Source organism: Marinifilum sp. N1E240 (genome assembly GCF_009295825.1).
Taxonomy (GTDB): Bacteria; Bacteroidota; Bacteroidia; order Bacteroidales; family Marinifilaceae; genus Marinifilum_A; species Marinifilum_A sediminis.
In genome coordinates this window covers 1-43,529 of record NZ_WHKF01000017.1, presented here as the reverse complement: position 1 = coordinate 43,529, position 43,529 = coordinate 1, and the positions used below count along the sequence as shown (strand labels likewise).

General features: G+C 34.0%; 38 protein-coding genes. 9 read left to right on the top strand and 29 right to left on the bottom strand.

Annotated elements, in window-relative coordinates; translation table 11 throughout:
* Nucleotides 1–280: 280 nt before the first annotated feature.
* The 3 genes from GCQ56_RS19775 to GCQ56_RS19765 all read right to left on the bottom strand — a co-directional run bounded on the left by GCQ56_RS19775 (nucleotide 281) and on the right by GCQ56_RS19765 (nucleotide 1,978).
* Nucleotides 281–691 carry a hypothetical protein gene (locus GCQ56_RS19775; RefSeq protein WP_152736272.1) on the bottom strand — a complete coding sequence of 137 codons (411 nt, stop codon included), beginning with the start codon at nucleotides 689–691 and terminating at the stop codon, nucleotides 281–283.
* Nucleotides 692–865: 174 nt separating this feature from the next.
* Entirely contained in the window at nucleotides 866–1,363 is a 498-nt protein-coding gene (locus GCQ56_RS19770) for an SMI1/KNR4 family protein (RefSeq protein WP_152736271.1), read from the bottom strand.
* 270 nt (nucleotides 1,364–1,633) lie between these two features.
* Entirely contained in the window at nucleotides 1,634–1,978 is a 345-nt protein-coding gene (locus GCQ56_RS19765) for a hypothetical protein (RefSeq protein ID WP_152736270.1), read from the bottom strand.
* An 822-nt stretch (nucleotides 1,979–2,800) separates the two neighbouring features.
* On the opposite strand from GCQ56_RS19765, the gene GCQ56_RS19760 reads away from it, so the two are divergent.
* Together GCQ56_RS19760 and GCQ56_RS19755 are read left to right on the top strand one after the other, a co-directional pair.
* Nucleotides 2,801–3,721 carry a beta-sandwich domain-containing protein gene (locus GCQ56_RS19760; protein ID WP_152736269.1) on the top strand — a complete coding sequence of 307 codons (921 nt, stop codon included), beginning with the start codon at nucleotides 2,801–2,803 and terminating at the stop codon, nucleotides 3,719–3,721.
* Between the two features lie 199 nt (nucleotides 3,722–3,920).
* Nucleotides 3,921–4,577, top strand: a complete 657-nt coding sequence (locus GCQ56_RS19755; protein ID WP_152736268.1) for a hypothetical protein — start codon at nucleotides 3,921–3,923, stop codon at nucleotides 4,575–4,577.
* A gap of 100 nt (nucleotides 4,578–4,677) precedes the next feature.
* Here GCQ56_RS19755 and GCQ56_RS19750 read toward each other — a convergent pair whose 3' ends face one another.
* From GCQ56_RS19750 to GCQ56_RS19740, 3 genes are read right to left on the bottom strand one after another with little or no spacing between them, the layout of a single operon-like run.
* Nucleotides 4,678–5,688: a tRNA-dihydrouridine synthase gene (locus GCQ56_RS19750; protein WP_152736267.1), complete on the bottom strand. Its 1,011-nt coding sequence runs from the start codon at nucleotides 5,686–5,688 to the stop codon at nucleotides 4,678–4,680.
* A 16-nt stretch (nucleotides 5,689–5,704) separates the two neighbouring features.
* Nucleotides 5,705–6,235, bottom strand: coding sequence for a GNAT family N-acetyltransferase (locus GCQ56_RS19745; RefSeq protein ID WP_152736266.1), 531 nt, complete (start codon nucleotides 6,233–6,235; stop codon nucleotides 5,705–5,707).
* 37 nt (nucleotides 6,236–6,272) lie between these two features.
* Entirely contained in the window at nucleotides 6,273–7,319 is a 1,047-nt protein-coding gene (locus GCQ56_RS19740; RefSeq protein WP_152736265.1) for a rhodanese-related sulfurtransferase, read from the bottom strand.
* Between the two features lie 137 nt (nucleotides 7,320–7,456).
* Between GCQ56_RS19740 and GCQ56_RS19735 the strand changes: the two genes are divergently transcribed.
* From GCQ56_RS19735 to GCQ56_RS19720, 4 genes are all read left to right on the top strand, one after another.
* The gene (locus GCQ56_RS19735) at nucleotides 7,457–8,500 is read left to right on the top strand and encodes an FAD-binding oxidoreductase (RefSeq protein ID WP_152736264.1); all 1,044 of its coding nucleotides are present in this window, start codon (nucleotides 7,457–7,459) and stop codon (nucleotides 8,498–8,500) included.
* Nucleotides 8,501–8,790: 290 nt separating this feature from the next.
* Entirely contained in the window at nucleotides 8,791–9,954 is a 1,164-nt protein-coding gene (locus tag GCQ56_RS19730) for a hypothetical protein (protein WP_227006126.1), read from the top strand.
* Nucleotides 9,955–9,974: 20 nt separating this feature from the next.
* Nucleotides 9,975–11,513, top strand: a complete 1,539-nt coding sequence (locus GCQ56_RS19725) for a BCCT family transporter (RefSeq protein ID WP_152736263.1) — start codon at nucleotides 9,975–9,977, stop codon at nucleotides 11,511–11,513.
* 219 nt (nucleotides 11,514–11,732) lie between these two features.
* Nucleotides 11,733–12,779: an FAD-binding oxidoreductase gene (locus GCQ56_RS19720; RefSeq protein ID WP_152736262.1), complete on the top strand. Its 1,047-nt coding sequence runs from the start codon at nucleotides 11,733–11,735 to the stop codon at nucleotides 12,777–12,779.
* 28 nt (nucleotides 12,780–12,807) lie between these two features.
* Here GCQ56_RS19720 and GCQ56_RS19715 read toward each other — a convergent pair whose 3' ends face one another.
* From GCQ56_RS19715 to GCQ56_RS19690, 6 genes are all read right to left on the bottom strand, one after another.
* Nucleotides 12,808–13,299, bottom strand: coding sequence for a hypothetical protein (locus GCQ56_RS19715; protein ID WP_152736261.1), 492 nt, complete (start codon nucleotides 13,297–13,299; stop codon nucleotides 12,808–12,810).
* Nucleotides 13,300–13,375: 76 nt separating this feature from the next.
* Nucleotides 13,376–13,585 (bottom strand): hypothetical protein, encoded by a 210-nt coding sequence (locus GCQ56_RS19710; RefSeq protein ID WP_152736260.1) that lies wholly within the window; start codon nucleotides 13,583–13,585, stop codon nucleotides 13,376–13,378.
* Between the two features lie 111 nt (nucleotides 13,586–13,696).
* On the bottom strand, nucleotides 13,697–14,752 hold the full coding sequence (gene rsgA / locus GCQ56_RS19705) for a ribosome small subunit-dependent GTPase A (RefSeq protein WP_152736259.1): 1,056 nt from the start codon (nucleotides 14,750–14,752) through the stop codon (nucleotides 13,697–13,699).
* A gap of 279 nt (nucleotides 14,753–15,031) precedes the next feature.
* Nucleotides 15,032–15,874, bottom strand: coding sequence for a DUF4249 domain-containing protein (locus GCQ56_RS19700; protein WP_152736258.1), 843 nt, complete (start codon nucleotides 15,872–15,874; stop codon nucleotides 15,032–15,034).
* Nucleotides 15,875–15,878: 4 nt separating this feature from the next.
* A complete protein-coding gene (locus GCQ56_RS19695; protein ID WP_152736257.1) occupies nucleotides 15,879–18,257 on the bottom strand; it encodes a TonB-dependent receptor in 2,379 nt (792 codons plus the stop codon).
* A gap of 233 nt (nucleotides 18,258–18,490) precedes the next feature.
* A complete protein-coding gene (locus GCQ56_RS19690; protein WP_152736256.1) occupies nucleotides 18,491–19,609 on the bottom strand; it encodes an AraC family transcriptional regulator in 1,119 nt (372 codons plus the stop codon).
* Between the two features lie 260 nt (nucleotides 19,610–19,869).
* Here GCQ56_RS19690 and GCQ56_RS19685 point away from each other — a divergent pair, with 260 nt between their 5' ends.
* Nucleotides 19,870–20,919: a 3-deoxy-7-phosphoheptulonate synthase gene (locus GCQ56_RS19685; protein WP_152736255.1), complete on the top strand. Its 1,050-nt coding sequence runs from the start codon at nucleotides 19,870–19,872 to the stop codon at nucleotides 20,917–20,919.
* 306 nt (nucleotides 20,920–21,225) lie between these two features.
* Nucleotides 21,226–22,305 carry a zinc metalloprotease gene (locus GCQ56_RS19680; protein ID WP_152736254.1) on the top strand — a complete coding sequence of 360 codons (1,080 nt, stop codon included), beginning with the start codon at nucleotides 21,226–21,228 and terminating at the stop codon, nucleotides 22,303–22,305.
* A 47-nt stretch (nucleotides 22,306–22,352) separates the two neighbouring features.
* Here GCQ56_RS19680 and GCQ56_RS19675 read toward each other — a convergent pair whose 3' ends face one another.
* From GCQ56_RS19675 to GCQ56_RS19635, 9 genes are all read right to left on the bottom strand, one after another.
* On the bottom strand, nucleotides 22,353–23,096 hold the full coding sequence (locus GCQ56_RS19675; RefSeq protein ID WP_152736253.1) for a murein L,D-transpeptidase family protein: 744 nt from the start codon (nucleotides 23,094–23,096) through the stop codon (nucleotides 22,353–22,355).
* 42 nt (nucleotides 23,097–23,138) lie between these two features.
* Entirely contained in the window at nucleotides 23,139–23,633 is a 495-nt protein-coding gene (locus GCQ56_RS19670; RefSeq protein ID WP_152736252.1) for a hypothetical protein, read from the bottom strand.
* A gap of 116 nt (nucleotides 23,634–23,749) precedes the next feature.
* On the bottom strand, nucleotides 23,750–26,257 hold the full coding sequence (locus GCQ56_RS19665; RefSeq protein ID WP_152736251.1) for a DPP IV N-terminal domain-containing protein: 2,508 nt from the start codon (nucleotides 26,255–26,257) through the stop codon (nucleotides 23,750–23,752).
* Between the two features lie 141 nt (nucleotides 26,258–26,398).
* A complete protein-coding gene (locus tag GCQ56_RS19660; protein ID WP_152736250.1) occupies nucleotides 26,399–28,645 on the bottom strand; it encodes a peptidase U32 family protein in 2,247 nt (748 codons plus the stop codon).
* A gap of 123 nt (nucleotides 28,646–28,768) precedes the next feature.
* Complete coding sequence (locus GCQ56_RS19655) at nucleotides 28,769–29,884, bottom strand: TlpA disulfide reductase family protein (protein ID WP_152736249.1); 1,116 nt, start codon at nucleotides 29,882–29,884, stop codon at nucleotides 28,769–28,771.
* 37 nt (nucleotides 29,885–29,921) lie between these two features.
* Complete coding sequence (locus GCQ56_RS19650; protein ID WP_152736248.1) at nucleotides 29,922–30,713, bottom strand: bifunctional 2-polyprenyl-6-hydroxyphenol methylase/3-demethylubiquinol 3-O-methyltransferase UbiG; 792 nt, start codon at nucleotides 30,711–30,713, stop codon at nucleotides 29,922–29,924.
* A gap of 9 nt (nucleotides 30,714–30,722) precedes the next feature.
* Nucleotides 30,723–31,631 (bottom strand): prolipoprotein diacylglyceryl transferase, encoded by a 909-nt coding sequence (gene lgt / locus GCQ56_RS19645; RefSeq protein WP_227006125.1) that lies wholly within the window; start codon nucleotides 31,629–31,631, stop codon nucleotides 30,723–30,725.
* A 1,035-nt stretch (nucleotides 31,632–32,666) separates the two neighbouring features.
* The gene (locus GCQ56_RS19640) at nucleotides 32,667–33,659 is read right to left on the bottom strand and encodes a fibrobacter succinogenes major paralogous domain-containing protein (RefSeq protein ID WP_152736247.1); all 993 of its coding nucleotides are present in this window, start codon (nucleotides 33,657–33,659) and stop codon (nucleotides 32,667–32,669) included.
* Nucleotides 33,660–33,747: 88 nt separating this feature from the next.
* Nucleotides 33,748–34,344, bottom strand: a complete 597-nt coding sequence (locus tag GCQ56_RS19635) for a M23 family metallopeptidase (RefSeq protein ID WP_152736246.1) — start codon at nucleotides 34,342–34,344, stop codon at nucleotides 33,748–33,750.
* A gap of 283 nt (nucleotides 34,345–34,627) precedes the next feature.
* On the opposite strand from GCQ56_RS19635, the gene GCQ56_RS19630 reads away from it, so the two are divergent.
* Nucleotides 34,628–34,915 carry a hypothetical protein gene (locus GCQ56_RS19630; protein ID WP_152736245.1) on the top strand — a complete coding sequence of 96 codons (288 nt, stop codon included), beginning with the start codon at nucleotides 34,628–34,630 and terminating at the stop codon, nucleotides 34,913–34,915.
* A 61-nt stretch (nucleotides 34,916–34,976) separates the two neighbouring features.
* Here GCQ56_RS19630 and katG read toward each other — a convergent pair whose 3' ends face one another.
* The 8 genes from katG to GCQ56_RS19590 form a co-directional block, all read right to left on the bottom strand.
* Nucleotides 34,977–37,199, bottom strand: coding sequence for a catalase/peroxidase HPI (gene katG / locus GCQ56_RS19625; RefSeq protein WP_152736244.1), 2,223 nt, complete (start codon nucleotides 37,197–37,199; stop codon nucleotides 34,977–34,979).
* Nucleotides 37,200–37,679: 480 nt separating this feature from the next.
* Complete coding sequence (locus tag GCQ56_RS19620) at nucleotides 37,680–38,789, bottom strand: SH3 domain-containing protein (RefSeq protein ID WP_152736243.1); 1,110 nt, start codon at nucleotides 38,787–38,789, stop codon at nucleotides 37,680–37,682.
* 80 nt (nucleotides 38,790–38,869) lie between these two features.
* On the bottom strand, nucleotides 38,870–40,132 hold the full coding sequence (locus GCQ56_RS19615; RefSeq protein WP_152736242.1) for a site-2 protease family protein: 1,263 nt from the start codon (nucleotides 40,130–40,132) through the stop codon (nucleotides 38,870–38,872).
* 159 nt (nucleotides 40,133–40,291) lie between these two features.
* A complete protein-coding gene (locus GCQ56_RS19610) occupies nucleotides 40,292–40,885 on the bottom strand; it encodes a hypothetical protein (RefSeq protein WP_152736241.1) in 594 nt (197 codons plus the stop codon).
* Between the two features lie 206 nt (nucleotides 40,886–41,091).
* Nucleotides 41,092–41,757, bottom strand: coding sequence for a DUF3667 domain-containing protein (locus tag GCQ56_RS19605; RefSeq protein WP_152736240.1), 666 nt, complete (start codon nucleotides 41,755–41,757; stop codon nucleotides 41,092–41,094).
* Nucleotides 41,758–42,004: 247 nt separating this feature from the next.
* Nucleotides 42,005–42,493, bottom strand: coding sequence for a hypothetical protein (locus GCQ56_RS19600; RefSeq protein ID WP_152736239.1), 489 nt, complete (start codon nucleotides 42,491–42,493; stop codon nucleotides 42,005–42,007).
* A gap of 219 nt (nucleotides 42,494–42,712) precedes the next feature.
* Nucleotides 42,713–43,063, bottom strand: coding sequence for a hypothetical protein (locus GCQ56_RS19595; protein ID WP_152736238.1), 351 nt, complete (start codon nucleotides 43,061–43,063; stop codon nucleotides 42,713–42,715).
* Nucleotides 43,064–43,093: 30 nt separating this feature from the next.
* Nucleotides 43,094–43,366: a hypothetical protein gene (locus tag GCQ56_RS19590; protein WP_152736237.1), complete on the bottom strand. Its 273-nt coding sequence runs from the start codon at nucleotides 43,364–43,366 to the stop codon at nucleotides 43,094–43,096.
* Nucleotides 43,367–43,529: the final 163 nt, after the last annotated feature.

The window sequence follows — 43,529 nt, the reverse complement described above, 5'->3', positions numbered from 1 at the left end:
ATGCAAAATCTTTTAGATCTGGTTCATCTGAAATGATAAATCTTGGCACAATTAAGACCATGCCAATAATGATTAGCAAATGTGTTAGTGATAAATATATTGCGCGTCTATTCATTTTTACTCGTATTACCTACAACGGTCTTGCTAAGTTTTCGTGGGCGATTTACAACCGCCGCCTAATCAAAACCGCTTACGTTTATTGTTTTTGTTACATTATCAAGTTGAGCGTCATCGCTCTTTAATTTTAACTTTTGTTGTAAAGCGTTTTCTTTTTTTTCATTTAATTGTTGACTTTGCAAACTGCAAAAGTTTTTCTGTCCGACATAAGATAGAGATAATAAGTTTTGTCAAATTGGTTCTCAGTTATTAATGATTTGGTCATATTCAGAATGTCGAGGTCATTATTATAAATGTAGTCGTTCAGTTCAATATTTAAGTAAAAGCTTCCTTCTTTAAACTTATCACTTGTCAGAATAGAAGTTTCTAAGTTTTGAAAATCCAAGGAGTCGATTCTGAAAAGGCTATATTCCATCATAGGTTCAAGAAACCCGCTTTCGTTTCCTGATTGAATTAAAGTTGGCTTGTAAACTCTATCAAATACAGCCATTTCACTAACATCATCAAACAGTTTTGTGTCTGTTTGACAACTGACAAATAAAAACGTGATTACTATTAAGGGAAGTCGGTTCATTTTTAATTCTTTACAATAGTCTTGCTAAAATTTTGTGTGCGATTTACAATAGCCGCCTTATCAAAGCCGCTACCGTTTATTTTTTTTGTTATATTATCAAGTTGAGTGTCACCGCCCTTTAATTTTAACTTTTGTTGGCGGTATACCTTGATTATTAAATCACAATATATCCGATTATACCAAAAGATTTAGATGTTCATTATTCTTTGGATTAGTAAACAGGTTTAATAACTGTTTAAAACTCGAACAAACCCTTTCTGATTCTTCAAATTCAGGCTCTGTACCATAAACAATCATTCCGTAATTTTCTTCATTCAAGCATATAGCGAGATATTGATACTCACCTTTTACTGATAAAGCTATAATCAGATGTTTGTCCCAGAAATTTCTTATCCTTTTTTGCTCTTCTATATCACCTTCAAAAGCATCTAAACTCTGGATTTCAAAATCATTCCATTTAAATGCGATGTCAGATTCATAATTAAAGTCTCCGATGGAGTTAAACCAAAATGTTTCGTCCTTAATAGCTAAAAAGTCAAATTGATTCAGAAAATTTAGATAAGACTTTGGAATATTAATATACCGTTGAGTTATTTCATCAGATAGTTCCTTAACTATATTTCGTTGTTTGACAATAAAGCCTTGTTTTTTAAAAATTTCCATCTTATTCATTCCAATTATCTATATTTTCACTTCTCCTCACTTTATTCTGGTTACCGCTAACGGCAGTCTGTCTAATAACTATTTTAAAGTCCTTGAGAATCGATTATTTCATAATTTCAAAAACTATTGTTCAGATACCTTAAGCTATCATTCTACTTTTTAGACAGTCTGACAGTCTTGCTAAAATTTGAGGGCGATTTAAAACCGCCGCCTTATCAGAGCCGCTACCGTTCATTGTTTTTGTTACATTATCTAGTTGAGCGTCACCGCCCATTAATTTTAACTTTTGTTGTGTGGCGTTTTTCTCTTTATTTCAATTATAGTCAAGGCAATAATTATCAAAATCATAAACATTACAACTGCTTGAGCTTTTGATGCTCGAATTGCTCTTTTGCTTTTATTAAACTTATTATTGTCAATCCCTTCTATAATTTGAATTGCCTGTATTTTAACAGAGTCAATGTCATTAGATTCCTTAATTCCCTGAATTATTCTATTATAGTAATGTTGGTTCTTAGTTATGAATAAGTCTATTTGATATGAATTTTGAATCCAAGAATACATTACTAATCCAATCGAACACAAACAAAGAACTAATAAAATTTTTAATCGAAGGTTTTTCATTTTTATCTAATTAATTCCAATCTCTTCTAAAATGCCACACAACGTATATATAAAGCGCAATGCACTTTATCGTACTTATGGGATGTGTCTCTTAAGCTCTTCTTATCTAGTTTGTTATCCTTTTCAATTGAATGGATGGGTTCTTTTGTTTTTGCAAGGAAATTTTTACTCATCCACATCTAAATTTCAGATTCCTTACGCTTTATATCTATGCAAAGTTCAAATTTCCTGATGAAGATAATTAAATGAGGATAATTAAACAAAGCATTTAATAAGTAGAAATAGAACAGGATGCTTTATGTAATCAATATAAATAACATTCTTTCCGCATTAGTATCTGATAAGTCATTGCGAATTATTTTGTATTGTTAAAACTTAAAATGTAAGTTTACATGTATTTAAAGACTTTATAGCATATTTATTTGTAATGAATAATTAATATGAAATGATAGGTTTTAATAGATAACAATAAATGTATTTGTGTCTATTTGTTGAGAGAAGTAATTTAAACATAAACAGTAATACAATAATAGAGTAAATGAATTCTTAGTGAAACTCTACAATAAGATTTACCAGCTGTAGTAAAAAGAGGAATCCTTTTAGAGATGGTGGTAATACTTGTAGCACAGTAAGAATTGCCTGTAGCAGAAAAGGTAATGATCGTAGTAAAGCAGGGAATGCTTGCAGTAAGAGTGGTAAAGCGTGTAGTAAATATGGTAATACAAGTAGTAAAAGACCTAATGCTTGTGGCGGAGCCGATATTATCATTTTATAGACATTGACAGCTCAATTATACAAATCATTACATTTAATACTAGTAAGATGAAACAAAGGGAAGCCATTAAACTGCAATCTTATCAACGAACCATTCTTATTCTTCTAGAAAATGAGTCTTTGTTCGATTCGGATGAAGCAGGCAAATCGCAAATTAAATTGTTTATAGCCTACAACAACTCACTTCAGGAATTGGTAAATAAGCTCAACAAGTCTTGCAAGTGGCTCACAAAAGAGAAAAATGAGTTGGTCATTCAGCTAACACAAAGTTCTGATAAGTTAATGGTGGCTTGTATTCGGTTGGCAAATTATACTGGTAATTCTTTACTTTTAAATCAGATCGGGAACTTAAAACAAGAACTTCGCAAAAATTCTAATGTTTCACTTTTATCAGTATCCGAACAATTATACAATTTAGCGCTAAGCCATAAGGATGAGCTTGTTGCCTATTCTATATCACCAGACTTGATTAAGGAACACAGGCAGCTTCTTGATGGTATTCAGGATAAACTGGCAAAAAGAAGTCAAATTCTTGATCAAAACAAGCAGAACAAACTTGAGTTTGAAGAGGCATTAAGAAGTATCGACAAATTGTTGAAAGATCAATTAGACTGGACTCTTAAAGGCTATATAGAAAAGTATCCGGAACTCGTATCGGAATACTTTGCAACACGCAGATTAACTAAAATTATCAAGCAACACATCAATCTTCGTGGATTCATTTACGATAAGGAAACAGGAGAGAGGATATCCTACGGAACAGTAAGCATTCTTGAGACTGATATGAAAACAAAAATTACAGAGAAAGGTAATTTTGTCTTCAAAAATTTACCTCAGGGCGAATATACACTAAGAGTAGAGAATCTTAATTACGAAACGCTTTTGCTAACTGTACGTCGATACAGCAATGAAAATATCAAGCTTAGTATAGAAATGCAAAGCAAAGCTGTAATACACCCAGCAAAATGAACCAGTTAACTTATGGATGTTCTATTCTAATTTATTCTTTAAAAATAGATTGCTGTTCTGTTTCGCATTATAAATTATTATTCCGATAGGTGCAATCTAAGTTGAAACAATGTGTTCCTCTTCTATGTCCGAAATTATTCTGAATAGTAGAAAGGAAACAATAGAAATTGAATTACTCTAATTAAAATAGACGACAAATATGAAATGTTTTAAACTCTTAATTGGCTTGCTATTCCTTTTACAATTTGGAAGCAGTCATGCGCAAACTGAAAAAAAAATTCAATTGAATTATCAGATTTTAGATACTGTAAAAGTAGATGGTTCAAGAGATTGGTACAAGGTGGTTTGGCTAAAAGATACTTTCGAATTAGGTGTTCAGGCAAGAGAGGACAAATTGTTCGATAAGATGATTACCGATCCAAAAGAGGAATTGTCAGCCGAAAAAATTGCCAAAATAAGAAAACTGGAAAGCCAATTGAATTTTGCCCAAAACTGTTATTCTTATGCCATGGAATCCTATTTTAAACAGGATAAAAAATACGCTCAAAATACTTTCACTCAAAAATCCACCATTAATGGTCCTGGGATAGAGCTTTTATTAAACAATTCATTCGAAGAGATTAGAGAGTTTCCATGCAAGCCTCGAAGAAATTTAAAGCAAGAGCTTCAGGATCATATTTTGTTGGCTTTTATTGATAAATCGAACAATGTATCACATTTGGTTTATCACAACAAAGGGGTTTTCTATTCGAAAAATGGCGGATGGAAAGAGAGTCAGGAGTTTACATTGAAAGAATTGGTAGTTGATAATTATTGGGATACCCAAAAAATTCGTTTGTATCGTTTTAAAGAGTAGGCTTATTCTCAGTTCAATACTGATGATTTAATAACATTCAATTATGATACGTATCGATTAAGTGGTGTTAAATATGCTTGTGTCGTTTTTAGGAAACTATTTATACAATCTTATTCTGTTTCCTCTGATGGATAAAATCATCAACTGCATGATAAACGTCATCAGCATTTGCTGTGGTCATCAAATCATTTCTAAGTGTTGAAGCTTCGCGGAATCCATGGGTATAGATCTTGAAAAATCGACGTAATATGGCAAAGTTCTTAGAGCGTCCCCAGGTAGCCTCAAATAACCTGGTGTGTTCTTTTAGTAAATTCAGTTTATCATCTACAGAAACATCTTTCATTCCTGGATGGAAGAACCAGGGATTTTTGAAAATCCCGCGTCCTATCATTACACCATCAACTCCATATGTTTCGCATTTGTCCAATCCTTCCTGGTACGATTCAACATCTCCGTTCCCAATGATTTTGATCTGTGGTGCCAACTCATCTCTTAGTTTTACGGCTTTGGCTATTTCGTTCCAATCAGCAACTCCTTCCGACATTTGTTTCTGAATGCGTCCGTGAATGGTTAATGCATCAATAGGCAATTGTAACAAATGTGAGATCCACGATTCGGTAACGATTTGTTTGAATCCGATTCTTGTTTTTACACTTAGCGGTAGATTTGTAGCTTCTTTCGTTGCTAAAATGATCTCTTTTGCCAACTCAGGTTGTGTAATTAGGGCAGAACAACAACCATTTTTCACCACATTTTTAACCGGACAACCCATATTGATATCGATGCCATCAAAATCGGTTTCATTGGCAATAAACTGAGCAGCTTTGTAATATTTTTCCGGATCTTTACCCCAGATTTGCGCGATCAGTTTTACATTCTTCTCTTTCAAGAGTCCTTTTTCCGATTCGTTAATATGCAATCGGTGCTTTACTTTGTCGTGTCCTATCTCATGACACAACCCTTCAACTGATGTAAACTCGGAAAATAAAAGATGCAATTTGCCTGTCTCTGCAGTTTGCAGAATAACTTCACGAAAAGCCGTATCAGTAACGTCTTCCATGGGAGCAAGAGAGAAATTTGGTGTTTGTATGTGATGCCAGAAATTGGTCATTGTGTTCTAGTTTGTTTTATTTAAAGAGGCGCTCATAAAATAATACCTTATTGGTGGTCTTATTTTCTTTTGAGATTGAAAAGCCTGTTTTTTCCATAATTTTAATTGAGCCGATGTTATCGTGTTCCACTCCTCCTGAAAGAGAATGAATGTTACTTTTTTTGCACCATTCCACCAATCCATTGATTAATTCACTTCCAAGCCCTTTGCCCCAAAACGATTGTCCTATCAAGTATCCAAATCGAAGATCAGTAATGAGATCATCATTTTCGGATTCGTAAAGAAAAATGAAACCGATAAGTTCATTGTTCGAACGCATATTAACAGTTAAAAATATGCTTTCATTAACTCTATCAAATATCCATTTATTTGCCTGATCCAAAGTGTTAATGTGTTGCCATCCTTTTGGTAGCGATTTTGTTACTTCTGGAGTTAGTATTCTATTAATTTTCTTGGCAAATTTTAGCTTAGCCGCTACATCTTCATTTTGATGAAGCCAATCCTCTACAATAAGTCTTTCCGTTTTAAATTCGCAATCTTGCTTCATCTTTTTAGTTTAGTTATTATTTGGTATTTGAGGCTTCTTATGAACCTCTAGTTATGTCTTTTAATTTTGGTCTTATGCGTTGTCGGTATATCTGACTCTTGCTGTATTTATCATGAAATTTCGATCGTAACTGTACGCGTTCTTCCAATGGCAATGTAATTATTTCTGTACACTCTTCGGTACAACAGCCCTGATAATGATCGCTACATTCATCACATTGTATAAACAGCAGATGACAATCATCGTTGGCACAATTGGTATGCGTATCGCAGGCTTTACCACATTGGTGACATTTTGCAATTACTTCGTTGTTGATACTTTCTCCCAATCGTTCGTCGAAAACAAAGTTTTTACCACGAAATTTAGGTTCTATTCCTAATTGTTTAATTTCCTGTGCGTAGGCAATAATTCCACCATGCAACTGATTCACATCCTCAAATCCATGATGTTTTAAATAGGCACTGGCTTTCTCGCAACGAACACCACCTGTGCAATACAATAGGAATTTTTTATCCTTATCTTGATTGAAATCATTTACCACCATTTCTATTTCTTCACGAAAAGTATCAACATCAGGACATATAGCAGTTTCAAAATGCCCTACTTCGCTCTCGTAATGATTCCTCATATCGATCACAATGGTGTTTTCTTGTCCTATTTGATTGTGAAATTCAATCGGGCTTAAATGATTTCCAACATTGGTCACATCAAAAGTCTGATCATTTAATCCATCAGCAACAATCTTAGGGCGAACTTTTATTATCAACTTATAAAAGGATTTGCCATCATCCTCAACAGCCCATTTAATAGGCATATCAGCCAACTCTTTTGTATTATTTAAATACGTAAAAAAATCATCTAAATTGTGTTCTGGTATGCTCATTTGTGCATTAATTCCTTCTTTGGCAATATATATACGACCCTTGCAATCCAATGAGAACCACTTCTCGAACAGCTGATCTCTGTACTCTTGTGGATTTTGAATATTCACATATCTGTAAAAGGATATGGTTTTACGTCGAAAGTTCTCTTCTTCTAATTGTTTTTGAAGTTCTTCTTTGCTAAGTTTATTATAAAGTTGCATTTCTTTAATCTTATTTGGAATAAATAAACATTGCAAAAGTAATGCATTCCAATAAATCACAAAGCTTGTTGGAATAAAAAAGGATAAATTTGTCTTTAAATAGTACTTTTACCATACAATCACACACTAAGAACCGAATGGAACAACAATTTTTAATCGTAGGACAGGGGATAGCAGGTTCGCTACTTGCTTATAATATGCACAAAGCTGGAATGAATTTCAAAATCATTTCTAGTTTGGATTTGCGCAAGGCTTCCGATGTAGCAGCTGGTTTGTTTAATCCTTTGGTTTTTAAAAGACTGACTAAGAGTTGGATGGTGGACGAGTGTTTGCCTGTGATGTTTGATACATATCGAGAATTGGAACAGGTATTAGGACACTCTTTTCTCCATGATATGGATATTATTAAGCCATTGGCAGAAAATGAGATTGACATGTGGAAGGAGAGAAAGCAGCAGGAGGATTTTTCGAATTACATTTCAGATGTAGGAATCAATAACTATGGTAAAGGAATAAATGATTTTCACTCTTATGGTCGCGTTACCAATTCAGGATATCTTCATTTGTCTAAAATGTTGAAGAAAATGAGAAAATTCTTCAAGCAGGAGGGCGTGTTAATTGACTCCTATTTTGATTATAAAGATTTGGGTTTTATTGATAATCAGATTACCTGGCATGGAGTTCAAGCCAAAACCATTGTGTTTTGCGAAGGTTATCGAGCCACTGATAATCCATATTTTACTAAGGTGAAGTTTAGTCCTACAAAAGGAGAATTGATTGAAATTGAATGTGAGGGTTTGCAGGAAGAATTTATCCTGAATAAAAACCTGTTTGTAATGCCGGTTGGAAAGCAAAGATTTAAAGTTGGTGCTACGTACGATTGGAAAAATATTGATGAAGATACTACTGAAGAGGCGAAACAAGATCTTCTTTCTCGTTTGGATAAAATGATTAGCTTGCCATATAAAGTAATAAATCATTGGGCAGGCGTTCGTCCCACAGTTAGTGATCGTCGCCCAATATTAGGAGTTCATCCTTTGCACGAACACATTGCTATCTTTAATGGATTAGGAACAAAAGGTGTTATGTTGGCACCTTATTTTGCTCGTGAAATGGTGCGTTTTCTTTCCGTAAATGATTATCCCATAATGCCAGAGGTTGATATCAAAAGGTTTTTATAAATCTATAACAGAATTTATTCCAAATTTAAAAATATTTATAAATCAGCCATTTATAGTATTATTGACTATTTAATGACTACCTTTGCGCGCTATGGGATTAAAACCAAGCAAACTTCACAATAAACGAAATACCAGAATCTATAGCTTTCAGTTTCTTATTTTCAGAATACTGTCCGATAAATTTCTTCCACCATCCTATAATTAACTTACCTAATATAATCTGTTTTATTACGGATATCTAATTGCATGCAACCACTATTCTGCATGTTATATTCATTTAAATTACATTTATGTTTTATTTAAAAACGATGCTGGGAATTTGTTTCCTTGCGTCAACTTTTTGCGTACATGCACAGGAAAAGCCTGTTGTTGATTTTGGAGGTGCATTACGTTTCAATTACAATTATTCAAGCTGGAAAGACGCACAAAAAAAGCGTGGTGGCGATTTAGGTTTCGATGTATTTCGATTAAATGCCAAAGCAAAATACAAAGGCTTAAAGTTAAATGCTGAATATCGATTCTACTCTGATGATTTTGGTGGAGCGATGTTAAAACAAGGTTGGATTGCTTACGATTTTAACAAGAATGATGAATTACAATTTGGTCTAACTCAAGTTCCCTTTGGTATCACACAATACAACTCAAACTCGTGGTTTTTCAGTTTGAATTATTATGTTGGTCTTGAAGATGATCATGATATGGGACTTAAATTTACTCATATCGGTGAAAATTGGGATTACAACATTGCTTTCTTTAAGAATGCAGAAGAACTTCGTTTCGGCAGTAATTCGGATGTTTCCAATAGTCGTTATTCTTATGATGTTGGTTCGATTGATCTGAATGGAGATGGAAATCTGAATATCAGAAATAAAGAAGTTAATCAATTGAATGGGAACCTAACCTATAAGATCGATAATGAAAATACAAAGCATCGTATTGGTGTTTCTGCACAATATGGTGGTCTATTCAATTTAGATACCGAAGAAACAGGCAATCGATATGCTCTTGCAGCATATTATGAATTAAAAGCTGGTAAGTTCGGTGTAAAAGCACAGTTTTCCAATTACAAATACAATCCTGAAAATTTGGAAGGTGAGCGAGATGATGTGATAGCAATGACAGCCTATGGAGCTCCATATTTAGTTGCTTCCGAAGCTAGTATTTATACGCTTGGATTAAGCTATTCTATTCCTTTGAAATGGGGACCAGTATCGAGTGTAGTTATTTACAACGATTTTGGATATATGGATAAAGCAGAAAGCAATTTCGAAGATTCTATGATGAACGTTACCGGAGCTATGTTTACGGCAGGTAATATTTACACCTATTTCGATTTCGCAGCAGGTAAAAACCAATCATGGTTAGGACCTGAATGGACCAATGCTTTGGCAGAAGGTACTCCTGATGCGGATTGGGAAATGCGTTTCAATATTAATGTTGGTTACTACTTTTAAATCTAAAGAAATTAGTTAGTATGAGTGAAATAATAAGAAGTGACAAAAAAACATTTTTAGGAATAAAGGCTAACGGACCGGTTTTTATTACCTCCTTGTTGGTAATTGTAATTTTGGTAAGTACAACTTTAATAGTTGGAAAGCCTATGGAACAATGGTTTGCTGATACTCAGAATTTTGTAGCCAATAAAATTGGATGGTTCTTCATTCTTTTGGTAAATGGCTTACTAATTTTTGCACTATACCTTGGTTTTGGTAAATATGCTAAAATCAGAATAGGTGGTAAAGATACCAAACCAGAATTTTCCAGAACGGGTTGGTTTGCAATGCTATTTAGTGCTGGTATGGGGATTGGACTTTTGTTTTGGAGTGTAGCAGAGCCTATCTTTCATTTTAATAGTAATCCATTCTTAGGAGCTAGCGAAGATGGTGTATTGGCCGCCAAAACATCAATGGGTATTACCTTTTTACACTGGGGAGTTCATGCCTGGGCATTGTATGCTATTGTTGGTGCTGCTTTGGCTTTCTTTACTTTTAATAAGAAATTACCTTTAACCATACGTTCAATTTTTCATCCTTTATTAGGAGATAAAATATATGGTCCTATTGGTGATATAATTGATATCATTTCGGTTATAGCAACTATATTTGGTTTGGCTACCTCTTTAGGTTTGGGTGCTCAACAAATAAATGCTGGTTTGGATTATCTTTTTCATGTAGATAATAGTAATTCAGTACAGATTATAATAATTGTGGTTATTACAGTTTTAGCAACCTTATCGTTACTATTAGGATTGGACAAAGGAATACGAAAATTAAGTGAATGGAACATGAGATTGGCGATTTCCTTATTGATTTTTGTTCTTGTTGTTGGTCCAACCTTGTTTATATTTAAATCATTTATTCAAAACATAGGTTATTATATAGGTAATTTCTTTGAGTTGAGTTATTGGACAAATTCTTATAATGGAGTAGGAGAAGCTAAAAACTGGCAAAGCTCATGGACAGTATTTTACTGGGCATGGTGGATTTCATGGTCTCCATTTGTTGGTATTTTTATTGCCCGAATTTCTAAGGGAAGAACGATAAGAGAATTTATTTTTGGTGTTCTTTTGGTTCCAACTTTGCTAACTATGCTTTGGATGAGTGTATTTGGGGGGTCGGCAATCTATCAGGAGTTGATTGGAAATAATGCGATTACTGAGGCTGTTAATGGTAATGTAGCAACTGCTATCTACCATCTTTTAGAACAGTATCCACTTACCACATTTTCGTCTATTTTAACCGTGATATTGGTAGCTAGCTTTTTTGTTACCTCTTCCGATTCAGGATCTTTTGTTGTCGATACATTGACTTCAGGTGGAAGACACGATGCACCAAAAGGTCAGAAGATTTTCTGGGCTTCAATGGAAGGATTACTTGCTGCAGTATTGTTAGTTGGTGGTGGATTAACCGCCTTGCAAACGGCATCAATATTAACCGCAATTCCTTTTGCGATTATTTTGATTATCATGTGTTATAGTTTTTATAAATCTCTATCAGAATATAGAGAGGATTAAAAACTCATCATTATAGTATGATCTGGAACGAGACGTTGTTGTGTGCAGCGTCTCGTTTTGCATTATTATAGTTTCAAATTATTTTTCATATCAAATTTGAAATGAATTCAATGTATTCATAAGATTTATATTAAAACAAGTAACATCTTTTACCATACAGCGTAAATATTTACTATTCTGCTAGAATCAATTGCAGTAATAGTAATTCAATCACGTTTTATGGAAAACCATTTTCTAATTATTGGTCAAGGTTTAGCCGGTTCTCTACTAGCTTATGATATGTATAAGGCTGGACTTCAATTTACTATTGTTTCGGATACGGAAAATAGGAAAGAATCTGATATTATTACCAGAATGTACAATACGGAAGTGTTTGAACGACTAGCGAAAACCTGGCTGGTTGATGAGGTATTGCAAGTAATGACCAATTTGTATAAAAATATTGAGAAGGATTTAGGGCAACAATTTCTTTATCCAATGGATATTGTGAATGTACAGAATGAAAATGAAATCAATGTTTGGGATGAGCGTATTTTCGATGGAGATTTCTCCAATTTTATTGATACTACAAATAAAAATTGGGTGAAACGGGGAATCGATAATCTGAGTTTGTTCGATCGAACGGAAAAATCTGGTTACGTGAATTTATCCAAGCTTTTAAAAGGCTTAAAGAATTTTTTTAAAGCAAATGGCAATTTGGTTGAAGCTAACTTTAACTATAAGGATATTGGATTTATAAATGGGGACATTACATGGAGAGGTATAAGATCGAAAACAATAATTTTTTGCGAAGGACATTATGCTACCAGAAATCCATATTTTAAAAATGTTCCTTTTACTCCTACCAAAGGTGAGCTGATAGAGATTGAATGTAAAGAGCTTTCAGAGGATTACATTATTGATAAGGATATATTTGTGATGCCGATTGAAAAACATCGGTTTAAAGTTGGAACCACTCAACGTTTTACCCAACCAGGAGAAGAATATGCAAAAGACAATTTAGATCAAATTCTTTCCCGATTAGATGAGTTGATTTCATTGCCATATACGGTACTTAACCATTGGTCAGGTATTCGTTCAGCCATTAGCGATGATCGACCAGTACTTGGCGTACATCCACACAATCAGAATATTGCCATTTTTAACGGCTTAGGCTCAAAAGGGGTGATGCTGGCTCCTTACTTTGCTCGCGAAATGGTTTATTCTCTGGTAAATAAGAATTACATATTATCAAAAGATGTTGATATTAGGAGATTTTTAGATTGAAAAAGGTGCAAATATTTGCACCTTGTAGTTAATTTTCCAATTCTTCTTGAGTCATTTTTTTTGCTTTACTAATTTTTTCTTCCAAGGTTTTTAAGCTTTTTTCCGCCTTTTCAATTTTAGCTTTCTTTTCTTTATATTCATCTTCAGAAATATCGCCCTTCTCTTTTGATATTTTTAGCTTCTTTTTTGATTTCTTAATTTTTTCTTTTGCCTCTTTTATTTTCTCATCTTTCGTTTTAATTGTTGCTTTAAGCTCATTGGCTCTTTCTTCTCGAAGTAATTTTGCCTGTTTTGCTCTATCCTGTCCAAATTTTTTACCTTTTAATTCACCCTTCTCTTTGCCATAGGCATGACCCTTTTTCTCCATTTCTTTATTTAAAGAGTCTTTTTTCTTTAATGTATTCTTTTTGTGAATGTTATGTTTTTCTTTGGCATCTTTAACTAAGCTGTCTCTTTTGGTTTTATGAACTTTTTCTACTTTATTTTTTCCTTTTTTTTTGTTTTTTTCTTTTTGAGCCATAAGCTCATTGTTTGCAGTAAGTATAAAACAGAAGGAAAGTAGAATTACAATGTATTTTTTCATGGTAGTTTTATTTTTAAATTTCTTCTAATAATTTGTCAACTTCTTTTGATGCCTTTTCAATATCTTCTTTTGTGTTTTCAAGTTGAATGGCAACAGAATCGACTACTTCCATTTTTTCTTGCTTAGGAGGAGGTGGTGGTGTTTGTTTTTCTTTTGGTTTTGAATCGCCACATGATTGTAGAATGAAAAATGCGAAACCTAGTAGCAGAATGATTTTCTTCATAATTGTTCTGTTTTGAATTAGTATTAAGATTCTTTAAAATAAGAATTATTTATGAATAATGCACTGATAAAGAGGTTTTAAAAAAGAGGTGCGATTTGCACCTCTTAATAATTATCGGTTTTTATAACCCGATTTTTTCATGTTCTTAATGATTTTGGAAAGATCTTTCCCTTTTTGTTTTCGATCTTTCGTACTACTTTCATAATGTTCCATTTCCCTGTTTAGTTTCATGAAATTCTCATACTCTTCTTCAGATAGCTTGCCTTTTTTTACTGCTTTCAAAACCTGGCATCCTTTTTCGTTAGTATGAGTACAATTGTGGAATTTACATTCTTTAGCGTAATCATCAATACCATGAAAACCAGATGAGGTATCATCAGAAATTCCCTTGGTTAAGCCAAATTCTCGAGTTCCTGGGGTATCAATCATTATTCCTCCACTATCAAGAAAATACAAGTCGCGGGTAGTAGTAGTATGTGATCCTTTTTTTACAGATTCACTAATTGCCTCTGTTTTAAGTTCTTCGTTACCATTTAAAGCATTAATAATTGATGATTTTCCAACACCTGACGCCCCAATAAAGACGTAAGATCTCCCAGTTTTGATTTTCTTCTGCAATAGATTGATGTTTTTTCCATCCTTTGCACTTATAGTGATTGCGTCATAAGTTTTAATCATAAAATCAAAAACTTCCTGTTGTGTTTCATCAATACTCAAATCTGTTTTATTGATGATTACAATGGGTGTAATACCACAATTGTGCAGTTGTACAATGGTTCGTTCCAACCTTCTTAAATTCAAGCCAATTTCCAGGCATTGAACAACTATTGCAGAATCAACATTACTTACGATGATCTGTTCTGCGATTTCCTTACCTGCCTTTTTTCTTGACAGATAGTTTTTACGTGCGAGTACTCTTGAAATAATACCTTGATCGCCATAGTCTATAAACAGAACCCAATCGCCTGTTTTAGGTCGCTCGTTTTCTTCCAACCCATAGATTAAATTCCCCGCCAATTCGCAGGTTTTCACACCATTTTCATGGATTACAATGAAGTTGGATTTGTTTACAGTAGAAACACGACCAATAATCATGTTCTCTTTTTCATTCTCAGTAAGTGATGAGTCAAAAAAATCTGACCATCCTAATTTATTTAAAATATTCATCTTATTCGGTTTATCTTCCAATTAAGCAATCAAAATTGCAAACAGGTTGAAATTATTCTTCTAAAATTTACGGTATAAAAGATTAGGCATCAAGAAAAACTGATGCTAAAAGTGAAGTGTCGGCAAGTTGAATTATAGCAAATAAGATAACTTGCCTATAGTGCGGACTCCGAATAATATGTAGAAATAAATGTTTTACTCATGAATTGCAATGATAAGAAAAAATCCTGATTTGAATAGAATCAGGATTAAATAAATTAGGGTAAATATTCTATAATTTTATTGAACTGTGTAGCTCATTTCATCATACTGCGTCAACCTAAAGTATCCATAAGGATATTTGTCGGAATTAGTCGTGTTGATACAATTTCCTTTTAAAGCCACTGGTGTAGTGCTAAACGGATCACCCGATTGGGTTTGCTCAACCAAAATGCGAATGTAATTGTAAAATGCCTCTGATATTCCGTATAGTTGAATGTCAACTACGTCTCCCGATTCAAATTCTTCCTGATTGGTATCATCGTCATCTAGTTTTTCCCAAAACAACTTTATTTCATTTCCATCTATAAACTCATCTTTTAAATCAAATATTTCAGGTAGTAAATCTCCACGCTCGTAGGTTTTAATCATATAAAAGTTAATCTCATCAGCTGGATCTTGAATGTACAGATTCAATTCAATGGCTTCATCATCGAATCCTCCTTCAACCGATTGATCGATCTTAGAAATTCCACTTACTGATTTAAAAGTTTCCTCGGCTGTGTAATTTTCTCCTTCGGAACTGATGTTTAAAGTATATTTTCGTTCAATTACAGGTATAAAATTTTCGCAGAGGTAATCACCGTTATTTTGATCTGTAAAAGTAAAAATCTGATTAGTAGTATTATCGGTAATGCTAACAGTGGCACCTGTAACTTCAATATTCTGGTTATCTGAAAAATAAGGCGTTGACTTGCTAAGTTTAATCGTTTGTGTTTCACCTGTAGTTCCTTTTTTCCAATTAATAGATGCTTCAATAACTAATCTTGGTTCAGCTTCAGGAACATCAACATCAATTACTTTTGTACATGAAGTTGATAGTAGCAGTCCGAAAGATAAAATGTAGAATATATATTTAAACATGATCTTAAAATTTAAAGTTGTAAGTTACTGATGGAACAATTCCGAAAATGGCAGTTCTGGTTGCTTCATTAATACCTGTATCGATATTTTGACCAAATGATATTGAAGCCGCGTTGTGTCGATTGTAGAGATTGTAAATTCCAAATACCCATTCACCTTTCCATCTATTGTTAGGTTTTCGATTTGGCTTATAGCTTAAAGCAACATCTAATCGATGATAAGCTGGTAAACGATTGGCATTTCTTGCAGCATAATTGGCTATGGAAAGTTCCTCATATTGATACTGTCCGTTTGGATAGGTTACAGGTCTTCCTGTTTGGAAAATCAGATTGGTACTAAAAGTTAGCTTGTCATTCAATTTGTATGTTCCTGTTATCGAAATATCATGGGTTCTATCATGAGAAGATTTATACCATTTTCCATCGTTGATTCCAAGTCCGCCCGATTTTCCACCAGGTGTTTTTTGTTCAGCTTTGGACCAAGTGTAGGCTAACCATCCAGTAAATCGACCTTCATTTTTCCTCAGTAAAAATTCCAGACCATATGATCTCAGTTCTCCATTTAATATTTCTGTTTCAATATGATCATTCCCAATCAGATCTGATCCATCAATATAATCGATTCTATTATCTACCGTTTTGTAATATGCTTCTACTTCAAGCGAGAAAATATTGTCTTTGAAATTTTTGAAATAGCCAATTGAATATTGATCGGACAGTTGCGGTTTTATGTATTTTCCACTTGGAGTCCAAACATCTAAAGGCGTTGCTGATGTAGTGTTTGATAACAAATGAATGTATTGTGTCGTTCGTGAGTATGCAGATTTTAGTGAAGAAAATTCATCTAATTTATATAAAAGAGCTACCCTAGGTTCCCAGTTATTAAAATCAGCAATTTTATCGGAATTGTTATAATAAGTTTTATCAGTTTCTCTACCTCTTTCATAAATGCCTAAGGTTTCATCATAAACTACTGGAAGATCATTTTCGTAATTTCCTAAAAACTGTCCCCCCATGCGTACAAAGTAAGAATATCGCAATCCGTATTGAAATGTCAAGCTTGGTGAAAGTTTATGCTCAGCATTTACATATATAGCACTTTCTAATGCTTTTTTCTGTTCAAGAATATCGTAATTAATTGCAGATGTTTCCGATGTTGGTTTAATCTCACCCGGATTAAAGTCGTACGCAATTGCACTTGCTCCAAAATCCAGTTTAAATTTGTCATTTGCGTAGTATTTGAAATCATACTTTAAATTGTAATTTTTGATATCCGAGAACCAATCAAATTCCATAAAGTTTAAAGAAAGTTCATAATCGTATTTGCTGTATATCACTGATAAATTGGAAAATAAACGATCATTAAAAATATGATTCCACCTAAGATTTCCAGATAGGTTACCGTAACTGTATTTAAAAGCATCTGATATATTAAACTTATCACGTCCGAAGTATCCGGATAAATAGAGTTTATTTTTCTTATTTATTTCGTAATGAGTTTTTAGGTTTAAGTCGTAGAAAGATGCACTGTTGTCATTGTCGGTTAGTTTAAGAAATAGGTGAGCATATGAACCACGACCTGCAATTAGAAACGAACCTTTGTTTTTAAATGTAGGACCTTCCATTGCCAATCGGCTTGAGATGGCTCCAATTCCTCCTGTTAAACCGAACTTTTTGCTGTTTCCATCCTTTTGACGGATATCTAGAACAGACGAAACTCTGCCTCCAAATCGGGCAGGAATACCACCTTTATACAACTTAACATCTTTAATTGCATCGGCATTAAACACAGAAAAAAAACCAAGTAGATGAGAGGTGTTGTAAATAATCGCTTCATCAAGCATTACAAGATTCTGATCCACAGCACCACCACGTACATTAAATCCGCTTGATGCCTCACCATTATTAGTTACTCCTGGCAAGGTTTGTAAGGATTTAAGAACATCAGTTTCACCCAACACTACAGGCATTTGCTTTATGGTAGCTGAATTTAATTTTGCTACGCTCATTTGTGGAATACTAATATTAGCTCTTTCGCTTTCTTCTCCTTTAACTATTACTTCATTTAAGGAGGTTGAACTTTCATTGATCTCAAAATCTATTTTTTGATTTTTATCAAGTTGGATCTCTTTTTGTGAATTAGCATAGCCTAGAAATGATACCATAAGTGTATAAGTTCCTTTTGGCATGGTTAAGGAATAAAATCCATACTCATTGCTCATTACGCCAATGTTTGTGTCTTTGAAATAGACTGATGCACCTAGTAAAGTTTCTCCATTTTTCACATCTTTAATAGTGCCACTAACTGTGTAGGTTTCTTGTGCAATTATCGAAGACAAGCCTACTGCCAGGATTAAAATTAATGTTAAAATAAATTGTTTCATTTTCTAAAATTCAATTGCCATTTTGGTTAATTGTGATGCAGTCAATTTGATTGCATTTTAGTTTATGATATGACTTGGTACCTATTTTTTAAAAGCGCTGTTTCTCTTCAATTGTTACTATTTCAACCATAAACTTCGACAAAACTGAATATTTGACAAGCGCAAAACGACTGTGCTTATAGGTAAGTACTATAATATTAGGTGTGACCTTATAGGCTCATATGTGTATATTGCTAGTTTACTGATCTTTTGTCTTTAAAAAAATCAGATGGAGTTTTGTGCGTATATAATTTGAAATGTTTGTTAAATGTCGATTTTGAATTAAAACCACAATCATATGCAAGAGACATTAGTGTGAATTTTTTGTTTTCTGGTTGTGATGCTAGCCTAATAAATTCTTTAATACGTAACGAGTTAATATAATTGTAAAAGTTCTTATTTTCTTTTTCGTTGATTACTTGGGAAAGATGGTTTGGATGGACATTTAGGCATTTAGCAAGTTCGCTTAAAGTCAAATTATCCTGTTTGTATAATTCTTCTTTTGGCATAATATTTTTCAGATGAGCATAGATTTGTTCCGCCATTTCTTCACTCAATCCAGATTTTGCATATCTTTTTTTCTCTTGGGCGATGGAATTTTGATCTGAAGTAATATTACCTTTTTTGTCTTCTGGATCAATAATTTGAACTGTTGAAAAAATATTCATTTGATTGATTCCGAATATTCCTATAAATAGAACAAATACTACAATACCAGAAAAAATAACCATTTCATCAAAAAATATAGCCAATAACCAAATTATACCCAATCCTACAGAAAGATATCTCAGCCATTGTAATTCTTTTTTGTCTGTATTTGAGAAGGTAGTTTGAATGTTTTTTTGATGCTTCTTAATTAAGTATAATGTCCATAAGGAGTAGCCAATACCACAAATTAACATTACCGTTTGATGCATTATCATATACCATTCGAAACCAATTCCATCATTCTGAAAAATATAGATTTTTTGATCTGGCGATAGGATTAAAAATGGAATAAGGAATAAGCAGAGAAGAGTAAAAGGAATGAAATGAAGCAATCGGGTTCCGACTTTTATTCTTCCTTTTCCTGTAGCTTCAATAACGTAAAAATAGAGTAGCATGCCATGTAGAACTGGTAATGGCATTAATACTCCTAAAAGCTGTGGGATTTCAAAAGTAAGATCTGTAATTTGATGATAAAATAGAGCTTGATGTATTGCCATTAGGCACAACCAAATAACCAAAACCTTATCGGCACGAGATTTATTTCTTTTTAGGAGTAAAAGAAGTACTAGAAAAATTGCAATACAAATGCCTAGAATGAAAAACATAAAATAGTGGGTTTACAATCAATTTTAATTAAGATCGAATTTAAGCTTTTCTAAGCTTAATATTTCCTTATGAAATCTTTTTTTAAGGAAATATTATTGGGGTCGAAAAATAGAATTGCTTCTTAATGATTTTTATTTGCTTTACGCGAGTAAAGTGAAATACTGGAATCATCAGTTGAAAATTCGATATCTATAAAAATATAAAGTAAATTCGAGACCATTATTCCCCATGGGGTTTGTAAACAAATTTTTTATACAATATGGTTGATCAAAGAATAGAAAACATTAATGTTAGTGCAGAGCAAGCTATAATTACTCCATCTAAATTGAAAGAACTTTATCCGCTTACCGCTAAATGTATAGACACTGTTTTTAAAGGTCAAAATGCCATAAAAAATATCTTAAATGGGCAAGATAAAAGGTTGCTTGCAATAGTTGGTCCTTGTTCTATTCATGATGTAGAATCGGCTAAGGAATATGCTTGTAATTTGAAACAATTGGCTGATGAATTAAAAGATGATTTGTTTATAGTGATGCGTGTTTATTTTGAAAAACCTAGGACAACAGTTGGCTGGAAAGGCTTAATAAATGATCCGTATTTGGATAACAGTTGTGAGATTGAAGAAGGTTTGAAGCAAGCACGTGAATTGTTGATTCATATTGCGGAATTGGGATTGCCAGCTGCTGGTGAAGCTTTGGATATTGTTACACCCCAATTCATACAAGACTTGTTTTCTTGGACCGCTATAGGAGCCAGAACTACCGAATCACAAAGTCATAGAAATATGTCAAGCGGTTTATCATCAGTTGTAGGCTTTAAGAACGGAACAGATGGTAATATTGATATTACAATCAATGCAATGCAGGCTGTTGCTTCTCCTCAAAATTTTGTAAGTATAAATCCTGAAGGTAAGGTTGCCGTGATTCGAACCCTTGGAAATCCCAATACTCACCTAATTTTAAGAGGAGGGAAGAAGCCAAATTACGATAGGAAATCTATTCAGGATATTGAAAAGAAGCTTAGGGAGTTAAATATTGCACCAAGAATTATGGTTGATTGTAGTCATGCTAACAGCTATAAACAAGCTAAAAAACAAGAAATTGCACTAAGCGATTTGGCTGATCAAATCCGTAATGGTAACGGTTCTATTATGGGTTTCATGATTGAAAGTAATCTTGAATTTGGAAAGCAAAATATTCCGGCTGATAAATCTAAATTAAAATATGGTGTTTCGGTTACTGATGAATGTTTGGATTGGGAATCTACTGAGAAAATTCTAAAGGAATTTTCGCTTAGTTTGAATAAGTAATTGAATAAAGCAGATACCTATTACTTATTTTATGTAATCATAATATGACCTTATTCAGGAGATTGTTATTTTTGCATGAATTACTTCTTGTTTAACTTTTTCATATATAATGTTTTTAATTACTTTTTTATTAAATTTTATTGTGTTGATAAAAGAGTTGTTTTTGTAGATAAACTGTGGGTTTTTAGATGTGGCTGATCGATTGAAGTTTAATTTTTATTAAATCTCCAATAGAAATAAATTTGCAAGTAATTTAAAATTCTCATTAAATTAAAGAATCATTAACTACAAAAAACCAATTTAATTATGAGAAAATTTCTATTTCCCCTTTTAGCTATCGGGCTAATTGTGGCAGCATGTCAAAACAATGCTGATGAAGTTCAAGTACAAAAAGAAGAAATTGCTGTTGACATGAGTGACTTCTATGTTTATACAGATGAAAATGCTGAAGATCTTACAAGTATTAAATCAGGACATGAAGGACATGATGCATCATGTAAATGCGGTTCAATGAAAGTTTTGAACAAAAAATTGAAAGAAAATCCTGGTTTGGAACAACGTATGTACAATATTGAAAAGCATACTAGAATGGCTATTGCAGCCAAAGCAGCCAATGCAAATAAGGGTAAACCTGTTAAGCCAGATCCGGATCCAGATCCAACCCCTTACCAGGGAAGCATTACAATTCCTGTTATTATTAATATTTTGGAAGATCCTGCTCATCCAATTACACAAGCGCATATCAATTCTCAGATTGATATCTTGAATGAAGATTATAACGATTTGAATCCTAATACAGGAGGAGTGCCTTCTGAATTTAATGATGATATTGCAGATTGTGATATTACTTTTATTTTAGCTGGGGTCAATAGAAAAGCATCTACTAAGTCAACTTGGGGTACTAATGATGCGATGAAATATTCAAGTCAGGGTGGTATTGATGCGACTGATCCAAGTAGTTATTTGAACTTTTGGGTTTGTGAAATTGGTGGTGGTATTTTAGGATACGCTCAATTTCCAGGCGGTGCTTTAGCAACTGATGGCGTTGTTATTGGTAGTGATTTCTTTGGAGAAAACTCTAGAGGTGGTGAATATGGTCATGGTCGTACGGCTACTCATGAGGTTGGACACTGGTTAAATCTTCGTCACATTTGGGGTGATGGAAAATGTCGTCAGGATGATTTTGTTACGGATACTCCAAGTTCAGATCGAGCAAATTACAGCTGTCCTTCTTATCCAACGGTTCACTGTCGTTCAAATGATATGACCATGAATTATATGGATTACGTTTATGACAATTGCATGTATATGTTTACGAATGGACAAAATGATAGAATGAGAGCTTTGTTTACCGAAGGTGGAGAAAGAGAAAGCTTTGTTCAGTAAATAAGAATTTAAATACAAGAATAAAAGGCACTTTATGGTGCCTTTTTTTATGGTGTTATTTTGTGGCTACCATCACTTAAAAAACGAACTGAAGGCAATTCTTTTGTTTGATTGAAAAGATCATATGCCAATTTTAATTCCTTCCATAAATTTGCCTTATCTGTATCTCCTTGATATTTTTTTAGAATTACGTCCAAATTTTTATCACTTAGCATTGCTGGGAATAGGGTAACAGGAATAGTGGATTGACCATTGTTTCTCGCTTCCAGACAAAATAGGTAAAGTTCTTTAATCTGATCATCGGTAATTGGCAAACAACCTACAGTTACACAGGAACCATGGATGAAAATGTCACCACCTAATTTACCTTTAACGCCAAGTATTTTATCAGATGTATTTGGGTAATTTATCCCTAAGGAGAGATGAAAATTACTGTAAGGATTGAATCTATCGATATGATAGAACCCTTCGGGTACTTGCAGATCTCCCTGTTCTCTTTTGGGCCCCAATTTGCCTGATTTTCTACAAACCTTGTATTCTTTAATGAGTTTAAATTTTCGATCTGATTTATTTTTTCCCCACAGTTGAATCTTTTTACCGAACTTGAAGGCACGTAAGTACACTTCTAATTCTGTTATTTTCAGATTTTTACTCTTAAGTAGTTCATTAATTCCTTTCTGCTTTTCTGAATAAGCTTCACGAACTCGTGAATATTTAAGTTGTTGAGTTTTAAAATCTGAAGACATTGAAATGGTTTGAAATAAGAATGCAAAAGTGAGAATAATTTTCATGTGTTTAAATTTATCATTCAATGTTCACCTGTAACTTACATATTATTCATTGTAAACGGATTTGATTTCTGTTTGTAGTGCTTCGAGTTTTTCTATAGGAGCTTTTACAACAGTTTCTATTTGTTGACTTTCTGTATTTATTTTTAAAATTGCCAATTTATTATTTGAAATAACAGGTTTTATTTCAATAGTCAATTCTTCATCACTGATTTCAACTTTATTTGCTTTGAACATTTTGTAATCGGCTTCATATGAAACTCTGTTCTTTTCCAGATAAATAATTTCTTTTCCATGTTTATTCCAAAGGAATAACCTTAAAAAATAATACCCACACAAACCGAATATCATATAAAATATCACGATGCCAGGAGATACTTCTCCTAAAAAAAATAAAGTCATTATTGTTGAGAGTATAGGGATTGTAAAGAAAAAAATAGTAAAAAATTGTAAGACAATTCTTGAAAAACGTGATGATTGAGGTGAATTAAAGGTGATTTTTCTTAACGGATTGTCTACTATTTCAATAGTGTTTGGCATAAGGAAAATTGTTTGATTGGATTAAACGTTAGTAGTTCAAATCTAACAATAAATTATTAATAAAAAATCCCGATCTGCAAATGCAAATCGGGATTCTATGTATTGTACTTGAATAATTATCTTGTCTTTGGTTTTTCGTTTTGCATTTCGATAAAATCAGCTCCAGTGCGGAAATCACCAATTAAATGCTTGCAGAAGTACTCACTTCTTAGCCAGAAAGAGTATTCGCTCATGTTACCAAAACCATGACGCTGTCCTGGGTACATGAAAAAATCAAATCTCTTGTTGGCTTTTATCAAGGCATTAGCAACTCTTACAGTATTTGCTGGGTGTACATTGTTATCAATATCACCGGTAACCAATAAAAGTTTACCTTTTAGATTCTTAGCCAAACTCGGGTTGGTTGCAATTTTGTATTGGAAAGTGGTATCCTTATCGGTTACAATTTCTTTTACACCATGATGTGTTTCACTCCACCAGCGATTGTAAATGTTGTTGTCATGATTACCGGCTGCAGAAACGGCTGCTTTAAAGAAATCAGGATATACAAACATTGCCGCAGTAGACATGAATCCACCACCTGAGTGACCAAAAATACCAACTTTGCTGATATCAATAAAGTCGTGGCGATTTGCCAAGCGTTCCAAAGCTACTTTCTTATCTAGTAAAGGATAATCTCTCATGTTTTGATATCCATAGTTGTGATACCACTTTGAACGATCAGGGTGACCACCTCGATGTCCCATGGTTACAACAATAAAACCAAACTGCGCCATACGATCAGCTCTGTCCATTCTGGTTGAGAAACTTTTGTAAACCGCTTCGGTCTGAGGACCAGGATATACGTAGGTTAGAATTGGATATTTCTTATTAGGATCGAAGTTAAAAGGCTTGTACATAACACCATACAAATTGGTAAATCCATCGGCAGCCTTAACTGTAAATGGCTCAGGAAATTTGTAACCTGCTTCGAAAAGCAATGAAAGATCAGCAGTTTCTAAATCCATAATCTTATTACCACGTACATCGTACAATTTCGATTCTGGTGTTGTGTTTACTCTTGATGAATTGTTTATGAAATAGTGAGTTTGATCGTTAAGGCTTACACCATGATCGAAATTACCTTTGTTCAGTAATTTTAAACCGCTACCATCAAAATTTACTCTGTACAAATGCACATAGTAAGGATCTTCATCTTTTTCTTTTCCATTAGCGGTGAAGTAAAGTACGCGGTTTTTCTCATCAACGCCTTGTACTTCGTCAGCATGCCAAGGACCAGAAGTAATTTGATTCTTTACATTTCCATTTGCATCGTAAAGATAGAAGTGAGCCCATCCGTCGCGTTCCGACCAGTGAACGAATTCTTTCCCTTTGTTGATAGAAACCAAATTACGAGTCTCAATGTATGTATTTAGTCTTTCTTCAATCAAAACACTTACTTCACCTGTTGTTGTATTTGCAGTACAAATATCAACGCGTTTCATATCACGACTTTGACGCTGGAAATAAATGATATCGCTGCTTGCAGATAACCATTTTGAGAATTTTAAATCATCATCTTTGTCCATTTTCTTTCTCGGAGCTCTTAAAATTCTAAGAGTTTGATCTTTCCATTGATCAGCATCGATTTTGACAGATTCTTTGCTTTCCCAATCGAAAACTAATAACTCATATTGGGGAGCTTCTTTTTCTCCAGCCATGTGGTATCGGTAGGTTTCCAAAGTAGGACGACCTTCTGCAACCGAATTGATTACCCAAAGATCTTTCACTTTGCGCTCATCTTCGCGTGTAATTGCAAACTTTTTTGAATCTGCTGAGAATGTTACCCAAGCTTCTTTACGATCGTCTTTTTCCTTCTCCTTTTCGCGATTGGTTTTGCCATAAGAGCTGCTACCATAGCAAAAGTGCTCTTCACCATCAGTGGTTAATTGATGCTCAACAATGGTAGAATCTTTCTCATTTTTCTGAGCTTTTTTATAATTTTCAGCATCCATCCAATATAAATTGTAATGCTTTGCAAAAATTACATATTCCTCATTTGGAGCTACAGAAGCCCATTCTTTTTGCTCAAGAGGTTTTTCAAAATCATCAAGAAGAACTAGCTTTTTACCTGCTATATTGTATTCGAAGTGCCAAACTTTGGCTACCATTTTCTTCTTTTTGTCTTTTTTCTTTTCCTCTTTATCTTCTTCTTGCTTGTCACCGTCTTCTTCATCCTTTTCTTCCTCTTCAGCCAGCTTACTTTTTACTTCGAACTGAAGAACGGACTCATTTTTAATGAATTTTAGCTTTTTAATGCTAAGGTTTTGTCCATTGAAAGGATCTCCTGTCAATCGACTCATGTCGGCAGCCATCTTTACAGTATTGAATAGCTCCTTTTTGCTGTTACCAGCAGGATTTACCAAATAATACTTTTGTCCATCGGAAGTACGGTAGCTATACCAAAATTTTTCTCCGTTCTTAAGCCAGTGAGGATAAACTTTGGTTGAGAATACCATCCCCTTTAGTTTGGTAGGAGAGAACCTTGAGGGCAATTCATAGTTTGCTTCTGTCACAGGTGTTTTCTGTGCAAACAAACCAAATCCTATTAACAATAATAGGAAGGTCATTACATTTTTTTTCATGATTGGTTGTGTTGTCAATAAGTTAAGCCAATAAAAGTACATAAGCATTGTTTAAGAAAAGATGTTTTCCAGTACTTTTCGATAAGTTATGTCTTTTTCTCGTTGAATTATCCTGTGCATACAATAGGTAGAAATCAGTAGTTATATACCTCTTTTGTATTGTACATTTGTTGTAGGATAAATCACTTGCTTGATTTGAGTTTCTGCTTCCTGATTTCCATTGCATAGGTCCTCAAATAGTTTTATAAGTTTGGCTTTATCGATGTCAATTTTAGTCTTGCTTGTAATGTCTCTTAAATCGATAAAAAAGTTTGAAAATGTTTCTGGAAGATCAGATACAATATCCGTATTTAGAAAATTTGTTTCGTTGTATATATTATGGTAGTTTCCTTCGGTTTTTTCCAAGAATAAGGATTCATTTTTTGAATTGACAATCGTTGAAGATTTCACACAGTTTTGAATACAAGTGTCGTCAATCTTGTTTTTATGGCAACCGGTTACCTGATGAAACAGGCATTGTCTGCTTGTCATTAATACAATTGGATGGTAGATGCTATAGAATAACTTAAAGTTCTCAGGCGATTTAATTGCTTTGATTTGATTTTTATTGATCTCATTAGAGATAAATGAACCAGAACAATTCAAATTTTCTTTTAAAGCCAACAGACTGTAAGAATTAACTACATTCAGTTGCGGACCAGCTATCCAATCAATCCCTTTCTCATATGCTTCTTGTGCAATTCCAGTATTATTTGTTACGATTAATTTGGGTTGCAGCTGTTCTAAAAAACGGACTGCTGAATCGAAGTTTTCATCAATTAGTAATGAAGGGAACCAAGGGATCAGTTGATTATTTTTTCTAAAGAGATCAAGATATTGATCAAGCTTATCGCCAAAACAATTTGGAAGCTGAAAGTAAATATCTGCAGAAGTTTCCGTACCAATTTCTATGTCATTCTCTGAAGATATCAATATGGAAAGTCTAGGTAGATTATTTAAAACTTTTGATCTATTTAATTTTGGTAGAACAACTGGTTCAAGGTTTTCTCGGGAATCATTTAGGATGAAAAGAATTTTCTTTTTAAGAGAAGTAAGCTCTTTAAACGGTAGATAAAGTGTACTTTTTATTCCCTCGAAATCGATTTTGTCGATAAAATATTCGGTCTCATTAAATGCCTTAAACCGTTTAATTACAGAATTGTAATTTAATTCTTGAGTGCCTTTATCCGAAAGTGTAATGCCTGATTCCACAACGAATGTTTTATCAGGAGTTGCTATTCTAACTTTTAAAGGAGAGCTGCATTTTCCTGATAGACTAATTTTTAGAGGAGCTTTAATAGCATTTACTTGTTTGATTTTACTTTCAATAGAAGCTTTAATATCCTCTTTTTCGGCATACAATTTCAAACGATCTTTTTCCAACTCTTCATCTGAATTGTACTTGTTAATTTCAGATAAATGCAGGATAGAATGATCACGAGGATTATCAATAAACATATCCTTATTGATATCACCTTTTAAAAGGGTATTTGAAAAATCGCGATTGAACACCTTATAAAGAATGCTGTTCCTGTCGCTAATTTCATTCTGTTTGAAGAAGGTCTGAATGTGCTTTTTCCAGGCATCTACAACAGAATACACATAGTCATACTTTTTAATTCGTCCCTCAATTTTAAGGGAATATACTCCGGCATCGTACAATTCTTTAAGATTATACCAGGCAGAATTGTCTTTAAGATTAAGCGGATATTCTTTTCCCTCGGCAGTTCTTTCATATCTATCGCGGCAAGGCTGGCTGCATCTTCCTCGGTTTCCCGAGTTGCCAGTCTGTACTGAACTGATGTAGCAAAGACCCGAAAAAGAAATACAATTGGAGCCATGCACAAATACCTCGGTTTGCACTTGATGTTGATGTCCGAATTCACTTAGTTTTTGGATCTCTTTAATGTTCAACTCTCGGGAGAGGTTCACCCTTGTGCTATTCAATCGACTCAAGAATTTTATTTGAGCTTGATTGTGAGTTGTGAATTGGGTAGAGGCATGTATTTTAAGTCTCTTGAAATACTTAAACAAAAGATACAACATGCCTAAATCCTGAACAATCACACCATCAATACTTGTGTTGACTAGCTTATTGAGAAGAGTGATTAGAGAAGGGATTTCATTTTCGAGTATGATGATATTCAGGGTTAAAAATACTTCACAATCATTCTGATGAGCGAGTCGTAAAATTCCCTGTAAATCGTCAAAACTTATATTTGCTGCTCTGTTTCTGGCGTTGAACTTATCCAATCCACAATAAACCGCATTTGCACCAGCAAGAATTGCTGCTTTTATGGCATCAATATCTCCACCAGGTGCCAATAATTCTATTTTTCTCTTCTCCAAAATATCTCTAGCTATAATAGATGTATATTCAATCTATTTAGCTCCAAAAGTAAATATTTTAAGAAGATCTTTTCTAGTTTTACTGTTATTAGATTGGTTTATGACAGTATTTAAAGCTAAAACTTACTTTATTAAATCTATGACCTTATCCATATCTACATTGGGGTTTCCAATAAAAAGTACTTTCATGTTATCATCAAGTAAAACCATGGTTGGAAACCTATCAAGAGGATTTAATATTGTTAGAAATTCTTTGGAAGCATAAGCATGATTCCAATTGATTTGTTTAAGATCAATTAATTGTTTCACATAGGATGACCGACGATCTTTCGAATTTATTGAAATAATATCGAGTTTATCTTTATGAGATTTATACAAAGTCTTTAGTTTTGGTGTTGCGGCAAGACAAGGTCCACACCAGGTTCCCCAAAACTCTACTAATGTAAACTTGCCATTTTCTTTGAAAGAATTTAGGGAAGATTTCTTAAAATTTAATTTCTTGTAAAAGAGATTTGGTGCTGTATCACCTACTTTTATGGGCGAAAGTTTAAGGTTTTGGTTTTCGGTAAGCGATGAATACATTCGTGTATCATCATTTCTGTTTTCAATCCATTTTATTTTTTCAGAACAAGTTGGAACATCTGTAGTCTGAATTTCTAGGAATTTTCTTACTCGTGTTTTCTTAGATTTCTTAAAATACGTCTCTTGTCTTAAAATTAAATTGTTATTAAATGATAGTCCATAAAAGAATTGATCTCCTTCAACTGTTTCCCCATTTTTTTCAATCCAAATGTAACTTTGAATAAAATTATTCTCGGCTTTGTAGCATTCGTACTTTTTACCTTTTAAATCGGATACTTTTTTCTGTGTTTTTTTGTATTGACCTTCAGGGAAATCTCGTCGTCTTGAGTAATACCTGAATTTTGTGCCAGTTTGAGCATTGTAGGAATAGGATACATCATTAGTTTGAACGATACAATCGTAAGGATAAGTGATGTTTTTATATGTTTTTTCGGCGTAAAGCGTATCTGCACTGATTATATACAAATGATTGTAGGGCATATCAGCATTTACCAGTATACCCATGTTTTTTTGAGAATTGTTCAGTGCTGGATGATTCTCTTTTTGGCCATCAGAATTGATTGTGTAGGCATTGTAGAGATAGGAAGTTCTTTTGGCTTGGGCATTTACAATTAGATGAAATGCAATGAATAGTACTAGAAAACTTAATTTTTTCATAATTGAGAAATTTTGATTGGAGTAAGTTTATCTGTATTTAAAATTTGCTGGCTTTTATTGAATACATGTAAGGGATTTTATCTCCATGTTTTTCAGAAACCCATTTTCCTTCTTCTATTTCGATTAGGTTTGGGAAGCAGTTGTAAACCTGATATGGGAACTCGTTTAGGAATTCAATTTGAAGCCCACTTTTTATTAAACTGTTAATTACTTCGCTAAGGCTATGATGCCACTCAATATGCTTTAAGTTTTTTTCTTCAACTTCTGAATTGTCGGTGTACGATTTATCGACTCTAGTTTCTAGAGCCTTTGTCTTAAAATAGCTTTCCGAAATTTCAAATTCATCATTCATGCTATAAACGAAAGGATGAAATTCTACCATATAGAATATGCCACCTGGCTTTAAATATTTGCGAATGATCTGTGCCCATTTGTCAAGATCATCCAACCAATTGATTGCCCCGTAAGAAGTGTAGACAATATCATAGCTTTCATCTAGAACATTTTCTAAATCGTATACATTTGAACGAATAAACCGGGCAGGAATGTTTAATTCCGAAGCCAATTCCTTAGCTTTATCTATGGAAGTATCAGACATGTCAACACCAGTTACATAGGCACCTTCACGTGCTAAGGACAAGGTGTCCATTCCGAAATGACATTGCAGATGAAGCAATTTCTTTCCTTTAAGGTCTTCCAATTCTTCAAGCTCGATGTGGTTTAAAGATGATTTTCCATTTTTAAAACCTTTCAAATCGTAAAAACTAGAATCAGCATGTAAGGTGGTTAATTCGTTCCAGCTTTCTCTGTTGTGTTCGAAACTGTCCATAGCTAGTATTTATATCGTGGGTGAAACTTTTAGCATTTTATGCTTTTTAAAAGCATAAAGAATAAAACCAAGTCCAACTAATATGTAGGGAATACTTAATAGTTGTCCCATGTCTAATTGCATGTTGGCTTCGAAATCCACTTGTCTTTCTTTAAGGAATTCGATAAAGAAGCGAGCCGTGAAAATGAGTAGTAGGCAAAGACCAAAGAAGAAACCGTTTTTGAGATGTTCTCTTTTGGTTTTGTATAGCCAAAAGCTAATGGCAAATATCAGAAAGTAGGATAGGGCTTCGTACAATTGTGCCGGGTGTCGTGGAATTAAATCTACTCTTTGGAATACAAATCCCCATGGCTTGGTAGTAGGCATTCCAATAATTTCCGAATTCATAAGATTGGCAAGCCTAATAAAAGCGCCACCCAATGCTGCTACAACAGCAATTAAATCAATAGTATCGAGAATGGCATGTTTTGTTTTTTTAGAATAGATAATCAAGGCAACAATAAGCCCCAATGCACCTCCATGACTTGCCAAACCTTGATAGCCAGTAAATTTTATTCCTCCTTCATTTAAAAACTTAATGGGAAGAATCATTTCCAAAGGATTTGAAAAGTAATAAGCTGGTTCATAAAACAAACAATGTCCCAGGCGAGCTCCTGCCAATATTCCTACAATTCCATAAATGGATAGTTTCTCCAGGTTGGCATCCGGAATATTTTCACGTTTAAAAATCCAGCCTAAAATGGATATGCATAAAAAAATACCTGTTACAAATAGCAATCCGTAGTAGCGAATCGAAATGCCGAAAAGATTAACAATTTCCGGTTCGGGGTTCCAATTAATGTAATTCAGAATCATATACTGATTAATTCTTAAGAAGTGTTGATTCAACTCTCTTGAATTTAATTTCAAAAGAATCATGCACTTATTTGGTATGAATAGATTCGGTAAATTTACATATTAATTCATTATGAATTGAATTGCTTGTGATAAAAAGAAAAATTATAAATAGACAAGAGTGATTTACAATATTCTTAACTTTTTCTATTCTGTAGATTAAATAGGAGTGGTTTACTATGTTCTTATTCTTTGTTAATTCCTGATATTCATGGTAAATATTCATAATATCAGGCTCCTGATGTATGAATTGCTTTCTCTTTTTAATATAAAACTTAAGACAGTATCAGACATTATCGGAAAAGATTTTCTAAGCTAGGTTTAGGAGCTAGCGGAAAGTATTTTCAAGATTACGGAACTTAGGAAATGCTCTACGGATGGTAAAAAGTACCTAACGGAAGCTTAAAAAAGAGGTTTTGAACTTCCGTTGGAGCTAGCGGAAGATAAAATGAGTACATTTTAGGCTCAAAAAACACTTTCCTAAGTTCCGTTGGCTCCAACAAATGTTCCGTCAGACCTAATATATTTCCCGTCAGGAGTTTTCTATCTTCCGTTATGCTATTTTAATTGGTAGTTCTTTTTAAAGTGCAAGTTGAGTATAAGGTTCAATATCAATAGATTAGTTTGTGCGATCTTTCAAAAAATAAATGGGATTGTAAAAGTATTTTTATCACACCACGCATAAATGAATCAACACTTACTTTGGAACATCTGCTTGGGTGGTAAGTAGGATTTCCTATGGTAATGAATACTGTCTTCACTCAATTCTCCAGTAGGCTTTTGTTTTTCGACGAATGTATAGTTTTACCCAAAAGACCTTCGTTTTTAAAAATGGCTACAGGAATCTTTAACGAATCCAAACGATTCAGAAGAATAGGATTAAAATTATTCTTTTTGTATTTGATTGAGTAGGGCACATCATCCATGGTAATGGCACCTTATTTCTGAGCAAAAGAATAAAGTGCCATTTGGAAGAATGCAAAAAATAGAATTAGTGTTTTAACTATGTTTTGAGTAGTATTTAGCTAATTATTTTCTTGTAAGTAAATGATCATACGATCAATTTTTTATACAACGTACCGAAAAAGCATGAGTTTTAAGGTAGTTCAGCTTGTAAATATCACTACTAACATAATTGATTCGGCGGAATGATGCATTTTCCTCATTATCTTCTGTTGACGACCACCAGTAAGCTAGGTATCCTTTGGTTTGAAATGTACCATCCTGATAGCGATAGCCTCCTGGAATAGCGGAGAAACCACTTTCATTACTTGCTCCTTCATTTGGACTTTTCCAGTGATTTGTACCTATCTCTTTTAATTTACCACCAGCAGTACTCTCTCCTCCTAAATATTTTGTTAGAGTTATCCATTCAGTATCTGTTGGTACATGCCAGCCATCAGGACAAATATTTCGACTGTCGGTTACAGTATACCAAGTATAAAGTTTACCGTAAGTAGTAATGTTATCTGAATTGTTATCGTATGTGAAACAATATTTAGGATTTGTTTCGCTTGAAATATCACCTATCTCTGTTCCATCAGGTATTAAATCTCCATTTGAATAATGGCTGGTTTTAAGGTTCTCTGTAAACCAATCTTGTGAGCCAATGGTTAAGGCATTATAAGTATTGCCTTCAATATCAGTTACAATGTAGGTGTTGAAAGCTAGACTTGTAAAACTAAGCTCATTTCCATAGGCTGTACCACTACTATTAGTTGCATATGCCCTCAGATAATATGTTGTATTGTCTTTCAAATCAGATAACAGGCTTGTAAACGAATTTGTTTTTGTTGTGTCGGCTATAAGGCTAGAGTTGATTGTTGGATTTGGAACAGTGCCCCAACAAATACCTTGAGATATAATTTCAGTACCACCATTACTGATAATTTCACCCCCTGTTTTAACAGATGATTGTGTAATTTCAGTAAGACTTGTGGTTGTTAATTTTGGTAATTCTATTGCGTCTTCATTATCGCATCCGTTTGCGATTATTAATAGTATTCCTGCAAAGATGGATAAATGAATTCGAAAAATTATTTTGTTTTTCATTTAATTAAGGTGCTAAATACAACCAATGTTTGGTTGGAGGGTTAGTGATTAGAATTTATTGTGATAGATTGATTTTTACAATTTAGTTTTAATGTTTTTTCAAAAATTCAATGGGATCATAAAAGTACCGTTTCAAATCATCTTTGGTATAACAGGCTAGCGTATATGATGAAAATAACCTGAAGGGTTTGGTACTATTCTTTTTTAATCGGGTTGGAGGCATTTTAAGAACTTCGAAATGAAAATGATCGAATTGCCAACCATATTTGTGTAACTCTTCCTTATTCATGAATCTGGCTATTGGCGTATTTGGATTCACCTGCTGATACAATTCGACTCTTATTCCTGCAATGTGTTCATAAACTGTCCAAAAATCAGAATCTCCGTGTTCAATAATTACTTGTGCGTAGGGACCATCTTTACGAATGCTAATTACCCTACCTTCCGAAATTGCAAAAATTGGTTCGTTATGGTAGTTGTTCGAAGGTCTCTTAATATCAATACCGGTGTGATAATGAGAAGGAACGCCCGGTCTCTCTTTTCTTAGAAGACCAAATTCGCCAATATCAGTTAAACGTATAAAATCGATGGATTTTCTATCTGAAGAATTGATAGGCAGATTGCATTCCATATTGTAATCTGGAAAAAGGAGAAGAAGCAGGTATAGAAATCCGGTTTTAATCATTGTTTGATTTTTTCATTATCAATTTTCATGGTGAATAAGGCTGATAAATTTACATATTATATCATTATGGAATTAATTGAGCCATGAATTAAGAAGTGATTTAAATAGGGTAGGAGAGTGTTTCCAATAATATCTCGTATTAAGTACTGAAAAAATGAACTATATTGTAATTTGATCGTTATATCTTAAATAGCATTACACATCCCATCTATATGCCCAGCATTTAATTTGAGAAAGTAAGTTTTCATTTTACTGCCACTTGTGGTTTAAACTCGTAATGGGTATGATTGATAGAATCATCATATTGAATTTATTAAACAAATTATCTACAGAGAATAAGAATATTTTCTGGAAGATGGATTGTTTGTATTGTGATGCCAGAGGAACTACAATAAATCAAATAAAAATCTATTCTCAGGAGAATTGCCGAAATATTGGACTTTTTATTTATCGAGGCGAAACGGGAATAGTACAGTTTTGCATGCATGATGGCTTAAAAAAAAGCAGTTCTGAAAATATTGTCGATCTGTTATTGGATTTAATCAACTATACGAGAGGAGAGGTGGTGTAATATGAAAAAGGTGATCTGTTGATGGACCACCTTTGATGTTAAAACTTATTTTATATCACTATTAGATTAAATCGAAACGATCAAGATTCATTACTTTTGACCATACAGCCACAAAATCATGAATGAACTGTTCTTGTGCATCTTCGCAGGCATATACTTCGGCTAATGCCCGAAGTTCTGAGTTTGATCCAAAAATGAGATCAACCCGGGTTCCTGTCCATTTAAGATGACCAGTTTTTCGATCCTGTCCATTAAATACTGATTCATCTTCAGATTTTGCTTCCCAGCTCGTTCCAAAATCAATCAGATGAACAAAAAAGTCATTGTTTAGCGTTTCCCTATTATTTGTGAAGACTCCATGTTTTGACTGATCAAAATTTGTGTTCAGAACGCGCATTCCACCAATCAAAACTGTCATTTCAGGTGGTGTTAGTGTTAGCAATTGGGCTTTGTCAACCAATAATTCTTCAGCCGAAGCCAAATGACTTCCTTTCAGATAATTTCGAAATCCATCTGCTACTGGTTCCAGTACAGCAAATGATTCAATATCAGTTTGATCTTGAGAAGCATCAGAACGTCCCGGACTAAATGGAACAGTAACAGAATATCCACCATTCTTTGCGGCGAGTTCAATAGCTGCACATCCACCCAAAACGATTAGGTCAGCCATAGAAACCATTTTACCATTCGTTTGTGCTGTATTGAATCCTTCCTGAATACATTCTAAGGCTTCTAAGACTTTCGATAATTCTTTAGGATTGTTCACTTCCCAATCCTTTTGTGGAGCAAGACGAATGCGAGCGCCATTGGCACCACCACGCTTATCCGATCCACGGAAGGTAGAAGCAGAAGCCCAGGCTGTAGAGACCAATTGAGAGACGGATAGTCCGGCAGAAAGAATTTTACTCTTTAAAGAAGCAATATCCTGATCATTAATTAATGGATAGGTAGCAGCAGGAATAGGATCTTGCCAAATTAATTTTTCGGTTGGTACTTCTGATCCCAGGTAGCGAGAAATAGGTCCCATATCTCTATGTGTTAACTTGAACCAGGCGCGGGAAAAAGCATCAGCAAACTCCTCAGGATTCTCATAAAATCGTCTTGAAATTTTTTCATACGCCGGATCTTTAATTAAAGAAAGATCGGTTGTTAGCATGATTGGAGCATGCTTTTTTGATGGGTCGTGGGCATCCGGAACAGTGCCTTCGCCAGCATTACCTTTTGGTTTCCATTGGTGAGCACCTGCCGGACTTTTGGTCAATTCCCACTCATATTCAAACAGATTCTCAAAAAAGTTATTACTCCATTGGGTAGGTGTTGTAGTCCAGGTGCCTTCTAGTCCACTGGTAATTGTATCTCCGGCATTTCCAGTTCCGAAAGTGTTTTTCCATCCCAAACCTTGTTCTGCTATACTTGCTGCTGCTGGTTCTCTGCCAACATATTTGTCGGGATCAGCTGCACCGTGAGTTTTACCAAATGTGTGACCACCTGCAATTAAGGCAACGGTTTCTTCATCATTCATTGCCATTCGACCAAATGTTTCACGAATGTCGTGGGCTGCAGCAATGGGATCAGGATTTCCATTTGGACCTTCAGGATTCACATAAATCAATCCCATTTGAACCGCTCCCAATGGGTTTTCCAATTCACGATCGCCTGTGTATCGTTTGTCGCCCAGCCACTCGGCTTCGGATCCCCAATAAATATCTTGCTCTGGTTCCCAAACATCCTCGCGCCCTCCTGCAAAACCAAAAGTTTTAAAACCCATTGATTCCAAAGCACAGTTTCCTGCTAAAATCATGAGATCGGCCCAGGAGATTTTCTTTCCATATTTCTTTTTAATTGGCCATAAAAGCAAGCGAGCTTTATCAAGGTTTCCGTTGTCAGGCCAACTGTTTAGTGGTGCAAATCGTTGAGTTCCTGAACCAGCACCTCCACGACCATCGGATATGCGATAGGTCCCAGCGCTATGCCAGGCCATACGGATAAAGAAAGGACCATAATGACCAAAATCTGCTGGCCACCAGTCTTGCGAATTGGTCATTAGTTTGTATAAATCATTTTTAATCGCTCCTAAGTTTAGACTTTTAAATTCCTTGGCGTAATTGAAAGCCTTGCCCATTGGATCCGATTTAGAGGAATTTTGACGGAGAATATCTAATTTCAATTGATTTGGCCACCAGTCGCGATTAGAGGTTCCCCCACCTGCAGTTTGTCTTTTAGTACCACCCGTGAATGGGCATTTACTTACATTTTTCTCAATAAAACCCTCCTTATTTTCCATCTTTCTATTCATTTTAAATTTCGGTACTACTCAATTTACGAAATTGTTTTCCCATTTATGTAATTAATTTATAAAGAATTACATGTGTTTGTGAATTTAGAAAGTGATTTTTTATTTATCATGAACCGATGAGGCTATGAAGTCTTTTGCTCCCATCAAGTTTTTGTGTTCGCTTTAAAGGAAGGCGATACAATCGCGACCAACTGCATTAAATTTTGTTTTATTTCTGCTATGCAGAGTACGAGCTAATATGAGACTCATTTAATTCAAAACATGTCAAGCATCTCCACGATGCTTGACATGTGAGATCATAAAATTCGCTTCTCTAGGACATTACCTTTACCTTGTTGGCAATCTGTGATTTATCAAGTAAATGCTTGCCAAAATTGGTATAAACCATATACTTATAAGTCAATTTGGGCACAAAGTAATGCGATGGAATTGCTGCCGGAAGAGGGGAGTAGAACTCACCAATTTCATTTAATCCTTTCTTCTCACCTTATCTTTAAATGGTGAGGTATATTCATAATCATTACCATCGTTACCACTTAAATCACCTTGCCAATTCTCCTCTAGTTCAACCTTACTGCCACCAATATTTACAGACTTTTCTTCTTCATAAGTCTCATTGTAATCTCCTTCACCAGAGTAGCCTTCTGTTGAACCGCTTGATTCATTTTCAGAATTACTTACAGCTCCACCCCCTGATATCATCAGTAAGGAAAGAATGATAAAGGGCTTGGTACAATAATAGCCTATAACGCCTAAAGTAGCCAATAGTAAAGAAAAGAGTGCCAAATAAAGTAAGGCATGCAAAAATCGAACATTCTTTACTACCTTAAATGTTATATATATCAAAATTCCACCAATAATATACAATCCCATTTTATAAGGCATATCGAATATATAATTGAGGATGACAAATATTACGGTAGTAATTGCAATTCCTAGTATCGCCTTACTTGGGTTAACTTTTTTTCCCCCTTCTTCCGATACATGCTTTAACTCCATTATTACAAATGTGGAAAATGTCATTACAAATAAAAAGAATAACATGAAATTAACCACGTCGCGCCACCAGCGAGGAGTATCGAAAAACCATGTAGACCTTTCCATTTGAGTAAAGTAATAAGCGATTACAGCACTAGTAATTAATAAGAGTATAATTCTCAGTATTCTACTGCCAGTAGGCGATAAAAATTTACCACCAATAAATAGTCCTGCATACAAAACAAGTGTCATTCCCAGCATGATCCACCAAAACACTACCGTAGGATTACTCATGTCGTACCAGGGACTCTTTCTTGATGTTACCTGTTTTGGTCGGTAGCGTTTGAGGTATTTTCCATTTACCCATCCAATTTTTCCATTATAGCTAATATATTTCCACTCATAAAAGCTTTTACTCACTACAACAATGTTATTTTTATGAAGCTTACCAGTAACAAACGAATTCGTATTCGCTTCCTTTCTGATATTCAGATTATCAACAGTAACAGAGTATTTACTTTGTGCAAGGATATTTTGTGATGTAAAGCACAGTATCATAAGAATAATACAGGTGCCAATAAAATAAGGTTTTAATTTCATAATATTTGATTTAGCTTATTTATTTTTTTTCGAAGTGAGCTTATTCTTAGCAGAGTAATGAACTGCTAGAAAAATTACAATTAAGAAAATGCTTTGATTAAATCCATGATAGAAGTGATCAAAAGCAAAGGAACAATTACCATCCAGCCAATCCAATTCGGTGCATTTTTTGGGAGCTTTATTACCTGATCAATCATCAAGGCAATCATATATCTTGTGTCTGTAATTGGAGTTGGAACAATGTGAATGCAAATGTAAGTCAGGAGCACAATCGATAAAATATTCAGAAATGGCATTTTTTCTGGAAAAATATTGCCTATAGTAGCAAAACCACCATTTTGTTTCACTTTCTCTTCACCGGCAAATAGCATCCGCATTTGCTTAAAGTAAACCGATATAAAGTGGTTCCCTGCATTTAGTGATTCCAGAACCGATTTCTTCTCTGCTGTGCGTGGTAAGGTCTCTTTAATAAATATGCCGAACTTTCCGAATGGATCTTTATGCACATTCTTTTCAATCAGCTCATTCGAATTGCCTCTTCTAATTCCCAACAGAACAGAATTTGTATCATCTGTTTTAATCGCAGATGTAAAATCCCGATAGTATAAAACGGTATCCTTGTTTACGGTAATAATTTCATCGCCCTTTTGTAAACCTGCATCAAAGGCAGAACTGCTGGATCTAACCGATGCTATTTTTAAGGGATATTTTGCATAAACAGGATAAAACAGCTCACTATTATTCGATATGATCTCTTGAATGGCTTTATTAGAATCGATAACAAGATCTTGTAAGGAATCCTTTCGAATAATGCTAAAGCGTTTCGCTCGTTCAAGCAGAATGATCTTTTTGATATCATAAAATCGCTCAAACGATTTTCCTTCAATTTGAACAATTTGATCTCCATTTCTAAACCCCAATTCGTATCCTAAGGAATCTACATAAATCCCATTTTCTTTCGCATTTTCGGCAGACAGGTAGGTTCTATCTTGTGAGTAAAAGTTTATGCCATATAAGGTGGTGCCCACCAAATAGAGCAAGACAAGTCCACCCAGTATACCAGCAAGCCTTTTTACAAATGAATGCTCCCGGCGCATCCATATGGGCTGGGGTTTTCTTTTCTCCTCATTGTGTATTTCGTAGATCTTAAACAACCAGGGCAAAGGAATGATAATCCCAACCGAAAAAGTTACATCGAATAATCTGAATTGAAAAAGAGAAGGAGAGTAGCCAATCTGATAGTGCTTGTGATAGATCCCCAATAGCTTGCAAGCAATCGCTTTTCCTATTAATAGAGTTGTTCCAATTATTAAGTAATAGAACCATAAATACAATATTCCCATAGTTCTGTTGTTTATTTTAAGCTTTGCAAAGTGTTAGTATTTGTTTTAATCTATTTCTATGATTTGCCTCCGCTACCGCACGAGTCCTCTCGTGTGGTTTTTATAAAGGAACGCGATAGAATCGCACATCACCTGGGGGCTAATGTTTTAGATGTATTGTTAGGCACAGACATTTTCAATTTCAAGTAATAAATTTTCTCCTAATTCAAACATTTTAGAAATATCTTCATATTTATAAATCCATTTGTTCGATTCTATTCCAATTGTTGTTTTCCCCCTGAAGTCACTGAAATTTTCTAAATACTCATTCTTCACAATTATCTTCAATGGACCAATGCAATCATTAAGTTGAACAAATGAGTTGATAAATTTTTTTGATAGTCTCAAATTTTTAAACTCCTTGTTTTCTGATGTAAAAGTCAAGTATTTATCTACTTCTTTTATTCCTGCTTTTATCTTTTTAGTTCTAAATATTATATCAATCCAGTCCTTTTTATAAATGGTCAAATCCATATTTTTGGTGAAGGATATGGGTTTATAAATCCCAGTAAACATTTTGGATACAGATGATTTGGCAAAGGATTCATATGCCAAAAAAACAAACGAATTCTGTTTAAATGCATAGTATCTCGTCTTTAAATATGGATCTGCCGGAGTCAAATAAAATTTATTTGAATTCTCATAAGTTTCATATTCTAATCCTTTTGTTGTTGGATATTCTAATATTGTTCCTTTATGATCTGAATCTTCCATTTTGTTGCAATTTGTTTGTGTCTAACGACAGTCTGTCTACTAACTATTTTAAAATCCTCTTGCTACCGCACGAATCCTTTCGTTTTTATAATAAAAGAAGGCGATAGAATCGCGCACCGGCGCATGGTTAATTCTGCTTTGCGGAGCACGAGCTCGCTAACGGTTTTTTTTATTCAGTTCATTCTTAATTGATTTAAATTATTCGGTTAGAATTTACCCAACATGTATACTAAAAAGAAGACTATTCCATAAAATAGGAATAGATTTATCGTAACCAAAAGAAATCGTTTGGGTTTAGTCAATTCGAAAGCTTTCGAGTTCCAAATAAGAATCAATATATGATATGGAATGTAAAAATATTTTTCAATGGACGTATTATTTACTGTTAAGCTCAAAATTACTGATATTGGAAAGAAAACAATTATCCATAAGCTTACATTGTAAATATTTAAAATTAGATGTTCAAAAAAACTTTTCTTGAATTGTATGTATAGTAAAAAGCTTGAAAAAGTTAACAAGAGAATATTCGATAATAAAATTATAAATTGTGAAGAAATATCACCCGTTACTACAGTACCCAGAAAATCATTTGCAATTGAATAGTGCAATACAAGGAATAAAGATGCTATTGTGAAGAATTTTACAGGACTGTAATAAAATTTCCGAAATCCATTCCAATAGTTTACAACTAATGTTTTGGGTTGGCTCAATCCGGTTCGAATATTTCGGAAAAAAGATTTTTCCAATGAAAATACACTATCAAATAAATCTCCTAAAAATGTTATGGAATTAATTCTTCCACCTTTATAATATTGTCCACACTTTGAGCAATATTTCTCATTTATTTCACTTGAACATACAGAACATTTCATATTTTCTGTGGTTTTATTTGTGCTGTGTGTGTAAACTCCTGCTACCGCACAAATCCTTTTGTGTGGTATTTATAACTAAAGGAACGCGATAGAATCGCGCACCAGCGCATGCTTATTTCTACTTTGCAGAGCACGAGTTACAAGCTCGCGCTAGCGGGGAGTGCCTGCTCAAAGAACAGGACTTTCGATTTATCTCCAAATGCCCTATTGACTATACACCTTGTTAGCGGGTCGTGTTTTTTCTTTTTCATTCACTTTCTAATTCTTTGTCAATAACCCAAGCAGAATCCACTATGAATTCAATTTGAATTAAATCCTCTTTTTCATTTTCGTTAAAATAGGTCAGAGCTGAACCTTTCATAAATGCAATACTGAAACTACCTTCCACACCTACTGAATCCCAAGTCCAACCACCACTTGGTAATTCAACTTTGCAGTCTTTTCCTTTTATGATTTTTCCTTTGAAATGAAACCATCCACCATAGTGGTGAAGTCCATTGTCAAGACGTGCCATGTGGTAAATCTCAGATTCCTTTTTGTAGTCTATTCCGAGTTTTAAAAACAAATCTTTTATTTCGTCAGGATAAATACTTTCTCTGTTGGTGGCAAAATTTTTGCAATCATTACAACTGCATTCTTCTGGACTTCCCAATTCTATTTTGTCGTAGATTTCTTTGGTTCGTCCGTAGTCGAATTCAAAAGTCCATTCTTTATATTTTACTGTTTTAATCGTCATTTTTGCATGCCTGCCAACGGTTTAAATAAAGGGTCGTAGGCTGATTTGAAAAACCGAACCTCCGAAACCTCACTTAGCCGCAGCTTTTGTTTTGGTTATAAATTTATTCTTTTCACTAGCCGAAGCAAAAGCTTCGGCGAACTTATTAAAAGCACAAAACTCCCAAATTTATGCTGACAGCCTATGCCCTTTATTTTTTGTTGGGCACTGGCATTTTTTTTAAGGAAATATATTGTCCATGAAGAGACTTGCGATGAAAGCTAAAGTCGCATAAACAGTATAAACACTCAGATATATATCAACGTTATTTATGTCTGGTAATTCTAACTTATAACCAGGGTTTCTGTCTTGTTGTTGTTGTTTATAGAAGTAATAACCAATCACAAAAACAGGAGTCATAATAATATATAATCCGATTGTCATTGCACTTTGAGTCAATGATTCAACTAAATCAAATGTTTCCGATTTTAACAACGGAAGCAATAACGTCGTTCCGATTATTATTAATGTAATTGCCAGTGCTATTTTCAGTCGATAAACTTTCCAGTATAACTTTATAATTTCAAGCATGAGTTTAATAATTAGCTGATGGAGTAATACCTACAAAGCTGTCAGAATAACTAGTACAACCATAAACACATAAATTCTTAACCATATTTTCCTCCAATCATTTTTTCTATAAAAATTAATAAACTGAGACACTACATATCCTAAAGTCATCGAGCCTAGGAACTGATATACAACACTTCCAAACATTTTATTGTAATCTGGAATATCTGCGTAGATACTAAAACCTAATGATAAAAGTAATGTTCCAATAATATATAAACTTGTCCTACTTGTCGACTTATAAATGTCTTGTATTGATTTCATTCGGTTTGTTAATTCTGTGCGATTACGTTTTTGCTTGTGCCCAACGGCAGTTTGTCTAAAAACTGATTAAACTGCTCAATTAAGCTTTAAATATAGCAGTTTTAAGGATACATAAAAATTGAAAATCCTTTTAATTTGAAATAGAATTGAGGTTCTTATTTGA

Coding starts and splice junctions, on each gene's coding strand:
- GCQ56_RS19640 (WP_152736247.1), bottom strand. CDS start 33,659: ATGAAAAACAAAATAATTTTTCGAATTCATTTATCCATCTTTGCAGGA.
- GCQ56_RS19755 (WP_152736268.1), top strand. CDS start 3,921: ATGAAATGTTTTAAACTCTTAATTGGCTTGCTATTCCTTTTACAATTT.
- GCQ56_RS19680 (WP_152736254.1), top strand. CDS start 21,226: ATGAGAAAATTTCTATTTCCCCTTTTAGCTATCGGGCTAATTGTGGCA.
- lgt (WP_227006125.1), bottom strand. CDS start 31,631: ATGATTCTTTTGAAATTAAATTCAAGAGAGTTGAATCAACACTTCTTA.
- GCQ56_RS19595 (WP_152736238.1), bottom strand. CDS start 43,063: ATGCTTGAAATTATAAAGTTATACTGGAAAGTTTATCGACTGAAAATA.
- GCQ56_RS19725 (WP_152736263.1), top strand. CDS start 9,975: ATGAGTGAAATAATAAGAAGTGACAAAAAAACATTTTTAGGAATAAAG.
- GCQ56_RS19715 (WP_152736261.1), bottom strand. CDS start 13,299: ATGGCTCAAAAAGAAAAAAACAAAAAAAAAGGAAAAAATAAAGTAGAA.
- GCQ56_RS19745 (WP_152736266.1), bottom strand. CDS start 6,235: ATGAAGCAAGATTGCGAATTTAAAACGGAAAGACTTATTGTAGAGGAT.
- GCQ56_RS19605 (WP_152736240.1), bottom strand. CDS start 41,757: ATGAAATGTTCTGTATGTTCAAGTGAAATAAATGAGAAATATTGCTCA.
- GCQ56_RS19670 (WP_152736252.1), bottom strand. CDS start 23,633: ATGCCAAACACTATTGAAATAGTAGACAATCCGTTAAGAAAAATCACC.
- GCQ56_RS19650 (WP_152736248.1), bottom strand. CDS start 30,713: ATGGACAGTTTCGAACACAACAGAGAAAGCTGGAACGAATTAACCACC.
- GCQ56_RS19610 (WP_152736241.1), bottom strand. CDS start 40,885: ATGGAAGATTCAGATCATAAAGGAACAATATTAGAATATCCAACAACA.
- GCQ56_RS19635 (WP_152736246.1), bottom strand. CDS start 34,344: ATGATTAAAACCGGATTTCTATACCTGCTTCTTCTCCTTTTTCCAGAT.
- rsgA (WP_152736259.1), bottom strand. CDS start 14,752: ATGAATATTTTAAATAAATTAGGATGGTCAGATTTTTTTGACTCATCA.
- GCQ56_RS19730 (WP_227006126.1), top strand. CDS start 8,791: ATGTTTTATTTAAAAACGATGCTGGGAATTTGTTTCCTTGCGTCAACT.
- GCQ56_RS19700 (WP_152736258.1), bottom strand. CDS start 15,874: ATGTTTAAATATATATTCTACATTTTATCTTTCGGACTGCTACTATCA.
- GCQ56_RS19615 (WP_152736242.1), bottom strand. CDS start 40,132: ATGGGAATATTGTATTTATGGTTCTATTACTTAATAATTGGAACAACT.
- katG (WP_152736244.1), bottom strand. CDS start 37,199: ATGGAAAATAAGGAGGGTTTTATTGAGAAAAATGTAAGTAAATGCCCA.
- GCQ56_RS19765 (WP_152736270.1), bottom strand. CDS start 1,978: ATGAAAAACCTTCGATTAAAAATTTTATTAGTTCTTTGTTTGTGTTCG.
- GCQ56_RS19675 (WP_152736253.1), bottom strand. CDS start 23,096: ATGAAAATTATTCTCACTTTTGCATTCTTATTTCAAACCATTTCAATG.
- GCQ56_RS19740 (WP_152736265.1), bottom strand. CDS start 7,319: ATGCAACTTTATAATAAACTTAGCAAAGAAGAACTTCAAAAACAATTA.
- GCQ56_RS19665 (WP_152736251.1), bottom strand. CDS start 26,257: ATGAAAAAAAATGTAATGACCTTCCTATTATTGTTAATAGGATTTGGT.
- GCQ56_RS19775 (WP_152736272.1), bottom strand. CDS start 691: ATGAACCGACTTCCCTTAATAGTAATCACGTTTTTATTTGTCAGTTGT.
- GCQ56_RS19760 (WP_152736269.1), top strand. CDS start 2,801: ATGAAACAAAGGGAAGCCATTAAACTGCAATCTTATCAACGAACCATT.
- GCQ56_RS19600 (WP_152736239.1), bottom strand. CDS start 42,493: ATGACGATTAAAACAGTAAAATATAAAGAATGGACTTTTGAATTCGAC.
- GCQ56_RS19695 (WP_152736257.1), bottom strand. CDS start 18,257: ATGAAACAATTTATTTTAACATTAATTTTAATCCTGGCAGTAGGCTTG.
- GCQ56_RS19710 (WP_152736260.1), bottom strand. CDS start 13,585: ATGAAGAAAATCATTCTGCTACTAGGTTTCGCATTTTTCATTCTACAA.
- GCQ56_RS19655 (WP_152736249.1), bottom strand. CDS start 29,884: ATGAAAAAATTAAGTTTTCTAGTACTATTCATTGCATTTCATCTAATT.
- GCQ56_RS19720 (WP_152736262.1), top strand. CDS start 11,733: ATGGAAAACCATTTTCTAATTATTGGTCAAGGTTTAGCCGGTTCTCTA.
- GCQ56_RS19685 (WP_152736255.1), top strand. CDS start 19,870: ATGGTTGATCAAAGAATAGAAAACATTAATGTTAGTGCAGAGCAAGCT.
- GCQ56_RS19630 (WP_152736245.1), top strand. CDS start 34,628: ATGATTGATAGAATCATCATATTGAATTTATTAAACAAATTATCTACA.
- GCQ56_RS19620 (WP_152736243.1), bottom strand. CDS start 38,789: ATGAAATTAAAACCTTATTTTATTGGCACCTGTATTATTCTTATGATA.
- GCQ56_RS19690 (WP_152736256.1), bottom strand. CDS start 19,609: ATGTTTTTCATTCTAGGCATTTGTATTGCAATTTTTCTAGTACTTCTT.
- GCQ56_RS19590 (WP_152736237.1), bottom strand. CDS start 43,366: ATGAAATCAATACAAGACATTTATAAGTCGACAAGTAGGACAAGTTTA.
- GCQ56_RS19770 (WP_152736271.1), bottom strand. CDS start 1,363: ATGAATAAGATGGAAATTTTTAAAAAACAAGGCTTTATTGTCAAACAA.
- GCQ56_RS19750 (WP_152736267.1), bottom strand. CDS start 5,688: ATGACCAATTTCTGGCATCACATACAAACACCAAATTTCTCTCTTGCT.
- GCQ56_RS19735 (WP_152736264.1), top strand. CDS start 7,457: ATGGAACAACAATTTTTAATCGTAGGACAGGGGATAGCAGGTTCGCTA.